Below are 55,056 nucleotides of genomic sequence, written 5' to 3'. Positions count from 1 at the left end.
GACCGTGGCGCCGGAGGCGGTGTAACGTTCCAGCACCCGGCGGATGGTCTGCGCCGACACGGGGTCCACGCCCTCGAACGGCTCGTCCAGGAAAAGCACTTCGGGGTTGTGCAGCAGGGCGGCCGCGAGGCCGATCTTCTTGCGCATGCCGGTGGAGTAGTCCACGACGAGCTTGTGCTGGGAGCCCGCGAGGTCCAGGACGTCGAGCAGCTGCGTCGCCCGCTTGTCCGTCTCCGGGCCCGGCAACCCGCGCAACCGGCCCATGTAGCCGAGCAGTTCCCGCCCGGACAACCGTTCGAAGAGCCGCAGCCCCTCCGGCAGCACGCCGATCCGGGATTTGACCTGAACCGGGTCCTGCCATACGTCATGTCCGGCGACCTCGACGCGGCCCTGGTCCGGGCGCAGCAGCCCGGTCACCATCGACAGCGTGGTGGTCTTGCCGGCGCCGTTCGGTCCGACGAGACCGATGAACTGCCCCGCGGGCAGCTCCAGATCGATCCCCCCGACCGCGATCTGCTCGCCGAACCGCTTCCACAGCCCTTCGATCCGTACGGCGGGGGCGGCCACCTGTGCCGTGTCCCCCGTCGACAATGCCTGGTCCGGCATCGCGCCCTGCCTCTCGTTCTGTCCCCGTGGGTCGAGTTCACCTTACGAGGGCAGGCAGCGGCAGTTGAAGGGCCGAATGTACTGGCCAGGACATTTCGACCCCCGGCCGGTCAGCGCCGGTTGGTCAGCCCTGGCGGGCCCGGGCCGCGGCCGCCTCGCGCCCGCACGCGTAGGCCAGTACGTCGATCAGCTCCTCGGTGTCGGGCAGCCACCGGTTCGCCGGGGTGGGGCGGCGGACCCACTGGACCTGGCCCTTGCCGCCGTAGCGGGTGGGCGGGGCGGCGACGTAGTCCCCCTCGCCGCGTGCGACGAGGTCGAGCGAGGCGTGCTGCCAGCCCAGCTTCCGCAGCAGGTCGGGGAGTTTGGCGCCGGCGCCGGGCAGGACGAAGAACTGCATCCGCCGGTCCGGGGTCGCGGTCACCGGCCCGATGGTGAGCCCGAGCCGCTCCAGCCGGGCCAGCGCGAGGAAGCCGGACACCTCCGGGACCTCGATCGCGTCGAAGGTGCGTCCCGTGGGCAGCAGGATCGAGGCGGCGGGCTGGCGCGACCACAGCTGGCGGACCCGGACCGCGCTGCCCGACGCGAGGGCCGCCCACTCCTTCACCCCCGGGTGCGCGCCGGGCCTTTCGCAGGTGGCGACCCCGCAGGAGCAGACCTCCCGGCCGTCCCCGGGTTCCAGCCAGGTGCCGGCGAACACGTCCCAGTGCCGCTCTTCCGTGTACCGCACGGCATGGTCCAGCAGCTGTTCACCGCGTTGCTGGGGGATGGGCGCGGTCTCCGTGACTCCGATGGTCTCTTCCACGATCAGCACAACTCCCGCCGTCACCGGGAGTTACGGCCGTAAACCAGCCGTTCGAGGGAGCATCGATCCTGCATGTGGGGCGCACCGGTGCACGGGCGGGGGCGCGCGGGGGACCGGGAGCCGGGGGGTGGGTAGCGACACCTGGCAGCGGACCGGAGGGCGGCCGCCGCCCGCTCACGTGACGCCCCGAGTGCACGACCGGGTACGACTCACCACGTTCCGGGTGGTGTTCCGCATTCTTCGCAGATCAGCCGGGAAGTGATCACACGCACGATCACCCGCGGCCAGCAGGGGGTTTTCTCATGGCAGCCAGGCCTCTCGTCGCCCGTCAGCCCAACGAACGGTTGCAGGCACTCATCCAGGAAGCCGGCTGCTCCAACGCCGGCCTCGCCCGTCGGGTCAACATGTGTGGTGCGGAGCACGGCCTCGACCTCCGCTACGACAAGACGTCCGTGGCCCGCTGGCTGCGCGGCCAGCAGCCGCGCGGCCGGGCCCCCGGGATCATCGCCGAGGCCCTCGGGCGCAAACTCGGCCGGACCGTCACCATCGACGAGATCGGCATGGCCAACGGCAAGAACCTCGCCTCGGGCGTGGGACTGCAGTTCTCCCCGACCGTCGTCGGCGCTATCGAGCAGGTGTGCGAGCTGTGGCGCAGCGACGTGGGCCGCCGCGACTTCCTGTCCGGATCGACCGTGGCCGCCTCCGCGCTCGTCGAGCCCAGCCGCGACTGGCTGATCACCGGGGCCGACGCCCAGGTGGCCCGTACGGGCGGCTCGCGCGTCGGCATGTCCGACGTCGAGGCGGTCCGGGCGACCACCGAGGCCCTCACCGACCTCGACCACCGCTTCGGCAGCGGGCACGTACGGCCCGTGGTCGTCCACTACCTCAACAGCGTGGTCTCCGGCCTGATCGGCGGCTCCTACCGGGAGCCGGTGGGCCGCGCGCTCTTCGCGGCCGTGGCCCGGCTCACCGAACTCGCGGGCTACATGGCGGTGGACACCGGCCAGCCGGGGCTCGCCCAGCGCTACTACATCCAGGCGCTGCGCCTGGCCCAGGCGGCGGGCGACCGGGCCTACGGCGGCTACGTGCTCGCCGCGTCCATGAGCCACCTCGCGGCCGAACTGGGCAATCCCCGGGAGATCGCGCAGCTGGCGCGGGCCGCGCAGGAGGGCACGCGCGGGATGGTCACCCCGCGGGCCGAGGCCATGTTCTACGCCGCCGAGGCGCGCGGGCACGCGCTGCTGGGCGACGCCCGGGCCACGGCGGTGCTGTCCTCGCGGGCCGTGACCGCGCTGGAGCGGGCCGAACCGGAGTCCGGCGACGACCCGGTCTGGATCCGCCACTTCGACCAGGCCTACCTGGCCGACGAACTCGCCCACTGCCACCGTGACCTGGGGCAGGCCGACGCGGCGGGACGGCGGGCGGAGGAGGCCCTGCGGGCACTGCCCCGGACCAAGGCCCGCAGACGAGCCATCGGGCTGCTGCTGCTGGCGACCTCGCAGGTGCAGCGCCGCGAGGTCGAACAGGGCTGCCACACGGCCGCGCAGGCGGTCGACCTGCTCTCCGGCCTGCGCTCGAACCGGGGCGCGGAGTACCTCGACGACTTCCGCTCGCGGCTGGATCCCTACCGGGAGGAAGCGGCGGTCAGGGAGTTCAGCGCGCGGCTGGAGACACAGGTGGCGTAACGGACGCGGGGGGTGACCGGGTAGCGTGACCGACGGTTCCGTAGGTTCGGACGGTCGGAGAAGGAGTCCCGGTGACGCAGAGCGGACAAGGCGGCGACTCGCGGCATCCCGCGGAGCCCCAGCCCCCCGTGTACGAAGCACCCGTGTACGACGCGCCCGCGTACGAACCGCCGGTGTACGGGGCCCCCGCGCCGGGGGCGCCCGCACCCGGCGCGCCCGCGTACGGGTACCCGCCCCAGGGGCCGCCGCCCGGCCACGTCCTGGGGCCGGGGTACGAGGGCCCGGGCCAGCCGCACGGCTACGGCTACCCGCCGATCCCTGAGGCCGAGACCCAGTACATACCGCCGGTCCCGGCCCACCCGGGGCCGATGGAGGCACCCACGCAGTACATCCCGCCGGTCCCGGGCGCGCCGGGGCCGATGGAGGCGCCGACGCAGTACATCCCGCCGGTGCAGGCCGGTCCCGGTCCGGGTGCTCCCGGTCCGGGCGGTCCGGGACCCGGGGCCGGGCCCGCGATGCACGAGGCCGCGACCCAGTACATCCCGCCGGTTCCGGCGGGTCCGGGCCCGGGTGCGGGTGCCGGCCGGGGGCAGGGGCAGGGGCCCGCCCAGGGGCCGCCGGACGTGTTCGACGGCTTGTTCCGTGGCGAGGGTCCCGGGCAGGCTTCCGGGCCGGGACCCGGGCCGGGGTACGGCGACGAGCAGGGGCACACCCAGGTGCTGCCGCCCGTCCAGGAGCCGGTGCGCAGCCAGGCGCCGCCGCCCGCGCCGCCGTTCCAGCAGCGCCGCCCGAGGCCGCAGCCGCAGTTCCAGCAGCAGCCGCCGCAGTTCCCGCAGGGGCCCGGCCACGGCCACCAGCAGCCTCCGCCGCCCCCGCAGTTCCACCAGCCCGCCCCCTTCCAGCAGCCGCCGCCGGAGCCCGCGCGGAAGGTGTCGCCGGTGGTCATCGGGGTCGCGGTGCTCGCGCTGGCCGTGGCCGGGCTGGGCGTGGGCGCCCTGCTGGGCAACGGCAAGGCCCAGAACAACGACCCGGCCGCGGTGGACGCCGTACCGAGCGCGCCGGCCGGTTCCGGTTCGGCCAAGCCGCCGGCGGACCAGGCGCCCGTCGATCCGGCGCGCGCGCAGGCCGTCCAGCTCGACAAGGTGCTCGCGGACAGCAACGACAGCCGCGCCGCGGTGATCCGCGCCGTGGACGACGTGAAGGACTGCAAGAACCTCGCGCAGGCCGCCACCGACCTGCGCGACGCGGCCCGCAAGCGCGAGGAACTGGTCACCAAGCTCCAGGAGGTGAAGACCGACAAGCTGACCGACCACGCGAAGCTGACGGCGGCCCTCACCAAGGCCTGGAAGTCCTCGGGCTCGGCGGACGAGCACTACGCGGCCTGGGCGGACGAGGCCGCGAACGACCGCAAGACCTGCAAGGACGGCAAGGCCAAGACCACCGGCCACGCCAGTGACGCCAACAAGGCGAGCGGCGAGGCCACCAAGGCCAAGGAGTCGGCCGCGGCCATGTGGAACAAGATCGCGGCCCAGTACGGCCTCACGCAGCGGGACAAGTCCCAGCTCTGAGCGGGTGCGGGTGCCGGGTGCGCGTGCGCGGCGCGGGGCGGCGCGGGGGCTGCGGGACCGGGTCCCCGCGCCCCCCGGCCCCTGTCGGCGGTTCAGCCGGAGCGCGGGGCCGCCTCCAGGGTCTGGGTCATGTCCATGGTGGTCTCGCCGGGCTGGGCGACGATCCGGCCGTCCTGGACGACCTGGAAGGTGACCCGGCAGTTCGCCATGCGGGGGAACCCGCCGACCGCGCGCATGTCCTGGTAGCGCCAGCTGAGGCCGGGGGTGAGGCCGCCGGTCTCGACGCCCGGCGAGTGGTTGAGTGCGCGGGAGACCGTGCGGCCGGTCACCTCCCCGTCCTTGCCGAGGCGCTTGACGATCTCGCTGAAGACGGAGTAGGCGATCCAGGTGGTCTGGGTGCCGGTGTCGTCCGGATTGACCCGGTTGTCGCCGAAGGCGTTCTCGGCGATGACCTTGCGCATCGGCTGCCACAGCGGGTCGCCCGAGACGGGGTACCAGCTGGTGACGTAGGCGCCCTCGAACTGGCTCTCCTTACCGCCGGTGCGGTCCACGAGGGACTGGCTGACGCTGCCGAGGACGGAGGAGAGCTGCGGCTTCTTCGCCTGGGTGTCGAGGCGCCGGAAGGAGTCGAAGAAGGTCTCGGTGCGCTCGCCGAGGACGGCCGCCACGCATCCCCCGCCCTTGTCCGATGCCGCCGCGGCGGTCTTCTCCCTGTCTTTGTCCTTCTCCTTGCCCTTGCTCTTGGCGGCCTCGGTGAGGGCCGCGCGCGCCTCGTCGACGTAGTTCGCGGAGTCCTCGGGCGCCCGGACGTCGGCGGCCTCGCGCTGCGGCTTGACCGCCTTGAACCCGGCGTTGAGGAGGATCGGCATGGAGTCGCCCGCGAGGGTGTCGGGCCGTACGAGCGCCACGTCGTCGCAGGCCTTGCCCAGCTGGTGCCCGGCCCCGGCGAGGAGGACCGGCTGGCCGCCGTTGACGGGGTAGGACAGGGTGCTCTGGAACTCCTCGGCGGAGACGCCGTAGCCGCCGATGAAGGGGATGCCCTCGGCTTCGAGCGGGGCCATGAAGGCACGGCCCCACTGGCTGTACGAGCCGACGACGGCCACGGCCCGGGCGGCGATCGCCTGCCGGGCGCAGTCGGCGGCGCCGCCGGCGGTGTTGTGTTCGTTGCAGGTCAGGACGTGGAGCTTGCGGCCGTTGATGCCGCCCTTGCCGTTGATCCAGCGCTCGTAGGCCTTGGCCATGGCGGGCATGCCGCCCATGTTGGTCGCCTTGGTGCCCTCGGGGGCCCAGGTCATGACGGTGATGGTGCCGCCGGAGCCCCCCGTGGCTCCGGGGACCAGTCCGCAGCCGGTCAGTAGACACGCACCCGCCACCGTGCTCGTCACCGTGGTCACCGCCCTGGTCAGGAGCGTGCGGGAGCGGGAACGTGAGGCGGTTCGCCAGTCGGTCATGACCCGTCACACTTCCGGGCCCCGGGGAACTGAAGTGTGAGGTGTACACAACATCCGGTGACACCCGCGTGAATTGCGGGGGTCGCCGGGGTGCGCGGCCGGGCGGGAGGGGGCGGCCTGCCGGGCGGGGAGCGGCGCCGGGGCGCGGCCGGGGGGAACGTACGATCGAACGCGTGACATTCGACCCAGGTCCGAAGAACTCTTCCCGCCGCGGCCGCCGCTCCTCCACCATGGGCGGCATGGCCCTCAACGACATGCCGTGGTGGCGCTGGCGCACCAACGTGCGCTCGGCTCTGCACATGCTCTCCGACCCGGCGTTCCAGGAGGACACCTGGCTGGCCGGTCTCGACGGCTACGGAGACGTCACCGACGCCGTCTACCGGCTGGTCGAGGACACCTGGCTCGACAACTGGTCCGCCGAGAAGTACGTCGGCACGATCTTCCGCGACTCCCAGGAGGCGGCCCTCGTGGACCTCGCCGTCCTGCGGGTGCTGCGGATCCTGCACCAGGTCGGGCCCGACGCCCCGGTCTCCGTCTACCTGGAGCACCACGCCTGGCCGGAGGCGGTCCGGGCCGCGCGCGAGGCGCACGTACGGCTGGCGGCGGCCGACGGGGACGACCCCGACGCGCGGCCGCGCTCCCTCGACGTGCTGAGGATCCTCACGCGGGCGGCGTGATGATCCGGGGAGCGCCGCGGATGTGAAAGTCTTGCGGGTCATGAGCGACGACCCGCAGCAGAACGACCGGAATGACCGGAACGAGCCCCAGCAGTACGTACTCACCCTGTCCTGTCCCGACAAGCAGGGCATTGTGCACGCCGTGTCCAGCTATCTGTTCATGACCGGGTGCAACATCGAGGACAGCCAGCAGTTCGGTGACCACGACACGGGCCTCTTCTTCATGCGGGTCCACTTCTCGGCGACGCCGCCGGTGACGCTGGAGAAGCTGCGGGCCAGTTTCGCGGCCATCGGCGACTCCTTCCGGATGGACTGGCAGATCCACCGCGCGGACGAGCGGATGCGGATCGTGCTGATGGTGTCGAAGTTCGGGCACTGCCTGAACGACCTGCTGTTCCGCTCGCGGATCGGGGCGCTGCCGGTCGAGATCGCGGCCGTGGTCTCCAACCACACGGACTTCGCCGAGCTGGTCGGTTCGTACGGGGTGCCCTTCGTGCACATCCCGGTCACCAAGGACACGAAGGCGGCGGCCGAGGCCGAGCTGCTGGAGCTGGTGCGGGCGGAGAACGTCGAGCTGGTGGTCCTGGCGCGGTACATGCAGGTGCTGTCCGACACCCTGTGCAAGGCGCTGAGCGGGCGGATCATCAACATCCACCACTCGTTCCTGCCGAGCTTCAAGGGCGCGAAGCCGTACCACCAGGCGCACGCCCGGGGCGTGAAGCTGATCGGCGCCACGGCGCACTACGTGACGGCCGACCTGGACGAGGGCCCGATCATCGAGCAGGAGGTCGAGCGCGTCGCCCACGACGTCACGCCGGACCAGCTGGTGGCGGTGGGCCGCGACGTCGAATGCCAGGCGCTCGCGCGGGCGGTCAAGTGGCACAGCGAACACCGCGTCCTGCTGAACGGCTCCCGCACGGTCGTCTTCACCTGAGCCCGGCCAACTCCGGCATCGCCGGGCACGCTCCAGCGCCACCGGCGGGGCTGGAGCGCCCCGGCTACAGGCGGCTCAGGGAGGCCGTGGCGAAGAGGACTTCGCGGATGGCTTCGCGGTCGCCGAGCTGGCCCGCCGCCGCGTCCTGCGGGGAGATGTGGCCCGCGGCCAGTTGGCAGAACTCGACGCCGTCCAGGGCGATCTCGGCCACCGTGTGTTCCGCGGAGGTCGCCGCCGCCGGGGAGTCCAGGGCGATGTCCCAGCCGCCACCGCCCGCCCCCTCGATCTCCAGGTGCAGGGTGCGGCCGGGGGCGCCGGCCGCGACCAGGCGGCGGGGCGGGGCGGCCAGCCCGGCGCGGCGGCGGCCCGCCAGCGCGCCCGGGAGCAGCCGCGCCGCCAGGTCGATCATGCGGTGCAGGTGCGGCCCGGACGGCGGGTCGTACGGGTAGTCCACCGCCTCCGCGATGTCCCCCGCGTGCACCCAGCACTCGAAGGCCCGCTCCAGGAAGGCGTCCCCCAGCGGCAGCGCGAAGTCCCCGTAGGCCACGGCCAGCTCGGCGATCCCGTGCCCGGCGAAGGACACGGTCCGCACCAGCGTGTGCCCCTGATCCCGCCACGGTTCGCGGACCTGGCGGGTGACGGGGTGCGGGGAAGAGCTCCAGAACCGCTCGGTGCGTCCGGCGGGGCCGGGCGGCGCGTCCGGGCCGAGCGGGTCGTCCAGCCCGAGGGCGGCCGCGATCAGGCCGTCGACGGTCAGCAGGTGGCCGATCACCCCGGCCACGGTCGTCCGCCGGGACCGCGGACCCTCGTCCTGGAACCACTTCAGCCGCACCGGCGTGTGCCATTCCGCGTCGCCGAAGTCCCGCAGCAGCGCGTCGAGCCGTGCCGTCTCGGTGTCGTACGGGGTCGCCCACACCGGAACGGGGATCCGGGCCGGCCGCCTGCCCAGGCAGTCCTCCAGCACCCGCGACCGCAGCAGCGGCTTGAGGTCGAGGCTCTCCTCGGGGCGCAGCAGGCCGACCGCGTCGCGCAGCCGCAGCGCCTCGTCGGCGCAGGGCGCGCAGGCGGTGAGGTGGTCCTCGACGGCCTCGGTCTCCTCCGCCGAACACGCGGCGAGCGCCCACGCGCCGAGCAGGGACTTCAGCACGGCGTGCGTGGGCGGCGCGCAGGGGCGCACGGGAGGCGGCGGTTCGGCGGCCGGGGGCGGCTCCGGCTCGGCCTGCGGCGGCTCGGCGCCGAGGGCCTGCGGCGGCTCCCGGTCGTCGGCCTCCGGCAGTTCAGGGTCCGCCTCCGCAACCTCGCGGTCGGCCTCCGCAGCCTCGCGGTCCCCCTCCGGGGACCCCGGGTCGGCGTCCGGCGGCTCGCGGTCGGCCGCCGGCGGCAGGGACGTGACCGGGGGCAGCCGGTCCCAGTCGTCGGCGGCTCCGCGGGGGCCGGGTATCCACGCGCCGGCGCCGGAACGGTCGCCGCGCCCGTCGTACGCGTCGTCGGGTGACTCGGCGGGGCCGTTCATCGGCTGCTTCCGTATCCGGGCGGGGAGAGGTCTTCCTGCGGCAGGTGGTGGGCGGTGGACAGGAGTTGCAGGCCGAGCCGCAGCCGGCGGCGCGCCTCGTCCTCGCTGATCCGCAGATCGGCGGCCGCCTGGCGGTAGTCGCGCCGCTTGAAGTAGGCGAGTTCGAGGGCGGCCCGCAGGGGAGCGGGCATCGAGGTGACGATGTAGTCGGCGCGGGCGGCGACGTTGGCGCTGCGGACCTTCTGTTCCAGTTCCTCGCGCGAGCCGCGGCCCAGTTCCGCCTGGCGCAGCCGGGCGACGGCCCGGCCCTGGGTGATCCGGGCGACCCAGGAACGCATGGAGCCCTGCTTGGGGTCGTAGGCGTCCGGGTTCTCCCAGATGTAGCCGAAGACTTCGCGGGTGATGCGGTCCGCGGCCTTCTCGTCGCGCAGTACGCGGTGGGCGAGGCCGTGGACGAGCGACGCGAAGCGGTCGTACAGCTCTCCGAGCGCGGCGGCCTCCCCGCGCGCGAGCCGCTGCTGCATCCGGCGGTCCCAGCGGGGTGGTGCGTCCTTCGCCATCGTGCCCCCAGCCGTGTGTCGACTCCTCGAATGTAGTGGGCACATGGCCCGCGCGCCTGTTTTGGGGCAAGCCCGCCCCGCAAGCGCACCCTCCGTGGTAAAGGACCCGACGCTGCGTCATGGGCACATCCGTACGCGCCCCGTCGCGCTTCCCGTGCGCGGGTTCGATGCGGCCACCTGCTTGCCGACTTCGCTTAACGCGCAGGCCACCGAGGCCGTACGCTTCCGCCTGTCTTGATCTGAACCCCACCGCACATGTGAAGGCGGAAGCCGAAGATGGACAGCGCAGAGTACGAGCGCAAGATCGCCGCCCGATTCGCCACTTTCGACCAGGACGGCAACGGCTATATCGACCGCGAGGACTTCAGCGCGGCCGCCAAGGCCGTACTGGCCGAATTCGGTACGGCGGCCCGATGCGACAAGGGACAGGCCGTCTTCAACGGCGCCGAGGCCTTCTGGCAGGGCATGGCCGGGATCGCCGACGTGGACGGTGACCAGCGGGTGACCCGCGAGGAGTTCATCACCGGGGCGGCCAAGCGGCTGCGGGACTCTCCAGAGCGGTTCGCCGAGATCGCCCGCCCCTTCCTGCACGCGGTCATCGCGGTGGCCGCGGACGCGGACGCCGGGGGCGGGCCGGGCACCAGCCCGGAGGCGGCGGCGCGCGTGCTGCGCGTCCTCGGCACCGAGCCGGAGCTGGCCACCCGCGTGGCGGCGGCCCTCGACACCGACGGCGACGGCCTGATCTCCGAGGACGAGATCCTCACCGCCTTCGCGGGCTACTGCGGCGTGGCGGCCCCGGACGCCTGAACCGGCGGGTGCGCGCACGGCGGGCCGCCGACCGGCTCCGGCTGCCCGCCCGGTCCGCGGTGCCCCGCCCCGCGCGGTACGCAAGGCCCCCGCGCCGTACGCCGTTCGGCGGCCCCCCGGTACGCCGGCGCCCGTACGTGCCCGCCCGCGCGAGAGCGTCTAGCCGGAGGCGGAGGCGGAGGCGGCCCGGAGCAGGGTGTCGGCGGCGGCCGTGCGCGCGTACAGGACCGAGCGCCCGGCCCGGTGCGCGCTGACCAGACCGGCCCGCCGCAGTGCGCCCAGGTACTGGGAGACCGCGGCCGGGGACAGACCGGTGCGGTGGGCCAGCTGCGTGGTGGACGCGGGCGTGTCCAGCTCGGTCAGCAGGCGCGTCCGCGACCGGCCGAGTACGGCGCTCAGCGCTTCCGGGTCGGCGGCGGGCCCGGGCGCCCACAGTGAGCCGGTGCCGCGCGCGGGGTAGGCGAGTTGCGGCGGATCGGGCGGGACCTGGGTCGTCAGCAGGCGCGGCCCGGTGAAGGCCGAGGGGACCAGCAGCATGCCCGGGCCGGTGGTGGTCCGCGGCATGGGCCTGCCGCGGCGGGTCAGGTGGAGCGCGCTGCCGTCCCACCGCACCGACGCGTGCAGTTCGTTCAGGACCTCGCCCGCGCCGTGCGCGGCGACCCGGCGGGCCCGGTGCAGGACGTCGGTGTCGAGCACCGCGCGGATCCGCGCCCAGTAGGGGGCGAGCGCCAGGTCCCAGTAGGCGCCGATCTCCTGGGTGACGCGGGCCAGCCGGGCCGGCGGGTCGTGGTGCAGGGAGCGCAGCCGGGGACCGGGGGGTCCCTGGTGGTGTGCGAGGTGGTCGAGGTCGCGGCGCACCCGCTCGGCGGGGGCGGCCCCGATCGCGGCCAGTTCCCCGGCCAGCGTGGGGGCGGGGCCGGTGGGGGCGGGGTTCAGGAAGTACGGGAAGAAGCCGGTCGGCGGGACGAGCTCCGCGAGCCAGCCCCGGTCCAGCCCGGCGGCCGCCACCCGGGGCCGGACCTGCTCGGTCCAGGGCCGGTGCAGCGGGGAGGCGTCGGTGCGGGCGGACAGCAGCCGGAAGCTGGTCACGACCTGCCACATCGGTGAGACGGCGAAGCGCACCTGTGCCAGGTCGCTCGCCGTGAAGGCCAGTTCCGCCAAGGCGCCCGCCCCTTGAGGATTCACACATGTCCGAATCAGTGGCGGTCACCCTATCGTGTGGAGATCATTCCGCCATGACCCCAGACCGGGCCCCGGACCGGCCCCCTCACCCCGCCCAGAGCCCCGCCCCGCACCCGACTCCGAAAGCGGCCCCGTACGTGACCTCGCACTTGACCCCGGCCCCCGCCCACGCCTCGGAGGACGTCACCGCCGCGGCCTCCGGCACCTGGAAGCTCGGTGACCTGGAGGTCAACCGGATCGGCTTCGGCACGATGCGCCTGCCGCAGACCGGCGAGGCGCTGATACCCGGCGCCGTGCCGCGCGACCGCGGCCAGGCGGTCGCGGTGCTGCGCCGGGCGGTGGAGCTGGGCGTGAACCACTTCGACACCGCCGCGTTCTACTTCTCGCCGCTGCTGTCGGCCAACGAGCTGATCAACCGGGCGCTGGCGCCCTACGCCGACGACCTCGTCGTCGTCACCAAGGTCGGGCCCGCCCGTGACGCCTCGGGGGAGTGGACCGCCCACGCCGGTCCGGGGCAGCTGCGCGGGCAGGTGGAGGAGAACCTGCGCCAGCTGGGCCGGGACCACCTGGACGTGGTGAACCTGCGCGTCGTGGGCGACGGTCCGGTCGCCGAGCGCTTCGGCGCGCTGGCCGACCTCCGCGAGGCGGGGCTCATCCGGCACCTGGGGCTGTCCAACGTGCGCCCCCACCAGCTTGCCGAGGCACGCGCCATCGCACCGGTGGTCTGCGTACAGAACGCGCACGGCATCGGCGGATCGCCCGCGCAGGCGGAGTTGCTGCGCGCCTGCGGCGAGCAGGGCATCGCCTTCGTGCCCTTCTACTCGATCGCCGGGAGCGGCCGTACGGCGGGCGCGGCCGGGGGCGGCGAGCGGGGGTACACGGGCGAGGAGGACGGCGCGGACGCGGTGCGGACCGTCGCCCGCGCGCACGGGGTGAGCGCGGCGCAGATCCGGCTGGCGTGGACCCTGCACCAGGGCCCGCACGTCCTGGCCATCCCCGGTACGGGCGACCTCGGCCACCTCGCCCAGAACGTGGCCGCCGGCGCCGTCCGCCTCTCGGCGGCGGACCTGGCCGCCCTGGACGCCTCCTACGCGTAGCGCTCGCGCAGCTTGTACTTGAGGACCTTGCGCAGGGCGTCGTTGCGCGGGAGGGCGTCCACCAGCTCCAGCTGTTCCGGGAGCTTGTGGGTCGCCAGGCCCTCGGCGCGCAGGTAGGCGGTCACCCGCTCCAGGGTCAACGGCTCGGCCCCGGCGCCCTGTTCGACGACGGCGCAGACGCGTTCGCCGCGCTCCGGGTCCGGCAGGCCGATGACGGCCACGTCGCCGACGCCTGGGAGCCGGTGCATCAGGTCCTCGATCTCCTTCGCGGAGATGTTCTCGCCCTTGCGGATGATGACGTCCTTGCTGCGGCCGGTCAGGACGAGGTAGCCGTCCTCGGTGAGGTGGCCGAGGTCGCCGGTGATCAGGTACCCGTCGGCGTCGAAGGCCGCGGCCGACTGGTCGCGGTCGAGGTAGCCCTGGCAGACGGCCTCGCCGCGCAGCCGGACCTCGCCGTCGGTCAGGGCGGGCAGGGGGGAGCCGTCGGGGCCGGTGATGCGGATGGACATGCCCGCGGGCGGGCGGCCCTCGGTGGTGGCGAGGTGCTCGGCGGTGTCCAGCGGCGAGCCCATGGTGATCATGGGTACCTCGGTCATGCCGTAGCCGTGGGTCAGCTGACATCCCAGCTCGCGGACCACCGCGTGGTAGATCTCGGGCGGCTTGGGCGCCCCCCCGCCCGCCAGCAGGCGCAGGGTCGGTATCAGCGGTACGCCGGGGGCCTTGCGCTGCTCGGCCAGGAACATCGAGTAGAAGGCGGTGGAGCCGCCCGCGATGGTGACCCCGTGCCGCCGGTAGCCGGCCAGCGCGTCCGGCATGGCGAACTTCTCGAAGAGCACCGCGGGGAACCCGTAGAGCAGCAGCATCACGGTGTAGTCGGGCCCGGCGATGTGCGCGAAGGGGAAGGCCATCGAGCCGACGTCGGTGGGGCCCAGGTGCAGGGCGTGGGCGAGGCAGGAGCCGCCCGCGATCAGGGAGCGGTCGGTGTGCAGGACGCCCTTGGGGTCGGAGGTGGTGCCGGAGGTCCAGTAGATCCACCGGACGCCGGTGCCGGAGGCGGGCGGCGGGGGCAGCACGGCCGGGTCCCCGTCGGGGAGGTCCTCGTACGCCTCGAACACGCCCCGCGCGCCCAGGCGTTCGGCCATGGCGGTGTGGTCGTACCCGCGCCGGACGCCGGGGACGGCGAAGAACTCGGCCTTGGACTCGCGCAGCGCGAAGCCGACCTCGCGGTCCCGGTAGAAGGGGATGACGGGGGACTGGACGGCGCCGATCCGGGCGAGGGCGACGGACAGCAGGACGGTCTCGATGCGGGTGGGCAGCTGCCAGGCGACGACGGTGCCGGGGCGCACGCCCATGCCGTACAGGCCCGCGGCGACGCGTTCGGCGCGCTCCCGCAGGGCGCCGAAGGTCAGGGTGCGGTCGTCGGCGGGGTGCTCGGCGGCCTCGATGAGCACGGTCGCGTCCGGGGTGAGGGCGGCGCGGCGCGCGATCAGCTCCCAGAGGGTGGGGGACCGCTCCAGGTCCCGCGCGGTCGCGGTCGCCGTGTCGTCCGTCATTACCGGCCTCCCGGTCCAAAGGCTGCTCGCGCCATGTATCTGACCCTCCGTCAGATACAGCGCAGAGCGTAGGGCTCCGGCGCTTGTCGGTCCAGGGGTGGCGGAGCTAGCTTGTTTCTGACGATCCATCAGATGCGCCAGCGAGGGGAACCGGACACATGGAACTGCCCCGGATCATCAGCGTCGACGACCACGTGATCGAACCGCCGCACCTCTTCGACACCTGGCTCCCCGCCAAGTACCGCGACCGCGGCCCGAAGGCGCTCACCGCGGGCATCGGTGAACTCGCCTACACCGGCGGCAAGTACGTGATCACCATGGACCCGGACGGACCGCCCACCGACTGGTGGATCTACGAGGACCTCAAGTTCCCGTACAAGCGCAACATCGCCGCCGTCGGCTTCGACCGCGACGACATGACCCTCGAAGGCATCACCCGCGCGGAGATGCGCCGCGGCTGCTGGGACCCGGCGGCGCGGCTGGCCGACATGGACCTCAACCACGTCGAGGCCTCGCTGTGCTTCCCGACCTTCCCCCGCTTCTGCGGACAGACCTTCGCCGAGGCCCACGACAAGGAAGTGGCCCTGGCCTGCGTGCGCGCGTACAACGACTGGATGGTCGAGGAGTGGTGCGGCGACAGCGGCGGCCGGCTGATCCCGCTCTGCATCATCCCGCTGTGGGACATCGGCCTCGCCGTCGCCGAGATCCACCGCAACGCCGCCCGCGGCGTGCGCGCCGTGACCTTCTCCGAGATCCCCACCCACCTCGGGCTGCCGTCCATCCACTCCGGGTACTGGGACCCCTTCTTCGCCGCCTGCCAGGAGACCGGCACGGTCGTCAACATGCACATCGGGTCCAGCTCCCAGATGCCCGCCGCCTCCCCCGACGCGCCGCCCGCCGTCCAGGCCTCGCTCAGCTTCAACAACGCGATGGCCTCGATGATGGACTTCCTCTTCAGCGGCGTGCTCGTGAAGTTCCCCACTCTCAAACTGGCTTACAGCGAGGGTCAGATGGGCTGGATCCCCTACGCCCTGGAACGCGCCGACGACGTCTGGCAGGAGCACCGCGCCTGGGGCGGCGTCCGCGACCTGATCCCCGAGCCGCCCTCCACCTACTACTACCGGCAGATGTTCTGCTGCTTCTTCCGCGACAAGCACGGCATCGCCTCGCTCGACGTCGTGGGCCGCGACAACGCCACCTTCGAGACCGACTACCCGCACGTCGACTCGACCTTCCCGCACACCAAGGAGGTCGCCCTCGACCACGTCAAGGGCCTCGACGAGGAGACCGTCTACAAGCTGATGCGCGGCAACGCCATCCGGATGCTCGGCCTCGACCTCGACCGCGACCGGCGCCCGGCGGGACGGTAGCCGCGGTGGACCTCACCTACACCGAGGAGGAGCGGGAGTTCCGGGCCCGGCTGCGCGCGTGGCTGGGCAAGGTGCTCCCCGAACTGCCCGCGCGGCCCTCCCCCGACGACTGGCCCGGCCGCCGCGCGTACGACCTCGGCTGGCAGCGGCGGTTGTACGACGCGGGGTACGCCGGGCTCCACTGGCCCGTCGACGCGGGCGGCCGCGGCGCCACCCCCACCCAGCACCTGATCTTCCTGGAGGAGACCGAGCGGGCTGGTGCGCCCTACGTCGGCGCCAACTTCGTCGGGCTGCTGCACGCCGGCCCCACCATCGCCGCCGAGGGCACCCCCGGGCAGCGGGCCCGCTGGCTGCCGCCCGTCCTGCGCGGCGACGAGGTGTGGTGCCAGGGGTTCAGCGAGCCGGACGCGGGCTCGGACCTGGCCGCCCTGCGCACGAAGGCGGTGCGCGACGGGGACGAGTACGTGATCACCGGGTCGAAGATCTGGACCTCGCACGCGGAGGTCGCCGACTGGTGCGAACTGCTGGTCAGAACCGATCCGCAGGCCCCCAAGCACCACGGGATCACCTGGCTGGCCATGCCGATGGACGCGCCCGGGGTGAGCGTGCGGCCGCTGCGCACCCTCGCGGGTTCCACCGAGTTCGCGGAAATGTTCCTGGACGGCGTACGGGTGCCCGTCGGCAACCGGGTCGGCGCCGAGAACGACGGCTGGCGCGTCACCATGGTCACCCTGTCCTTCGAGCGCGGCACCGCCTTCGTGGGCGAGGTCGTCGCCTGCCGCCGGACGCTGGGCGCCCTGGCGCGGACCGCCCGGGCCAACGGCCGCTGGGACGATCCGGTGCTGCGCCGCAGGCTGGGGCGGCTGTACGGGGAGTTCGGCGCCCTGTGGCGGCTCACCCAGTGGAACGTGAGCGAGTCGGCGCGCTCCGGCGGGGTCCCGGGCATCGGCGGCAGCGTCTTCAAGCTGCGCTACTCGCACGCCCGCCAGGAGCTGTACGACGCGGCCGCCGAGGTACTGGGAGCGGCGGGCGGGGCGCTCTCGCTGGACGAGGAGTGGACCCTGGACCGGCTCTCGTCCCTGTCGTACACGATCGCGGCCGGCACCTCGCAGATCCAGCAGAACATCGTCGCCGAGCGGATCCTCGGCCTCCCGAAGGGCCGGTGAGGGACACCGTGGACTTCCAGCTGACCGAGGACCAGCGGGACCTGCGCGCGGGCGTACGGGAGCTGCTGGCGGGGCGGTACGGGCGCGAGGCGCTGCGGGCGTCCCTCGACGCGGCGCAGGCGCCCGCCGGGGGCGCGTCGGCGGGCGTGGTCGACCGGGGGCTGTGGCGGGAGCTGGGCGACGCCGGGTTCTTCGCGCTGCGGCTCCCGGAGGGCGGCCCCGACGGGGGCGTCGGGCTCGGGCTCGCGGAGGCGGTGCTGGTCTTCGAGGAGGCCGGGCGGGCGCTGCTGCCGGGGCCGCTGGTGGCCACGCACCTGGCGGCCGGGGTGGTGCCGGGCGCGGCGCAGGGCACGGCGGTGGTGACGGCCTTCGACCTCGGGGGGCCCTTCGTCGCGTACCTGGGGGAGGCGGACGCGGTGCTGGGGGCGGACGGCCCGCAGGAGGTGCCTGCCGCGCTGCCGGCGCGCTCGGTGGATCCGCTGTCGCCCCTGTACCGGGCCGCGGAGCCGGGCACCGTGCCGCGGGAGCTGCGGGACGAGGGGGCGCTGCTGACGGCCGCGCTCCAGCTGGGCAGCGCGCTGCGGACCACGGAGCTGGCGGTCCGGTACGCGAAGGGGCGGGAGCAGTTCGGGCAGCCGATCGGGGCCTTCCAGGCGGTGAAGCACCTGTGCGCGCAGATGCTGGTGCGGGGCGAGGTGGCCCGTACGGCGGTCTACGCGGCGGCGGTGACCGGCGGTCCGGGGGAGATCGCGGGGGCCAAGCTGCTGGCCGACGAGGCGGCCGTGCGCAACGCGCGGGACTGCCTCCAGGTGCACGGCGGGATGGGGTTCACCTGGGAGGCGGACGTGCACCTGCACCTGAAGCGGGCGTGGGTGCGGGCGGAGCAGTGGCGGACGGCCGCGGAGGCCGAGGAAGTCCTGGCGCAGGAGATGCTCGCGCGGGAGCTGGGGGAGGCTCCGGCCCGGGCGTCGGGGCGCACACGTGCTGTTACGGCCGGGACGGCGCAGGACGCATGTCTGATTACGGAGAGTTGATATCGGTTTGTGTCCTTCGCGGGACTCCATACCGCCCGGAGTCGGGCATGTGCTCCGGTACGCTCCGACGAATGCGAGCGGTTGAGCGGCGCTGGCGCCGCACAGTATGCAGCACGCCTACTCCTTCGCGCGGGAATATGCCCGAAGCGCTTGTTGTGGTGACTGTATGTCAACCATGCTGCTCCGCAAGGGGATCACGGTCCGTGATTCCGTACTGTCGCGAGGCGATGTGTCCGCCGGTTCGGGTGGTGTGAGCGGTGCAGGTGCTTCAGGTTCAGCTTGAGGTCGGGCCGGATCCCGCAGAGGTCGGCCGAGCGCGCAGGTGGGCCCGGTCCCGCCTGGCGGGATGCGGGATGGGGGAGGACGAGCCGCTCGCGGACACGTTGCTCCTGCTGATTTCCGAGCTGGTGACCAATGCCGTGGTGCACACCGGCTGTCCGGCGGTGCTGCGGATGCTCTTCGGCGGCCCGGGCGTCCGGGTCGAGGTGGCCGACGCGAGCGATCGGCCGCCGGCCCCCCGGCACGCGGAGGGGGACGACACCAACGGGCGCGGCCTGGAGCTGGTGGACGGCCTCGCGGACCGCTGGGGCTGGCAGCGCGAGGGCGCCGGGAAGCGGATCTGGTGCGAGGTCGACCGGGCCGCGGGGCCCCCGGGATCGCCCGCCGCGGACTTTTCCGAAAAATGTGACCAGGCGCGGGAACCGCACGTGTACCTCTAACGAGGTGTTGACGGACCGTCATGCGTTGATCACTCTTGGGGGGAGCGATTCGTCGCGAGGGGACGCCAAGGGCAGACCTTGACGAGTGCGGGTCGTGGGGTGGCGGCTGCCGTGCGGCGCTCGGGGCGTGCACGAACGTATGCCGCCACCCACAAAGAACGTCGGGTCCCATGCGGTGGGCCCGGTCAGAGGACGGCCACCGGGGCGACCGGTGTGCCCGTCCCGCCGACGAAGGGCTCCGGCATGGCCGAGAGCAGGAACGAATACTTCCGTTCTTCTCCACAGGCTGTGGACAACTTTTCGAGATTCCAGTTCTGACCCTGGTGCATGCCCATCTCGACGAGGTCGAGCGCGTGCACCGGGAGCCACAGGTTCTCGATCTCCGGCGGGAAGATCTCGAAGGTCAGGGTGTCGTTGGCCACCGCCGCGACGTCCCGCGCGTGGAACCACTCGGGGGTGCGGACGGACAGGCCGGGTGACGGGTAGCCGTAGCCGTGCTTGTCGCCCGCCAGGTAGACCTGGACCTGCCCGGTGCGCACGAGGACGATGTCGCCGGCCCGGACGGTGACCCGGCCGAACTCCTCGGCCTCCGCCAGGTCCTCCGGGGTGACCGCGTGCCCGCCGGGCAGCCGGTCCAGGCCCTTGGCGCGGGCCACGTCCAGCAGGACCCCGCGCGAGAGGATCGGCGCGGCCTTGTCGATGCCGCTGAACAGGGCGCGGGAGTGCGCGGTGATGGTGTCGGCGGGACGCCCGTTGTAGATCTTCCCGGAGTGCGAGACGTGGGTGAGGGCGTCCCAGTGGGTCGCCGCCTGCAGGCCCATGGTCACGGCGTCGTCGCTGCACGCGACCGTGCCCGGGCCGAAGAGCTCCTGGTTGATCTGGACCATCGTGTGCAGCGGATTGATCCGGCCCGGGATCAGCCCGGCCTGGACGCCGTCCTCCCGGAGGGGCAGGGCGAGGGGGATCCGGTGCCCGGTGCGGATCTCGGCGGCGGCCGCGCGCACCACCTCGCCGGTGATCAGGTTCAGGGCGCCGATCTCGTCGTCGGCGCCCCAACGGCCCCAGTTGTTCACGCGCTTGGCGATGTCGTGGAACTCGGCGGGCAGGCCCATGGGTCGCTCACTCCTTGTGGACTGGGGCTTGTGCTGGCGCATCCGACTGCCCCTAGAATCTAACGGTCCGTCAGAAACAGCGGGAAGGGGCCGGGCATGGGGAACTTCTTGGCAGACAAGGTCGTCGCCGTCACGGGCGCGGGCCGGGGCATCGGGCGGGCGGTCGCGCTCGCGGCGGCCGCCGAGGGCGCCAAGGTCGTCGTCAACGACTACGGCGTCGGCATCGAGGGCGGCGAGCCCACCAGCGAGATAGCCGACGGCGTGGTGAAGGAGATCCTCGCCGCGGGCGGAGAGGCCGTCGCCGTCGCCGACGACATCTCGACCATGGCGGGCGGACAGCGCGTGGTGGACACCGCCCTCGCCCGCTACGGGCGGATCGACGGCGTCGTCTGCGTCGCCGGCATCCTGCGCGAACGGATGCTCTTCAACATGTCCGAGGAGGAGTGGGACCCCGTCGTCGCCACCCACCTCAAGGGCACCTTCACCCTCTTCCGCGCCGCCTCCGCCGTCATGCGCAAGCAGGGCACCGGCACCCTCATCGGCTTCACCAGCGGCAACCACCAGGGCTCGGTGGCCCAGGCCAACTACAGCGCCGCCAAGGGCGGGATCATCTCGCTCGTGCGCTCCGCCGCCCTCGGCCTCAGCCGCTACGGAGTCACCGCCAACGCCGTCGCCCCCGTCGCCCGGACCCGGATGTCGGCCAACGTGCCGATGGAACTCAAGGAGATCGGCGAGCCGGAAGACGTGGCCGCGCTCGTCACCTACCTGCTCAGCGACAAGGCCGTCGCGGTCGGCGGCGAGAAGATCACCGGGCAGGTCTACACGATCGCCGGACCCAAGATCGCCGTCTGGGCGCAGCCGCGGGAACTGCGCGCCGGCTACGCCGAGGGCTCCTGGACCCCCGAGAAGATCGCCGACTTCCTCCCGGGGACGGTCGGCACCGACCCCATGCCGATGCTGGCCCAGCTGGAGGCCATGGCCAAGGCGGCGGCCGCCAAGGACCGCCCCAACGCGTAGGAGCGACCGTGGACTTCGGCTTCGGGGCAGCGGACGGGGACCTGCGCGCCCGCGCGCGGCAGTGGCTCACCGAGCACCTCGTGGGAGCGTACGGGCGGGCGCGCGGCCTCGGCGGGCCCGGCAGCGAGCACGAAGGGGTCGCCGAACGCCGCGCCTGGGAGCGGGAACTGGGCCGCGGCGGCTGGATCGGCCAGGGGTGGGACGTACCCGACGGCGCCTACGGGCAGCAGCGGCTCCCGCTCACCGGGCAGGTGGTGTGGGCCGAGGAGTACGCGGCGCTGCGCGCACCGGGCCGGGTCGGCCACATCGGCGAGAACCTCCTCGCGCCGACACTGATCGCCTACGGATCCCCCGAGCAGCGGGACCGCTTCCTGCCCGGCATCGCCCGCGGCGAGGAGCTGTGGTGCCAGGGGTACAGCGAACCGGACGCGGGCTCGGACCTCGCCGGGATCCGCACCAGCGCGGTCCGGGACCCGGCGGACGGCCGCCACCGGGTCACCGGCCAGAAGATCTGGACCTCACTCGCCCGGGAGGCCGACTGGTGCTTCGTGCTGGCCCGCACCGAGCCGGGCTCGCGGCGCCACCGCGGGCTGTCCTTCCTCCTCGTCCCGATGGACCAGCCCGGCCGGATCGAGGTCCGGCCCATCCGCCAGATGTCGGGGACCGCCGAGTTCAACGAGGTCTTCTTCGACGGGGCCGAAGCCCACGAGGTGGTCGGCGGCGAGGGCAACGGCTGGAGCGTGGCCATGGGCCTGCTCGCCCTGGAACGCGGGGTCTCCACCCTGGTCCAGCAGATCGGCTTCGCGGCCGAACTGGAGCGGGTGGTCCACGCCTTCCTCGGCTCGGCCCAGGCCGCGGACCCGGTGCTGCGGGACCGGCTCGTGAACCAGTGGGCGGAGCTGCGCACCATGCGGTGGCACGCGCTGCGCACCCTGGGGGCCGCGGCCCCCGACCCGGGGGCGCCCAGCGTGGCCAAGCTGCTGTGGGGCGGCTGGCACCGGCGGCTCGGTGAGCTGGCGGTGGCGGTCCGGGGCGCGGCGGCCAGCGCCGGTCCCGCGCCCTGGGCGCCGGAGACTCCGTACGAGCTGGGCCTCGACGAGGCGCAGCGGCTGTTCCTGTTCACCCGCGCCGACACGATCTACGGCGGCTCGGACGAGATCCAGCGGAACATCATCGCCGAGCGCGTGCTCGGCCTGCCTAAGGAGTCCAGGTGAGAGGCGTCGTGTTCGACGGCAAGCAGGCCCGGGTGGTCGACGACCTGGAGGTCCGCGGCCCCGGGCCGGGGGAGGTGCTCGTCGCGATCAGGGCGGCGGGGCTGTGCCACAGCGACCTGTCGGTGATCGACGGGACCATCCCCTTCCCGCCGCCGGTGGTCCTGGGGCACGAGGGGGCGGGCGTCGTGGAGGCGGTCGGCTCCGGCGTCACGCACGTGGCGCCGGGCGACCACGTCGCGCTGTCCACGCTCGCGAACTGCGGCGCGTGCGCCGACTGCGACCGGGGCCGGCCGACGATGTGCCGCAAGGCGATCGGCATGCCGGGGCAGCCGTTCTCGCGCGGCGGTTCGCCGCTGTACCAGTTCGCGTCCAACTCGGCCTTCGCGGAGCGCACGGTCGTCAAGGCCGTGCAGGCGGTGAAGATCCCTGAAGACATCCCCTTCCCCTCGGCCGCGCTGATCGGCTGCGGGGTCCTGACAGGCGTCGGCGCCGTCCTGAACCGGGCCAGGGTGGACCGCGGCGAGTCGGTGGTCGTCATCGGCACCGGCGGGATCGGCCTGAACGTACTGCAAGGGGCCCGCATCGCGGGCGCGACGACGATCGTGGCGGTGGACGCCAACCCGGCGAAGGAGGCGGTGGCCCGGCAGTTCGGGGCCACGCACTTCATCGACGCCTCGGCCGTACCGGACTCCTCGGCGGCGGTCCGCGAGATCCTCCCGACGGGCGCGGACCACGCCTTCGAGTGCGTCGGCAACGTGAAACTGATCCGCCAGGCGATCGACCTCCTCGACCGGCACGGCCAGGCGGTCCTGCTCGGCGTCCCGGGCTTCAAGGAGGAGGCGTCGTTCCAGGTCTCCTCCATGTACCTCGACAAGACCGTCATGGGCTGCCGCTACGGCTCCTCGCGCCCCCAGCGCGACATCGCCCTCTACGCGGAGCTCTACCGCCAGGGCCGCCTGCTGCTGGACGAACTGGTCACCGAGACCTACCCGGTCGAGGACTTCGCCAAGGCGGCGGACGACGCCCACCACGGCAAGGTGGCACGGGGGGTGCTGACCTTCTGACCCGCGGCGGCGGCAGCGGCAGCGGTGGCGGCGTCCTTCGGACTACTCGGGCGGGGTGCCGGTGCGGGTGCCGGTGCCGGTGCTGAAGTCCGTGCCCGTGCCGGTGGGCGGGGTGGGCGCGGTGGGCGCGGTCCGGTCGTTCCACGGGCGGAGCTTGTCGGGGTTGCGGACCGCCCAGATGCCGGTGACGCGGCCGTCCGCGAGGCCGAAGGCGGCGACGGTGACGGTGGCGCCGCCGTGCCGGGCGACCAGGCCGGGGCGGCCGTTGACCGTCCGCTCCAGGAGGGTCAGGCCGGGGGCCCGGTCGGCCAGGTGGATCAGGTAGGCGGCGATGCGCTCGCCGCCCTCGACCGGGCGCAGCGCCGCGCCCACCAGACCGCCGCCGTCGGCGGTCATCGTGGCGGCCGGGTCCAGCAGATTGACCAGGGCCGCGATGTCCTTGGCCTCCCAGGCCTCCTTGAAATGCCTCACCAGGGCGGCCTGTTCGGCCTCGGGGGGCGGGAGGGTACGGACCGTACGGACGCGGCCGCGGGCCGAGGACGCCAGCCGGCGGCAGGCCGCGGGCGTCCGGCCGACGATCCCGGCGATCTCGCCGAAGGGGTAGCGGAAGACGTCGTGCAGGACGAACGCCACGCGCTCGGCCGGGGTCATCGACTCCAGTACGACGAGGAAGGCCATGGTCACCGACTCGTCGAGGGCGACCCGGTCCGCGGGGTCACCGGGCCCGGGCTCCCACTCCGTACGGCCGGGCAGCGGCTCCGGCAGCCACGCGCCGACGTACCGCTCGCGCCGGACCCGCGCCGAGCCGAGCACGTCCAGGCAGATGCGGGCGACCACGGTCGACAGCCAGGCGCCGGGCCTCTCGATGGCCTGCCTGCGCCCTGCGGACATCGCGTACCAGCGGGCGTACGCCTCCTGCACGGCGTCCTCGGCCTCGGTCACCGAACCGAGCAGCCGGTAGGCGAGACCGGTGAGCTGCCGCCGCTCCCCGTCGACCGCGCCGGCCGCGCGGACCGCGGCAGTGGTACCCGTCGTGGCGCCGGCCATGGTGTCGCCTCACATTTCGGTGGCCCGCGTCGTCGGACCACCGAGAGGCTACCGACCGGGCGCCGCGAGGCGGAACAGGAGACCACACGATGGGCACACGGACGACGCCGGAGACGACGGCAGCGGGGAAGGCAGGCGGGGTGAGGTTCGTACAGGTCGCAATATCCCTGCAGACCGTAGCCATCTTCTTCCAGGCGGCCACCGCCGGGCTGCTGCTGACCTCCGTACACGGCGAACTGCTGCACGGGGTCGGCGCGCGAGTCATGTACGGCGCGTCGATGCTGTACGTGCTCGCCGCGATCCTGGCGTGGCGGCCGGGCGGCGGCTCGCCGCGGCCCGTCCTGTACGCGACGGGCTTCCTCGTCCTCGCCTCGGCGCAGGTCCTGCTCGGCATCGCGCGCGTGGCCTCGCTCCACGTCCCGCTGGGCGTGCTGATGTTCGGGCTGAGCGTGCTGGCGCTGGCCCGGGAGTACTTCACCCGCCCGGCGGGCCGGGGCGGGCGGGTCAGCCGCTGAGGCGGCCGAACCGTCCCTTGTGGAAGAGCAGCGGGCCGTCCTCGCCCGCCGCGCCCATCGCCTCGACGCGGCCGACGACGATCAGGTGGTCGCCGCCGGTGTGCACGGCGTGGATGCGGCAGTCGATCCACGCCGGTACGGCGTCCAGCTGCGGCGAACCGGTGACGGGGGCCGGGCGGTGGCCGACCCCGGCGAACTTGTCGGCGCCGCTCACGGCGAACGCCCGGCAGAGCAGCCCCTGTTCGGCGCCGAGGATGTTGACGCAGAACACCCCGGCGCGGGCGATCCGCGGCCAGGTGGTCGACGTGCGGGCCACCATGAAGGTCACCAGCGGCGGGTCGAGGGAGAGCGAGGCGAAGGACTGGCAGGCGAACCCGGCCGGGGAGCCCTCCCCCTCGGCCGCGGGGGCCGTGATGACCGTGACCCCGCTCGCGAAGTTGCCCATGATGGACCGGAACTCCGCCGGATCGATGGGCGCCCGCTCGTCCTCGCCCACGGCCCGGAGCTCGGGACGCGGATGCGCGTCGACGACTGCGGGCGAGGCGGCGGATCCCGGCTGCCCGGCGGACCTGAGGTATCGGACGACGGCGGCCGCCATCCCTGCGTGTCCCATCACGCAACCGATTGAACCTGACGGTATGTCAGATGGGAAGGGGAGCGGCTCCGCCGCTCGTGGGTAGGTTTCGAGCGTCGGGGTCGGTGATGCTCCGGGGGCTGCCCGTCAGTTCCACTGTCTTCCCGTGCCGGGGCGTCCCGTCAAGAGCGCTCCCTGCGGTCGCGTCGCTTCGCGATGGCCTGCGGCCACCCTTGACATGCCACCCCGTCCCGGAAAGCCAAGAACTGTCGGGCCGCCCCCGGGGGGAGGCAGGGGGGAGGGTGGCCGTTGCCTGGGGCCCGGCGCCCGGCCGCAGGCCGAGTGGGGCCGATACGCCGCCCTTTGGGCGGAAAGAGCGCCCCTAATCGCTACGCGCTCCTCCGAGAGAAGCGTCTGCGAGCTGCGTGGGGCTGAGACTTCGGTCAGATGGGTGTTGGTCCGGGTCTGGTGGCCGTCCGCCCCAAAAGTCGAGATCAAAAGCCCACAAAAGGGGCATTTTGTGCGGTTGTTCGGAGTCGACGGCTGCTTGACCCGAGTGGACTCTCGTCTAGCCGAGCTTTGAGCCCCGCCGCGCCCCTCACCAGCCCAAAACATGCCGCAGACGCCTCCTCGGAGGAGCGCGTAGCGATTGAGTGCGTTCTTGCCGCCCGCAGGGCGGGGCATGGGCCCCATTCGACCTTCGGCCGGGCGCCGGGCCTCAGGCAACGGGGACCCTCCCCCCTGCCTCCCCCCGGGGGCGGCCCGACAGTTCTTGGCTTTTCGGGACGGGGTGGCATGTCAAGAGTGGCCGCAGGCCATCGCGAAGCGACGCGACCGCAGGGAGCGCTCTTGACGGGACGCCCCGGCACGGGAAGACAGTGGAACTGACGGGCAGCCCCCGGAGCATCACCGACCCCGGACGCACGAAGCGCGGCCCATGAGCGGCGAAGCCGCTCCCCCAGTACCCCCGCCCGGGTGAAAGCAGCCAGGTGGGGCGGGGGTGGGCGGCGTGGGCGGGGCTCGGGCGTGTAGTCGTACCTACGCGTGGCCCTCGTAACCCCGTAGCCCAGCCCGTAGCCCCGTAGCCCAGCCCGTAGCCCCAGTACCCCTCACCCCGGAACCCCACCACAGGAGGAACACATGCTCGGTACGGACTTCCGCACCGGATCGCCCAACTGGATCGACCTCGGCAGCCCGGACATTCCCCGGGCCGCGGCCTTCTACCGTGCGGTGTTCGGCTGGGAGTTCCAGCTGCTCGGGCCCGAGACCGGCGGGTACGGGTTCTTCCAGGTGGACGGGAAGACGGTCGCCGCCGTCGGCGAGCTGAATCCGGGCGCGACCTCCGCGTGGACCGTGTACTTCCAGACCGACGACATGGACGCGACCACCCGGGCGGTGCGGGACGGCGGCGGCGCCGTGCGCGTCGAGCCGATGGACGTCATGGGTGAGGGGTGGCTCGCGCAGTACACCGACCAGCAGGGCGCCGACTTCGCCGTCTGGAAGCCGAACAAGACGCCCGGGCTGGGCCTCGCCTCCGCCGACAACTCCGTCTGCTGGGTGGAGCTGCACGTCGCCGACCCGCTCGCGGCCGTCGAGTTCTACCGCGGCCTGTTCGGCTGGCGCTCCGCAGAGATGGACGCGCCCGGGATGACCTACCGGGTGGTGAGCATCGCCGACGGCGACCAGCAGGAAGGGTCCTTCGGCGGGGTGGCGCCGCTGATGGAGGGGGAGACGAACGCGCGCTGGGTGCCGTACTTCGCCGTCGCCGACGTCGACGCCGTGGTGGACACCGCGCGCACCAGCGGCGGCACGGTGCTGATGCCCGGCGCGGACGTGCCGGACGTGGGCCGCATCGCGTGGCTGGCGGACCCGAGCGGCGCCGTCTTCGCGCTGCTCAAGCCCAATCCCCGCCAGGCCTGATCCCCGCCCGCCTCGATATAACGGCGGACGGCTCACACCCCCCGGTACTTCGGGGTGCGGCGTTCCACGAAGCTCGCCACGCCCTCGGTCGCGTCCGCCGTCGTCATGTTGATCTCCTGGGCGCTGGCTTCGGCCGCCAGGGAGGCGGCGCGGTCGCCGTCCAGGGAGGCGTTGACCAGCTGCTTGGTCAGGGCCAGGGCCCGGGTCGGGCCCTGGGCCAGGCGCTGCGCCCATTCACGGGCGGTGGTTTCCAGGGCGTCGGCCGGGACGACCCGGTTGACCAGGCCGAGGCGCTCCGCCTCGGCCGCGGGCAGGGCGTCGCCGAAGAACATCAGCTCCTTCGCCTTCTGCGGGCCCACCAGGCGGGGGAGCAGGTACGCCCCGCCGCCGTCCGGGACCAGGCCGCGGCGTACGAAGACCTCGATGAAGCGGGCCGAGTCCGCGGCCAGCACCAGGTCGCAGGCGAAGGCGAGGTGGGCGCCGATCCCGGCGGCCGTGCCGTTGACCGCCGCGATGACCGGCTTCTCGCAGTCCATGACGGACGTGATGAACCGCTGCGCGCCGCGCCGGATCATGCGGGCGACGTCGCCCGCGACCCGTTCGCCGGCCGGGGCGGGGGAGCCGCGCAGGTCGGCGCCCGCGCAGAAGCCCTTGCCGGTGGCGGTGATGACGACGGCGCGGACGGCCGGGTCGGCCGAGGCGTCGGCGAGCAGGGCCATGATGTGCTCGCGCTGGTCCCAGGTGAGGGCGTTCATGGCCTCGGGGCGGTTCAGCGTGATCCACGAGACGGCGTTCTCGGTGCGGTGCAGGACCTCGTCCTTGACCTCGTCCACAGGGTTCCTCGCTCCAGGGCGTCAGCGGCAGATGGCCAGTGCGTCCAGGGCCACGGCGCCCTGGCCGCGGGGGAGGACCATGAGGGGGTTGATGTCGAGCTCGGAGAGTTCGCCGCCCAGCTCCAGGGCCATCCGCTGGACCCGCAGGACGACCTCGACCAGCGCTTCGACGTCGGCGGGCGGGGCGCCCCGTACGCCCTCCAGCAGGGCGTGCCCGCGGAGTTCGCCGAGCATGGCGCGGGCCTGGTCCTCGCCGAAGGGCGGGACGCGGACGGCGGTGTCGTTGAGGATCTCGACGAGGACGCCGCCCAGGCCGACGGTGACGGTGGGGCCGAAGAGGTCGTCCTGGGTGACGCCGACGACCATCTCGACGCCCTTCTCGACCATCTGGCAGACGAGGACGCCGTCGAGCGGGACGTTCTCGTAGCGGGCGATGTCGGTCAGCTCGCGGTAGGCGTCGCGTATCTGGCTGGCGGAGGTCAGGCCGACCTTGACCAGGCCCAGTTCGCTCTTGTGGGCGAGCTGCGGGCCGGAGGCCTTCATCACCACCGGGTACCCGACCAGCGCCGCCGCGCGGACGGCGGCCGCGGCGCTGGTGACCAGCTGTTCGCGCGGGACGCGGATGCCGTAGGCGCGCAGCAGCTGCTTCGCGGCGTGCTCGCTGAGCTGCTGGCCGGGGCGCATGAGGGCCTGGGCCTTGCGGTACGAAGGGGACGGCGTCCGGGGTGCCTCGTCGAAGGGGGAGCGATAGGCGGCGGTGAAGCGGTGGTGGCCGAGGTAGGCCCGTACGGCGGTGATGCAGTTGCCGAAGGTGCGGAAGGTGGCCACGCGGGAGGAGCCGAGGAGGGTGGTGCGGTAGGCCTCTTCGGTGCCGACGGGGGAGCCCCAGATGACGCAGATGAGCTTGTCGCTCTCTTCGGCGGCGTCGACGAGGTCCTGGGCGAGCTTGTCGCTCATCGGCGGGAAGGGGCCGGTGATGGGGCAGATGAGGACGCCGACGGCCGGGTCGGCCAGGATCGCGTCGATGATCTTGCGGCCGCGCCAGTCGCCCACGGGGTGGCCGCCGTTGTCGACGGGGTTGGCGACGTTCAGGTACTCCGGGATCCACTGGTGGAGTTCGTCCTGCTTGGCGCGGCTGAGGGTGGGCAGGCAGAGGCCGGCCTCGGTGGCGAGGTCGGAGAAGTGGGCGCCCGTGCCGCCGGAGATGGAGTAGACGACGACGCCGTCGGCGACCGGCTTGCGCGCCCGGGCCAACAGGGCGGCGGTGTCCTGGAGTTCGTCGAGTCCGTCGACGCGGATCACGCCGAACTGGCGCATCGCCGCGTCCACGACCCGGTCGGCGCCGGTGAGCTTGCCGGTGTGGGAGGCGGCCATGCGGGCGCCGGTCTCGGTGCGGCCGACTTTGACGGCGACGACGGGGACGCCGTTGCGCGCGGCCCGGTCGGCGGCGAGCAGGAAGGACCGGCCGTCCTTGAGCCCCTCGACGTAGCAGGCGATCGCCCCGACCTCGGGCCGTTCGGCGAAGTAGGAGATGAAGTCGGAGGTCTCCAGGTCGGCCTCGTTGCCCGTCGGCGCCCAGTGGGAGAGGCGGATGCCCAGCTCCTGGAGGGTGTAGACGGGGCGGCCCTGGTGGCCGGACTGGGTGATCAATGCGATCGCCGGGCCGTCGAGGTCGTCGCGGAACGCCTCGAAGGCGTTGAGGTTGGTGTTCGGCCCGAGCAGGCGCAGCCCGGAGCGCTGAACGGCGGCGGTGAGCCGGGCCTGGGCGGCGGCGCCCGCGTCGCCCGTCTCGGCGAAGCCGGAGGCGAAGGCGACGGCGAACTTCACCTTGCACTCGGCGAGTTCCTCGATGACGGGCAGCGGGTCGGCGACGAGCAGGACCGCCAGGTCGACCTGTTCGGGCAGGTCGGCGACGCAGGCGTGGCAGGTCAGGCCGAAGACGCCGGCGCGGGTGGGGTGCACGGGGTGCAGGCGGGCGCCGACGCGGTCCGCCCAGGCGATGAGCTGGCGGGTGATGCCGGTGTTGGGGCGGCCTTCGGCGTCGGAGGCGCCGATGACGGCGACGGACTCGGGGCGGAAGAACCGGTCCAGGTCCGGCACGTCGGCGTGCAGCGGCCGGCCGCTGACGTCGACGGGGGCGGCCGGGCCGGCGCCTTCCGCCGCGGGGGCCGCCGTGGAGTGGACGGCGTTCCTGGGGGTCTCCCCGCAGGCTTCGACCCGGGCGCGGAAGTGAGTGGTGAGGGTGCCGTGAGTAGATCCAAGCATCGTTCCGCCCGCTTCCCGCTCGATGACTGACTCGATGGCCGCGTCGGTGACGGGCCCGTCACCGCGCGGTGCGCGGTGACCGTCGAGTAACTGACACTTGGTCAGGTTACTGAACTGACGGGCCGTCAGGAACAGGGCTGCGCAGGAAAGCTGGTGGGTGGGTTTGGTGAAGGCGCCGGGCGCGGCGGGCGGGGCCGGACCGGCGGCCCGGGAGACGCCCTAGTGACCTGAGGCGAGGTGGCGCGGGAGGGCTTTGGCGATCTTTTCGGCGTCCAGGGCCAGCTCCCGCAGCATTCCACTGATGGGGTTGGTGAAACCGGTGAAATACAGCCCCGGGGCCGAAACGGGGCTACGGCCGCCGCGCGCCAGCGGGCGCCCGCGCCCGTCGAGCACGCCGAGGTGGCCGACCAGCCCCTCCAGGGCGCGGCGGTAGCCGGTGGCCGCGATCACCGCGTCCGGGGTGATCCGGGACCCGTCCGCGAGGACCACCGCCGCGCCGTCGAAGGACTCGACCGCCGGGACCGGTACGACCGTGCGCGCGCGCACCGCGTCGATCAGGCCGACGTCCTGGACCGGGATCGCGCCCTCGCGGACCCGGCTGTAGAGGCCGGTCGCGGGGCGGGGGAGCCCGTACGCCGACAGGTCCGGCACCGACGCCTTCGCGACCAGGGCGCCCAGCCGGTCGACCAGGCGGACGGGGAGGCGGCGCACCAGGATGCCGGTGCGCTGGGCGGGCCAGCCCGCGGTGGAGCGGCGCACGATGTGCGGGGCGGTGCGGACGGAGAGGCGGACGGCCTGCGCGGCCCGGCCGCCGGCCCCGCCCTCGGTGAGGTCCACGGCGATCTCCGCGCCCGTGTTGCCGGCGCCGACGACCAGGACGTCGAGGCCGGCGAAGGGGGCGGCGCGGCGGTAGTCGCTCGCGTGCAGCAGCCGGCCGGTGTACGTGTCCCGGCCCGGCCAGTCGGGGAGTTCGGGGGTGTGGTTGAAGCCGGTGGCGACGACCACGGCGGCGGCGGCCAGTTCGCGGCCGCCGGTGGCGTGCAGGGTCCAGCCGGGTGCGCCGCCCTCCTCGGCCGCCCGGTCGATGCGGGTGACCTCCACGCCGGTGATGATCTCCAGCTCGTGGTACTCGGCGTACTTCTCCAGGTAGCGCACCACGTCGTCGCGCGAGACCCAGCGCCCGAAGCGGCGCGGGATGCGCAGGCCGGGGAGGCCGGAGAGGCGGCGGGTGGTGTGCAGGTGGAGGCGGTCGTAGTGGCCGCGCCAGGAGGTGGCGACCCCGTCGGACTTCTCGATCACCACGGCCCGGACGCCGCGGGCGCGCAGGGCGGCGGCGACGGCGAGGCCGCCCGGCCCGGCGCCGATCACGTACACGGGGCGGGGCTGGGTCGTCATGTCGGGCTGTGCGGGCGCTCCAGGCATGAGGTGTGAGCGTATCGCCGGGTGCGGCCGGTGGGTCTCGGACGAGGAGGGAATCGGTTGCGGATCGGTCACGGACGGGCCGCGCGCGCCGTGCGCGTGGTGCGGGCTCTTGCGCGAAGGCGGCTCATCCGGTGAACTGACGTACCGTCAGATCAGTTCGTACCGGGTTGACCGAGGGTGAGGGGCTGCCGCATGCAGAGCGTCTGGCTCAGTGGGGCCGAATGGCTCGCCGTGCTCCGGATCGGGCTCGGCCTGTGGTGGCTGGAGAGCTGGCGGCACAAGGACAAGAAGGGCTGGTTCGAGCGGGGTACGGGCATCGCGTGGGTGGCGGACGTCGCGGGCAAACACCGCTGGGGGTTCGTGCGGGGCGGCTTCGACGCGGTGGTGAAACCGCGGCCGAAGGTGATGGCGTACGTCGTCGTCTACGCCGAACTCGCCCTGGGGCTCGGCCTGGTCGCCGGATTCCTCACCCCGGTCGCGCTGGTCGCCGGGCTGCTGCTGAACCTGCTGTACCTGGTGCTGATGATCCACGACTGGGCCGAGCAGGGGCAGAACGCCATGATGGCGCTCATCTCGTTCGTCGCGCTGGTGACGATGAGCTGGCAGGTCTGGTCCCTGGACGCGGCGACGGGACTGTTCCTGTGAGCGGGCCGGGTCCCGCGGGGACCGCACGCTTCGACCTGCCGGAGCCCGACGAGTTCACCCGCCCCTACCGGGACGCTGCGGCCGACGGACGGCTGCTGCTGCGCCACTGCGCCGACTGCGGGCGGACCCACCACTACCCGCGCGAGTTCTGTCCGCACTGCTGGGCGGGCGAGGACCGGGTGACCTGGGAGCCCGCGAGCGGTCGGGCGACCCTCTACACCTGGTCGGTGGTGTACCGCAACGACCTGCCGCCCTTCGGTGCGCGGGTGCCGTACGTCGCGGCCGTGGTCGACCTCGCGGAGGGGCCCCGGATGATGACCGAGGTCGTGGACTGCCCGGCGGAGCGGCTGCGCGTCGGGATGCCGCTGGAGGTGGCCTTCCGGGGGCGGGGGGAAGGGGCGGACGCGGTCGCGGTGGCGGTGTTCCGGCCCGCGGGCGGGGCGGCGGGCGGGCCCGCGGGCGGGCCGGATCAGGTGTCCTGAGGCCGGATCTCGCGCGGGGCGCCGTGGCGGTGCAGGACGATCAGGAGGCGCCACGCGTCGGTCGCCAGGGCCCGCGGGGCGCCGGGCAGCAGGCCGTGCACCCAGTCCGCCAGGACCCCGGTGAAGGTGGCGGCGACCGCGGAGGCGATCAGCTCCGGGGCCGCGCCGCCCACCGCCGTGCGTTCGGCCAGGCTGCGCGCCCGCAGCTCCCGATGCAGGGTGTCGCCCAGCGGGCCGCCGCCCCCCGGGTGCAGCAGGGCGCGGTACAGGTCGCGCCGTACGTCCGCGGCGACGCCTTCGAAGAACGCGGTCAGGGCGGCCGGCGGAGCCGCGGGGTCGGGGGTCCCGCGCCAGGAGTGCAGTGCCTCGACCGCCTCCCGTACCGTCTCGGCGCAGGCGTCGACGGCCAGGTCCTGTACGTCGGTGTAGTGCAGGTAGAACGTGGCCCGCGCGACCCCGGCCCGCCGGACCAGCACCGCCACCGTGATCTCCCGCAGCGGGCGCTCCGCGCACTCCGCGAGCAGCGCCTCGTGCAGCCGCTCCCGGGTGCGCGCGGTGCGGGGGTCCCCGGCGGGCCGCGGGCTCATCAGGCCGCCTGCCCGGTGACGAGGACGGCGGCCAGGGCGAGCCCGCCCGGCAGCGCCTGGGCGAGCAGGATCCGGCGGTTGGCGGTCAGGCCGCCGTACAGCCCGGCGACGACCACGCAGCCGAGGAAGAACACCTGGACGCGGTACCCGGTGGGGTCGGCGGCGATCAGCCCCCAGACCAGGCCGGCGGCGAGGAACCCGTTGTAGAGGCCCTGGTTGGCGGCCAGCGGGGCGGTGGCCTTGGCCATGGCGGCGTCGAAGCCGGAGAGGCTCCGGCCCGGGGCGCGCTCCCAGAGGAACATCTCCAGCACCAGGATGTAGGTGTGGAGCAGTGCGACGAGCCCGACGAGTACCTGTGCGGTGGTGTGCACGGGGTGGCCGTCCCTTCCTCGGTTCACATTCACTTCATGGACAGATGTCCAGATTAAATGGACACCTGTCCACTGTCCAGCGGTGGGTCAGGGCCAGAGCAGCTCGCGGGTCCAGGCGCCGTCGGGTGTGCGGCGGTAGCGCAGCCGGACGTGGCGGCGCTGGGCGTCGCCCTGGAAGAACTCGACCTCGTCGGCGTCCAGCACGTATCGGGTCCAGGTGGGCGCGGGGGCGTCGGGCTCGGCGGCGGCCCGCGCCCATGCGTCGGCGGAGGCGCGGGCCAGTTCGTCCAGGGAGCCGAGCACCTCGCTCTGGTGGCCGGTGAGGGCGGCGGCGAGCGCTCCGCGCGAGCGTACGGAGAGGTCCGCGCGGCTCTCGGCGGCGCCCGCCGCGCCGACCCGGCCGCGGACGCGGACCTGGCGGGCGACGGCGGGCCAGTAGAACCCGAGCGCGGCCTCGGGGTGGGCCGCGAGCTGGCGGCCCTTGGCGCTGGTGGAGTGCGAGGCGAAGTGCCAGCCGGCGGCGTCGGCGCCGTGCAGCATCACGGTGCGGGCGTCGGGGCGGCCGTCGGGGTCGACGGTGGCCAGGGTCATGGTGTGCGGTTCCGGCTGGCCGGCCCGGGCGGCGTGCGTGAACCAGGTGTGGAAGAGGGGGAGGGGGGTGGCGGGGGCCGTGTCCGGGTCGAAGGCGGGGAGGTCGTCCGTGTCCCACACGCGGAGGGAGCGGAGGGTCGTACGGAAGGTGTCTGCGGCGGTGTCATCGGTGGTCACGCGGCCCATGGAACCACCGGGGTGGGCCTCTGCGGGTGCCCCGCGGGCGTTGTGGCCTTGCCCGGGCAAACCCGGCCCGCCCGGCAAACCCAACCTCCCCGGCAAATCCAGCCCGCCCGGCGTTTGAGGGCCCGCCGGAGGCGACGGAGGGTGGCAGGTCGTCGGCCCTCCGGGGGCGCCTCAAACGCCGGCGGGGCTGGGTATGGCAGGGCCGGCCGGGGGTGAAGCCCGCTGGGGTAGGGCAGGGCCGGCCGGGGGCGGATCCGGCCCGCCCGGCGTTTGAGGGCGCGTCCCGGCGGGCCCGGGTGGCGCGGCGCCCCCCGTCAGCGGGACAGGATGACCGTGCCCGAGGAGCAGAACCAGCCGCCCGTGCCCGAGGCGAGGGCGATTTCCGGGAGGCGGTCACTCCGTTTGCGGACCTGGCCCGCCCCCGCCTCGCCGCGCAGCTGGCGGACCGCCTCCACCAGGAGGAAGAGGCCCCGCATCCCCGGATGGCAGGCGGACAGGCCGCCGCCGTCGGTGTTGACCGGGAGGTCGCCGTCCCGCAGCAGGCGGCCCTTCTCCACGAAGGCGCCCCCCTCGCCCTTCGCGCAGAAGCCGAGGTCCTCCAGGGTGACCAGGGTCATGTAGGTGAAGGCGTCGTAGATCTCGGCGACATCGACGTCCGCCGGGGTCACCCCCGCCCGCTCGAAGGCCAGGCGCCCCGAGACGGCCGCCGGGGAGACGGTGAAGTCGTCCCACTCGGACATCGTCGTGTGCGATACGGCCGTCCCGGTGCCGAGGACCCACACCGGCGCCTTCGCCGTGTCGGGTACGAGGTCCTCCGCGACCAGCAGCACCGCGCAGCCGCCGTCCGAGCGGATGCAGCAGTGCAGCTTCGTGAAGGGGTCCGCGATCATGTCGCCGGAGAGGACCTCCTCGACGGTGACGGGGTCGCGGAACATCGCGTCCGGGTTGGTCGCGGCGTTGGCGCGGGCCTGGACGGCCACCTGGGCCAGCTGTTCGAGGGTGGTCCCGTACTCGTGCATGTGGCGCCGCGCCGCCATCGCGTACTTGGCGACCAGCGTGTGCCCGTACGGCACCTCGAACTGCAGCGGCCCGCGCGCGCCGAAGGACAGGTTGGAGGTGCGCCGCCGCGCCTTGATGTCGGCGCGGGCGGTGGACCCGTAGACCAGGAGCACGGCGTTGGCGTGGCCCGCGGCGATGGCGTCGGCGGCGTGGGCCGCCATGACCTCCCAGGTGGCGCCGCCGACCGAGGTGGAGTCCACCCAGGCGGGGCGCAGGCCGAGGTACTCCGCGACCTCGACCGGCGCGAGGGTGCCGAGGCCGGCGGAGGCGAAGCCGTCGATCACCGCGCGGTCCAGGCCGGAGTCGGCCAGCGCGCGGCGGGCGGCCTGGGCGTGCAGGGCGTACGGGGTGGGGCCGTCCACCCGTCCGCAATCCGAGAGGGCGACGCCCGCGACCGCGACCCGGCGGCGGGGGCGGGGGTGCGTCGCGCGGGAGGCGGGTCCGGGCGTGGGGCCGGGCAGGGGTCCAGGCATGGGGCGACGGTACAACTGACGGGCCATCAGTTTCTAGTGGCTGAAGCGGCGGTCGCCCCTCTGTGCATCTGCCGCCCCCCGGCCTAACATGACGGCCCGTCAGATCTGGGGAGGAGCCCGACGATGGACGCCGCCTTCACCGCGGAGCAGGAAGAGATACGCCGCACCCTGCGCGAAATCCTGGGCAAACGCTGCGGTCCGGACGAGGTCAAGGCCGCCGTCCGCACCGACGCCGGATACGACCCGGACCTGTGGCGGCAGCTCGCCCAGGAGCTCGGGCTGCCGGGGATCGCCCTCCCCGAGGAGTACGGGGGCGTCGGCTGCGCCCCCGCCGACCTGGCCCTGGCCTGCGAGGAGACCGGGCGGGCGCTGCTTCCCTCGCCGCTGCTGGCCACCGTCGTGCTCGCCGCGCCGCTGGTCACCGCGCTGGGCAGCCCGGCCCAGCGCTCCGCCCTGCTGCCCGGCTTCGCCGCGGGCACGCTCACCGCGGCCCTCGCCGTCCCCGGCGCTGCGCTGTCCACCGCGCTCGGTCTGACCGGCGACAACGCCGCCGGTGAGTGGGCGGGCGGCGGCCGGGCCGGAGGGGTGCAGGCCCGCCGCCCCGAGGGGGAGGAGGGCTGGCGGCTGTACGGGGAGGCCGCCCAGGTCCTGGACGGGCACAGCGCGGACGTGCTGCTGGTCGCCGCCCATGCGGGGGGCTTCGCCCGCAGCCGGGCGCTGCTGTTCCTCGTACGGTCGGACGCGCCCGGGCTCGTACGCTCCCGGCAGCCGGCCCTCGACGAGACCCGGCCGCAGGCCCGCGTCCAACTGCGGGACACACCAGCTGAGTTGCTCGGCGAACGCGCGGACGCGGACCCCGCGCAGGCGCTGGCCGCCGCCGGACGCGGCGCGGCCGCCGTCCTCGCCGCCGAGGCGGTCGGCGCGGCCGGACAGGCGCTCGCCCGGACCGTGGACCACGTGTGCACGCGCGAGCAGTTCGGCCGGGCGCTCGGATCGTTCCAGGCGGTCAAGCACCGGCTGGCCGACCTGTACGTCCGGGTGCAGGCCGCGCGCTCGGCCGCCTACTACGCCGCCTGGGACCCGGAACAGGGCGCGCTCGCACTCGCCCAGGCCCTGGAGGCGCTGCGCGTCACCGCAGGGGAGGCCATCCAGCTGCACGGCGGGACCGGCTTCACCTGGGAGCACGACGCGCACCTGTACTTCAAGCGCGCGGCGGCCGACGAACTGCTCTTCGGCCCCGTCCACCGGCTGCGCGCACACGCCGCCGAGCGGGCGGGCCTCTTCACCCCGCGCGGCGGGACCGCCGCGCACGACGACAGCGAAAGGGTGGCCGTCTGATGGCCCCGGCTCCCGGCGTCCGGCTGATGCAGAAGGTCTCCTCGACGCTCCTGTTCGCCAAGATCGCGCCGCACGTCATCCCCGCCCTGGACAAGGCGGTGCACCGGCTGACGCGCGGCAAGGTGATCCTCAGCGCGCAGATGCTGCCCGGCGTGATCCTCACGGCGAAGGGCGCCAAGACGGGTGAGCCGCGCACCACGCCGCTCGCGTGCATGCCGGAGCAGGACGGGGTGAGCTGGATCCTGATCGGGTCGAACTTCGGCCGCCCCGGCCATCCGGCCTGGACGGGCAACCTGATCAGGCACCCCGACGCCGAGGTGAGCTGGAAGGGCCGGGACATCGCCGTACGGGCCCGGTTGCTCCAGGGCGAGGAGCGCGCGGCGGCGTGGCGGGCGGCGCTGGAGTTCTGGCCGCCGTACGCGGCGTACCAGGCGCGCATCGAGCGCGAGATCCGGCTGTTCCGGCTGGAGCGGCGCTGATCGGGCCGGAGCGGGCGGAGCAACGAACGGGAGGGTGAAGGGAGTTGCCGGGCGGGCGCGGGGCCTGCGGGACGGGCGGCGGTGCGATGACCGCCGGGGCGGCGGACCCCGGGGGGTCCGCCGTTACCGGGTGGGCTTCTTGCCGGTGATGCCGAGGTGGACGAGCAGCGCCAGGTTCGGCTTCAGCTCGGCCTGCTTCACGCCCCAGGTCTGGAACCCCTTCTGGTGCGAGGCCACCGCGGCGAGCATCGCGACCAGGGAACCGGCCATCGCGGCAGGGCTGACGTCCTTGTCGACCTTGCCCTTCGCCTGGAGTTCCTTCATCGATTCGGTGAGGGAGTTGGTGACCGAGTTGAGGATCTTCATGCGGATCTTGTAGAAGCGCTTGTCGCCCTCGGCCGCGCCGAGGTCGACGACCCGCAGGATCGCGTCGTTGCGCCGCCAGAAGTCCAGGAATCCCTCGACGAGTTCCTCCGCGGCGGCCCAGCCGGCCTTGCCGACCCAGGCACGGCCCTCGACGAGCGCGGTCAACTGCGCGCCCTCGGTGGCCATTTCCTCGGCGATCTCCAGGACGGCACCTTCCACGTCCGGGAAGTACTGGTAGAAGGTCGCGGGGGAGGTACCGGCCTTGCGGGCGACGTCGATGACCTTGACGTCGCGGTACGGCGAGGAGCTGAGCATCTCGCTGAGGCAGTCGAGCAGCTTCTGCCGCGTCGCCTGACCGCGCCGACCGGCCACGCGGCCGTCGACGGTGCGTACTTGTCCTGTCATGCCGTCAGCTTACCGAGGGGTGATCTGCGCGCGATTCGGCCGCCTGCAAATGGGGTTACGGGGTGCCTGGCCTGCGGGTACCGCGCCCGGGGGGCGAGATCCGGCCGCCCCCGCGCCGCAGGCCCGGCGGGGCGGTCCCGGGCCGGGGCGACCGGGCCCCGGCCGCCGGGCACCTGCCCGGAGGGCGTCCCCCGAATAGTCTTGTCAACAGGGTGTGGACAAGCCGAGGGGGAGATCATGGCGGCAAGGGCAGACTGGATGATGTGCCGCATGCGGCACATCTGCTGCGGTACGGCACCAGACCGTACGGCACCGTAGGAAAACGGAAGGAAGAGGGCCCATGGCCGCATTCTCGGAGGGCACGCCCTGCTGGGTGGACGCCTCCCTTCCGGACGTCGAGGCGGGCAAGCGCTTCTACGGGGAGCTCTTCGGCTGGACCTTCGGGAACAGCGCGGGCGCCACCTACGGCCACTACACGCAGGCCTACCACCGGGGCCGCAACGTCGCCGCCCTCGCCCCCAAGCCCGACGGCCGCATGCCCACCGTCTGGGGCGTCTACCTGCACACCGCCGACGTCTATGCCGCCGCCGCCCGGATCCGCGCGGCGGGCGGCCAGCTGGTGACCAACCCGGTGCCCGTGGGCCCGTACGGCACGGCCGCGATGGCCGCCGACCCCGGCGGCGCCGTCTTCGGGCTCTGGCAGCCCGGCACCCACGACGGCTTCGAGGTCCAGCAGGAGCCGTACTCGTACTGCTGGACCGAGCTGTACACGCGGGCCCGGGACGCCGTCGACGTCTTCTACGCGGACGTCTTCGGGTACGTCGCCCAGGACCAGGACGACGCGGGCACCGACTACCGCACGTGGTCCCCGTCCGGCACCGCCCCCGGCCCGGCCACCGCGGTCATCGGGCGCAGCCTGATCACCGACGCCTTCCCCGAGGCCATGCCCGCGCACTTCCTGGTGTACTTCGCGGTCCCGGACTGCGACGAGGCGGCCCTGACCGTACGCCGTCTGGGTGGCCGGATCACGGCGGATCCCTTCGATACGCCGTACGGCCGGGTCGCGGTCGTCGTCGACGACCAGGGCGCCGTCTTCGCCCTCCTTTCCGAGCCCCGGGACTGACGCGGGACCACAGCGCCGCCGGATCCGGGCCCGATCGGGGCGGACCGGGCGGCGCGCGTCGCCGCACGCGGGGCCCGGTGTGACGCAGCCGGTGCCGGAGCCTCGGCGGAGCCAGGGCCCGGACCCGGCGCGGGCCTGACAGAATCGGGACTGCGCGACCCCCGGGCGGTGTCCGGGAGTGAGACGCTGCACGGGGCCGGCGGGGACGCCGGCGGAAACGGGCCGTCGGAGGTCCGTACGGGGAGGTGTGAGGCGAGTGGTGGAGCAGCTGACGCAGCACGACCCGAGACGGATCGGCCCCTTCGAGGTGCTGGGACGGCTCGGCGCCGGCGGCATGGGGCTGGTCTATCTCGCACGGTCGGCGTCCGGACGCAGGGTCGCGATCAAGACGGTGCGCACCGAACTCGCCGAGGACCAGCTCTTCCGGGTGCGCTTCACCCGCGAGGTCGAGGCCGCGCGCGCCGTGTCCGGCTTCTACACCGCCGCCGTGGTCGACGCCGACCCGCGCGCCGCCGTGCCGTGGCTGGCGACCGCGTACGTCCCGGCGCCCTCGCTGGAGGAGATCGTCAACGAGTGCGGGCCGATGCCCGCCCAGGCCGTACGGTGGCTCGCCGCCGGGATCGCCGAGGCGCTCCAGTCCATCCACGGGGCGGGCCTGGTCCACCGCGACCTGAAGCCGTCGAACGTGCTGGTGGTCGAGGACGGGCCGCGCGTGATCGACTTCGGCATCGCCAGCGGGGTCTCCAACACCCGTCTGACCATGACGAACGTCGCCGTCGGCACCCCCGCCTACATGTCGCCCGAGCAGGCGAAGGACTCGCGGAGCGTCAAGGGGGCCAGCGACGTCTTCTCGCTCGGTTCCACCCTGGTCTTCGCCGCCACCGGACACCCGCCCTACCACGGGGCCAATCCGGTCGAGACGGTCTTCATGCTGCTGCGCGAGGGCCCGAACCTGGAGGGGCTGCCGGACGAGCTGCGGCCGCTGATCGACTCCTGCATGCAGATGGACGCCCTGAACCGGCCGACCCCGGCCGACCTCCAGGCGCAGCTGGCCCCCCACCTCTTCGCGGTGGGCGAGGTCGGCGACGACAGCGGTACCGCCTCGGCCTGGCTGCCCACGCGGGCCGTGGCGATGATCGAGACCCGGCGGGCCGTGGGGCACCGTACGCCCGGCTCCGGTGCCGCGGCGCGCGCCGGCGCGGCAGCCGGCGCGGGTGGCGGTCACGGGCCCGGTGCGGGCGGCCGCGACGGGGCGGGCCGCAGCGCCGGTACGCACCAGCGGCGGCCCACCCCGCCGCGCGGGTCGGACCCCTGGGCCGACCCGCGGACCGGGCAGGCCCCGCCGCCGCGGCCGCAGCATCCGCCGATGGCTCCGCTGCCGGGCGAGCCGGTGCGGCTCGGCGGCTCGTCCGTGCCGATCGGGCCCGGACCGCGGGTGTCCGTGGCGGCCCTGGCGGCTCCCTCGGGCCTGTCCTCCGTGGCCGGCGCGGACTCGGCGACGGGGTGGGTCCGGCCGCCCGGCGGGTCCTCGGCCGCCGCGTCCGTACCGCCGTCGCGGGGGGCCTCCGGCGGGCTGCCGGACACCGCCGGGGTGCCGCGTCCGGGCCCGGGTCCGGACGGCGGCCGCTGGCGGCCGTGGCGCTTCCGCATGTCCAACGAGGTCTGGGGCACGCCCACCGTCGCGGGCGACCTGCTGTACGTCACCTCCTTCGAGGTGCACGCCCTGGACGTGGCGAGCGGCCGCCGCCAGTTCAAGACCCGGGACGTCGCCTGGTCCATGGCCGTCTCGGACGGCCGCATCCACGCCTCCGACGGCCCCTCGCTCTACGCGCTGGACGCCGCCGAGGGCTCGGAGCGCTGGCGCCTGGCCACCGACTCCTGGGTGTACGCGCTGCGCGCCGACCGGGGCACCGTGATCACCGCCACGCGCGGGGGAGGCGTCCAGGCCTGGGAGGCCGCCAACGGCCAGAAGCTGTGGGAGCTGACCGGCGCCCAGACCGACTTCGAGACCCCGGAGGCCGCGCCCGCGCTGCACGACGGCACGGTGTACGTCTGGCAGGACGCGCGGCTGCGCGCGCTGGACGCCCGTACCGGCCGGGAGGCCTGGACGTACCCCGTGGGCGACGCGGCGTCCTGCGGGAACGTGCCCGTCCGCGTCACTCCGGCCGCCGACGGCAACGTCTACGTCGCGGCCGGCTCCCGGGTGCTGTCGGTGGACCGGGCCTCGGGCCGGGTCCACTGGCACTTCGAGGCCCCCGCGGTGTTCACGGCCCCGCCCGCCTTCGCGCCGGGACCGGCGGTGACCGGCGGCGGCGTGTACCTGGTGGACTACCTGGGCACGGTGTACGCGCTGGACGCCACCACCGGCAAGGACCGCTGGCGGATCGCCACCGAGCCCCGCCAGTCCCCGGACCCGGTGATCGTCGCCCACGGCAACGTCCACCTGGGCGCGGGCAGCGCGCTCTACACCCTGGACGCGGTCACCGGCACCCCCAAGTGGCGCTTCGCGGCGGGCGGCGAGATCACCGGTTCCCCGGCGGTCGCCGACGGCCGCGTGCACTTCGGGTCGGCGGACCACTGCCTCTACACGCTGGACGCGGCGGGCGGCCAGCTGCGCTGGAAACTGGCGACGGGCGGGGAGATCACCGGCTCGCCGGTGGCGGAGGCGGGCGTGGTCTACGCGTGCAGCAAGGACCGCTGCGTGTACGCCCTGGACGCGGCGAAGGGGACCGGTACGCGCACGGGCGCCTGACCTGCACGGGTGGCGCCCGCGCGGCGCGCGGGTGACGGACTGCGGCCCCGCCGGGTCGCGCGGCGCACCGGGAGTGACAGGATGGACCCCATGAGCAACGTTTACTTCGACATCAACATCAACGGCGAGGCCGCCGGCCGCATCGTCTTCAACCTCTTCGACGAGGTCGTCCCGAAGACCGCCACGAACTTCCGCGAGCTGGCCACGGGCGTCCACGGCTTCGGCTACGCGGGCTCCGGCTTCCACCGCGTCATCCCCCAGTTCATGCTCCAGGGCGGTGACTTCACCCGCGGTGACGGCACCGGCGGCAAGAGCATCTACGGCGAGAAGTTCGCCGACGAGAACTTCGACCTGAAGCACGACCGCCCGTTCCTGCTGTCGATGGCGAACGCCGGCCGCAACACCAACGGCTCGCAGTTCTTCATCACGACGGTCGTCACCCCGTGGCTGGACGGCAAGCACGTCGTCTTCGGCGAGGTCGTCGAGGGCTCGGACCTGGTCCAGAAGATCGAGTCCCTGGGCTCCCAGTCCGGCGCCACCAGGGCCAAGATCGAGATCGCCGCGTCGGGCGTCGTCGAAAAGTAGTCCCCCGGGGCCCCGAACCCCAGGCACGCCGGCCCCGCCCCCTCGGGGGGCGGGGCCGACGCCGTGGTGCCCGCCCGGCTCCCGTCAGGCGAAGTAGCCGTCCGCGTCCTCCAGCGCCCCGCCCAGCAGGCGGCCGATGGCCTCGTGGGCGTCGGCGCCGGCGAAGTAACTCCCCGTGTGGTGCAGCACGAAAAGGCGTCCTCTCTCGTCGATGAGGAGCAGGGAGCCGTCGAACGTCTCGTAGCCGACGGGGAACACCCCCACGCCGAGGTCGGCGGCCAGAGCGGCCACGTCCTCGCCGCTCTCCTCGTACACCCAGTGCGGGGCGAAGACCAGGGTGGCCGGCGGTTCCCCCGGGACGGCCAGTTCGAGCAGCCCGTACTCCGCGAGGAACGCCACCGCCGCCGGAATGGGCTCGACCGGAAACCCCTCGGCCGCGTACGCGTCGGTGACGACGCGCATCAGCGCGGGCACCCGGTCGCCGATGTCCCGCCCCCGGTACCACCCGGCTCCCGTCAGCGCGGCCTCCACCGGGCCGGGGAAGCGGTCAGGCACCGGGGTCGGCCAGGTCGTCCTGGTCGCCGCGCATCAGGCTGGAGAGGGCTTCGGCTTCGTCTTCGCCGAGGACGTACGGTCCGGTGTGGTGGAGGGGCCGCGCAGCCACGCCTCCACCACGTCCGGCGGTGCGGGGGGCCTCATGCCCCGTCCTCGGCGTCGGGCATGGGGGCGTTCCCGAGGCTGATGAAAGCCGCGTGCTTGTGGGCGCCCATGTACCGGTTGCCGGTCTCGTGCACGTAGAAGAACCGTCCTCGTTCGTCCATGAGGAGGCAGGACCCTTCGGACGTGTCATATCCGATGGGGAACAGCGCGACGCCGAGGGTTTCCGCCAGTTCCGACACCTCCACGGGCTCTCCGTGCCACGTCTTCGCGGGTTCGAAGACGACCGAGTCGCCTCTCCGCCGGCTGATGACCAGGCGGAGCGATCCGTGCTCCGCGAGGAACGCGGTGGCCGTCGGGAGAGGGCGCAGATCGACGCCCTCCTCGCGGTATGCGGCGATCGCCTGAGCGACGAGGTCCTGGACCCGGGGTCCGATGTCCCGGCCCGGGTACCAGCCGTGCCGGCGGAACCACGTGTCCACCTCGGCGGGGGTCGTCAGTTTCGGCACGGTCGGTATTCTCGCCGATCGGGCGGCGCCGGGGGCTACTGGTACGGGTCGCGGGGGTCTTCGTAGCGGTCCGGCTGGTGCGGTGGCAGGGGGGCCGGGCGGTGGCGGGGGCGGCCGCGCATGAGGGCCGCGGCCAGGACCATGAGGGCGCCGCCCGCGAAGGCGTTCGCCACGCCCTGGCCGAGGCCCGTGCCGTCGCCGCCGACCGAGAGGCTGCCCACCGCCTGGCCCTGGCGGACCATCCACAGGACCGTGAAGCCGATCACGACGACCCCCGCGACGGCCATCACCACGCGCGAGCGGAGCACGATCGCGACCAGGGTGAGCAGGGCGGCGACGAGGAACGGCAGCAGGATCGAGGTCATGACCCCGGACTTGCCGGTGGGGTCGATGCCCGCGCCGGAGAAGAGGTCGCCGAGGCGGTAGTCGCGGCCGTGCCGGCCGTCGTACCACGCGCGGAAGGGGCTCCAGAGGGCCGAGGCCGCTCCGATGAGACCCAACAGGGAACCGATTGCGTTGCGGATCAAGGCCCGGCCCTCCGGAAACGGGGGAGTGCGCTGTGGTCCCCGACGCTACGTCGGGTGCGGGCCCGCCGCATGCGGGGTCCGGCAGCCGGGGGAGGGGCCTGGTACCGTGGCGCGCCGTCGTCCAGGGGAGGGAGCGGGCCGTGCTGGCACGTCGTCTGAGGTTCGGGGCCGTCCTGGTCGCCGTGGTGTTCGCGCTGACCGGGTTTTCGACCGGGAAGCACAAGAGCAGCAGCGGCGGGCACGGCTGCTCCAGCTCCAAGTCCACCCACCGGACCAGCACCTCCGGTGGTACCAGCGGCAGCGGCGGCTCCGGGTCCAGCAGTACCCGGACGCCCAGCCCCTCGCCCACCCGGTCCGGACCGCCCGCCCACGCCGTGATCGTCAGCTGCGCGGGCCCCTCGTCGGCCGTCGCCACCGTCCGGGTGACCTCCGACGTCGACACGACCCGTACGGTCAACGTGCCGGTCGTCAGCCTGGCCGCGGGCGTCGCGGGCGAGGACTACGGCTCCGTCCGCGTCACGCTCGCGCCCCGCGAGACCAAGACCGTCAGCGTGCAGATGAACAGCCCGGGCGACGCGGCGAAGGTCCGCAGCTGCCGGGTCGGCCCCATCTCGTAGCGCGGGCCGGCACCTCGCTAGCGGACGCGGAAGTCCGCTCCCGGGCGGCGGGCCGCGAACAGGGCCGCCTGCCGCTCCGGCGGCAGGTTGCCGAGCGCGATCAGGTGCGGCGCCTGGGCCAGGGCCTGGGCCCGCGCCCCCTCCTTGGCCGCCCACAGCGCCCGTACGGTCCCCTGCACGGCCTCCGTCGGGAAGCCGGCCAGGGTCCGCGCGGCCCGCTCCGCCGCCGCCATCAGCTCCGCGGGCTCCGCCAGCTCCGAGACCAGGCCGATCTCGTAGGCCCGGCGCGCGGAGAGCCGTTCGGACGTGCCCATCAGCGACATCCGGGCGACCTCCCCGAAGGGCATCCGCTGCGCCATGTAGATCGCCTCGTACGCGCTGACCATGCCGTAGCTGGTGTGCGGGTCGAAGTACGTCGCGGTGGTCGAGGAGATGATGAACTCCGCCTCGCCCAGCAGGTAGAAGGCGCCCCCGCACGCCATGCCGTTGACGGCGGCGATCACCGGCTTCCACAGGTCGTTGGCCTTGGGCCCGATCGCGGTCATCGGGTCGTCGATCGAGTACGGCGACGCGGGCTGCGGGACCTGCGCCGAGCGGTCGATCCCCGTGCAGAAGGCGGCGGACCCGGCCCCGGTCACCACCACCGCCCGCACATCCTCGTCGAACCGGAACTCCCGCCATAGCGCGCCCAGTTCGGCCGCCGTCTCCAGGTCGACCGCGTTGTGCCGCTCCGGCCGGTCGAGGGTGACGACGGCGACCCCGGCCGCCCCGTCCCGCTCCACGCGCAGGCTCATGACTTCTCCAGCAGCCAGCGCGGCACGCTCACCCCGTCCTGCTCCGTGAACGCCACGTGCACGCGCGCCCCGATCCGCAGCCGCGCCGGATCGAGGGAGTCCAGCGGGGCGTCGGGCGCCGTGACCAGGTTCCCGGCGAGCCGGATGTGCGGGGCGTCGGCCAGTTCGACCAGGATCACGTTGTACGGGGCCTGCGCGGCGTAGGCGGGCAGCAGCGGCGGGTGCGGGCGGACGTACGACCACACGCGCCCCCGGCCGCTCATCAGCCGCCACTCGCTCTCGAAGGACTGGCAGTGCGGGCAGCAGGGGCGGGGCGGGAAGCGGAGCTTGCCGCAGCCGGGGGCGGCGCAGGCCTGGACGCGCAGCTCGCCCCGGGCGGCGTACTCCCAGAACGGCGCGCCGTCCTCGTCGGGGACGGGCAGCAGCAGCCCCTCTGCCGGAGCGGGGGAGGCGGTCGCGGTGGCGGAGGGCAGGGGCGCGGACGCGGCCGCGGAGGCGGTGGTGGTCATGGGGCGGTCAGCTCCTCAGCAGGATCGCGGACGTCGGGACTCCCTCGCCCGCCGTCACCAGGCAGGTCGCGGCGTCCGGCACCTGGGCGGTGGAGATCCCGCGCAGCTGCTTGACGCCTTCGTTGATCAGGTTGAAGCCGTGGACGTAGGCCTCGCTGAGCCCGCCGCCCCCGGTGTTGATGGGCAGGCGGCCGCCGATCTCCAGGGCCCCGCCCTCCGTGTAGGCGGCGCCCTCGCCGCGCCCGCAGAAGCCGTAGCCCTCCAGGGAGAGCGGGATGAGGGGGGTGAAGGCGTCGTAGATCTGGGCGACGTCCACGTCCTGGGGCCCGAAGTCGGCCTGCTTCCACAGGTGCCGGGCGGCGGTCCAGGCGGGGCCGGTCAGCGGGTCGTCGTTCCAGTAGTTGACCATCCCGTGGTGCTGCGCGGGCAGGCCCTGGGCCACGGAATGGACGTACACGGGCTTCTGCCGGCAGTCCCGGGCGCGCTCGGCCGAGACGATCACGCAGGCCAATGCCCCGTCGGTTTCGAGGCAGTTGTCGAAGAGGCACAGCGGTTCGCTGATCATCCGCGCCGTCATGTAGCTCTCGCGGGTCATCGGGCGCTCGTACATCATCGCGGCGGGGTTCTGGTTGGCGCGGTTGCGGCAGGCCAGGGCCACGTTGAAGAGGTGGTCGCGGGTGGCGCCGTACTCGTGCATGTAGCGGCGGGCCAGCATGCCGATCTCGTCGGCCGGGCGCAGCAGGCCGAAGGGGCGGGTCCACTGGCCGGGGGTGGGCAGCTGGACGGTGGTGTTCTTCCAGGGCCGCGGGCCGGAGCCGCGCTTGCGCGAGCGCCAGGCGACGCCGACGCTCGCCTGGCCGGTGGCGACGGCGGCGGCGAGGTGGCCGACGGTGGCGCAGGAACCGCCGCCGCCGAAGCCGACCTTGGAGAAGAAGGTCAGATCACCGGCGCCGATGGCCTTGGCGACCTCGACCTCGTCGGTCTCCTCCATCGTGTAGGAGGCGAAGGCGTCGACCTCGCAGGGGGCTATCCCCGCGTCCGCGAGTGCCGCGAGAATGGCGCGGCAGGCCAACTCCTTCTCGGTCTGCGGCAGTTGTTTGGCGAAGGCGGTCTGCCCGATACCGACTATCGCCGTCGCGTCCTTGAGCGTTGCCGCCATCGCCACCTCCGGGTGCGCCAGTACTGACAGCCGCGAAGGGTACAGCTAATCTGACGAACAGTCAGCTACGGGAGCTGCCGGTTCGCGGGTGAGGGGCGTGCGATGGGCGAGGAAGCGGCGGAAGAGCACCTGCGCGGGGACGGGCGGGCGCGCGGCGCAGGGCGGGAGGCGGGCGAGGAGCCTGCCGTGGCCGGGCGCGAGGAGGCCGCCGCGCTCGCGGCCGCCGAGGACGGCCGCGGGGACCTGCGCTGGGGGACCATCGCGGCGCTGGTCCGGGACGCCGCCGCCCGGTTCGGCGACCGCGAGGCCGTCGTCGACGGCCGCGTCCGGATCGGCTACGCGCAGCTCGGTGAGCGCGTCGAACGCGCCGCGGCCGCCTGCATCGCCGCCGGCCTGGAGCCGGGCGACCGGGTCGCGGTCTGGGCCCCCAACACCCTGGAGTGGATCGTCTCCGCGCTCGGCGCGGTCTCGGCCGGCGCGGTGCTCGTCCCGCTGAACACCCGTTTCAAGGGCGCGGAAGCGGCGTACGTCCTGGAGCGCAGCCGCGCCCGGATGCTCTTCGTCACCGGCACCTTCCTCGGCACCTCCTACGTCGCCTCCCTGCGCCGCGCCGCAGCCGACGGCCCCGGCCGCGGGCCGCTGCCCGGCCTGCCGCACCTGGAGCACGTCGTCGTCCTGGCGGAGGACGCCCCGGAGTCCTTCCGGACCTGGAAGGACTTCCTCGCGGGCGGCGACGGCGTCACCGCCGCCGCCGTCCGGGCGCGCGCCGACTCGATACGCCCCGACGCCCCCTCCGACATCATCTTCACCTCCGGCACCACCGGCAGCCCCAAGGGCGCGGTCATCACGCACGCCCAGACCCTGCGCTGCTACCTGGTGTGGAGCGAACTGGCCGGGCTGCGCGAGGGCGACCGCTACCTGATCGTGAACCCCTTCTTCCACACCTTCGGGTACAAGGCGGGCATCATCGCCTGCCTGATGCGCGGGGCCGTGATGGTGCCGCAGCCCGTCTTCAACGTGGACACGGTCCTCGCCAACGTCGCCGCCGAGCGGATCTCGGTCCTGCCCGGCCCGCCCACCCTGCACCAGTCGATCCTCGACCACCCGGCCCGCGACCACCACGACCTCTCGGCGCTGCGCCTGGTCGTGACCGGCGCCGCCGTCGTCCCGCTGCGGCTCGTGGAGCGGCTGCGCGGTGAGCTGCGGATCGGGACGGTCCTGACGGCGTACGGACTCTCCGAGGCCAGTGGCATCGTCACCATGTGCCGGCGCGGCGACCCGGCCGAGACCATCGCGGCCACCTCGGGGCGGCCCATCCCCGGGACCGAGGTGATGATCGCCGGCCCGGAGGGGCGTGCGCGGGCGGCCGGGGAGGCGGGCGAGGTGTGGGTGCGCGGCCACCACGTCATGGGCGGGTACTTCGAGGACCCGGCGGAAACCTCGCGGGCGATCACCCCCGAGGGCTGGCTGCGCACCGGTGACGTCGGCGTGCGGGACGCGGACGGCAACCTGCGGATCACCGACCGGATCAAGGACATGTTCATCGTGGGCGGCTTCAACGCCTATCCCGCCGAGATAGAGCAACTCCTCGGCCTGCACCCGGACATCGCGGACGTCGCGGTGATCGGCGTACCGGATCCGCGGCTCGGCGAGGTGGGCCGCGCGTACGCGGTGCGCCGCCCCGGTTCGACGCTGACCGCCGACGACCTGATCGCCTGGTCGCGCCGGGAGATGGCGAACTACAAGGTGCCGCGCTCGGTGGAGTTCGTGGCGGAGCTGCCGCGCAACGCGAGCGGCAAGGTGCTGAAGACGCAGCTGCGGGCGCGGGCCTGACCGGGCCGCAACGCCCTGCCGCCGTACGGTCCTTACGGGCCTTCGGTCGCCGCCGTACGGTCCTTGCGGGCCAGCACGAGCCGCCAGTTCGGGCTGCCGTCGCGCGGGCGGCGCCCGAAGTGCTCCAGCGGCGCCGTCTCCACCGTGAAGCCCGCCGCCGCGAGGTCGGTCCGGACCCCGCTCAGCGGGAAGGTCCGGTAGTACATGACGAACGGCGGCCGCCACACCGCGTTGCGCACCCGCATCACCGCGTCGAAACCGGCGGCGGCCCACCAGACCGCCGAGGCGAGGGGGAACGGCGCCCCGATCGGGAAGGCGAAGAGCCCGCCGGGGCGCAGCGCGCCGTGCACGGAAGCGAAGAGGGCGGGCCGCTCGGCGGGCAGGAAGTGGCCGAAGGCGCCGAAGCTGACCGCCAGGTCGTAGGAGTCCGCGAAGCCCGCGGGCAGCGCCCGGACGTCGGCCCGTACGAACTCGGGCGCGAGCGGGCCCCCGTCCCCCGGATGGGCCGCGCGGGCCCGGGCCAGCATGCCGGCGCTCAGATCGACCCCGGTCACCCGCTCCCGGCACAGCCGCCGCAGCATCCCGGTCCCGGCCCCGGTGCCGCAGCACAGGTCCATTCCGGCGCCGAAGGAACCCCTGCCCCCGTACCGGGCGAGCGTCTCCTCGACGGCGTCGAGCATCCGGTCCGGGGTGCGGAAGGGCGTGTGGTCGAAGGTGGGCGCCAGCAGGTCGTAGCCCCGCTCGACGGAGGACAGGGCCTGCACGGCCAGCTCGCGCACGCTGGGACCCTCGGTGGTGAACACGTGCTCAGCCTAAGCGCGCGGCATCGCCGGGTGACAGCACCACACGTCGGAGTCGAGGCCGTACCCGTCCTGCTGGACGAGGACCGCGCCGCGGTACACGCGATCGGCCCTCAGCGGCGCCCCACAGACCACGCACTCCCGGCCCTGGAGCTGCGCGGCGGAGAGGTCGCCCACGGGACGGAGAGGCGCACCCTTGCAAGGGACGGGTGCCTCGACGGCCAGTCCCCGCTGCTCGCGGCACGGCGCGCACGCGTACAAGGGCTTGGAGGGCCCGGAGTTCGATTCCCCCCACGGGATCACCAGTGCGGTGTCCGACGGCCCGTCGTGCCAGTTGCACCAGCCGCCGGTGAGGACGGTGTACTCCACCGGGGCGGCCTGCTGTTCCATAGCCATGACCGCACGTTAGGAACGGGCGCGAGGTCGCGTCCGGCCGGTTGCGCCCGATTGCGGGACGGTCGAGCGGGTTGGTGCCGGTTGCTCACGTGGGGGCGATCAGGTGCCGGGCACGGGCGATCAGCCGGTGGGCCTGTGACCCGTACAAGGCCGCACTGTTCAGACCGTCCCACACCCGGCCGTAGAGGGCGAGGTCGTCGGTGGTGGCGGTCTGCTTGCCGTTCTCCAGCCGGGACACCTTCGACCGCTGCCAGCCGAGGCGGGCGGCGAAGTCCTTCCCGCTGTGGCCCGCCTCGACGCGCAGCTCTCGCAGCCGCGCGCCGAGGGCCACGCGGGCGCGCTGAAAGTCAGTGCTCACGCAGACGAACGTACCTGTGCCCACACCTCGGCAGCAGGGGCGGCGAGGGGCCAGGCGCGGTCACGGGCCTGGCACGCGGAAAGCACGATGGCGGGGTCCTCGGTGACCTCGACGCCCAGTGTGACGTCCTGGTCGTCGATGTGGAAGCGGACCACGGTCCGGGAGTCGAACAGCCAGAAGTCGTACTCGGGCAGCTTCAGGCGTACGGCTTCCGAGCGGGCGAGCACGCGGATGTCCTCGCCCATGGCGGCGTTCGAGGTGGCGGACGCCATCAAGAATCGCTGTCCATCGGTGGGTGGCTCGTCGATGATGCGCACCCGGGAGAAGCGTGCCCCCTGTGCGGCCTTCTCGCGCACGTTGCGGTGCCACGGGTTGCCGGGCTCCCGCACCGGGTCGATGCCGCGCATGAACGCCTGGTACCGGGCCCCCTGCCGATCGGAGGCGTAGCCACGGCGGGTTTCCAGCCGGAACGCCGTGTGCTCGAACTCCGAGAACAAGTGGACGATGCTCTCGAACGGAACCAGCACGGTCACTCCTTCGGCGCGAAACGCGTGAGCAGCTCGCGCGGGATGACGACGAACGTCTCGCGTTCGCCGACGTCCCGCAGCTGGGCCAGGTGCTCGGAGTCGGTCAGCGCGTCGCCCTGGACGACGATGTCGCCGGTCTCGACGACTTCGTACAGGGTGGGGCAGTTGCCGTACTCAGACGTGGTGCCGATGAAGCGCAGGGTCACGGTGTGCTCCGTTCAGGCCGGCTGGGGAAACCAGCATCCTGCGCCGTGCACCGCCGTGGGGTGCGGTTGCGCCAGATTGCGCGCGGCCGGCCACGGGGCGGTATTGCTCGCAACCCGGGTGAGTCCGGCCGCCCGGACCCGGGCATGGATACGCGGTGGTCGCGATGGCTCCCCCTCCGGGCCACCGCGACCACCGTCCCCCGTACCTTCGTCAGTCCCTGCCCATTACCCCCTGTGACGGGTGGGGACCGGACGTGTGAGTGCCCCTTACGGGCGCGGTCCCGACGCGTGGTTGTCCATCGTCTGGAGTTCCTCGCCCGAGGCGTGGTTGTCCGCGGGCTTGGCTTCGGCGCCCGAGGCGTGGTTGTCGAGCGGCTTCAGCTCACCGTCGTCGGTCAGCGGCAGCAGGCCGGCGGTGGCGGGTGCCGTGGGTACGGCGGTCACGTTCGGCACGTTCGGCAGGGCGTTCTCGTTCGTCGTCATCGCGCACTCCTGATGATGGGTCGGGCCCGTTCGGCGATTCCCCCGCGACCGCCGAACGGGTGGTCCAGCGACCCGTCCGCTCCCCCGATGCGACGAGTCGATGTACTCATGGTGGCGGGTGGCGATAAACGAACGATGAACGCCCCGTTCATCGCCGCCCGGCGCCTGCGGTCACGCGGCGATCGCCGAGGCCAGCAGGGCCCGTACTTCCGTCAGTTCGGGCGAGCCCAGCTGCTCGAAGACGGTCTCCGCGTCCCGCCAGCACACCCGCGCCCGGTCGGTCTGCCCCAGGCTCCGCAGCGCCTTGCCCAGCACGGTCAGGACGGTCGCCCGGCGCCACTCGCCGCCGATCCCGCGCAGCGCGATCGCCTGCTCGGCGTGCGAGGCGGCGAGCGTGGGGCGGCGCGCGGCCAGGTGGGCCTCGGCGAGCCGGAAGTGGGTCACGCCCTCCCACAGCGGCTGGCGGTTCTCGTGGAACAGCGAGAGCGCCTCGGTGAGCTGCTCCTGGGCGTCCTGGAGCCGTCCGGCCTGGGTGAGGGCGATGCCCAGGGCGTAGCGGCCGTTGGCGAGCCGCAGGCTCAGGCCCATCCGGTCGTAGATGGCGATGCCCTGCCGGGCCAGCTCTATGGCGCTGGGCAGCCGCCCGATCTCCACGTGGATGCGGGAGAGGTTGCACAGGGCGCTGGCCTCGCCGACGCGGTTGCCGTCGGCGCGGAAGTTGTCGATGGCCTCCAGCAGGAAGCGCTCGCCGTCCGCGTAGCGGCCCTGGTGCAGGGCGATGATCCCGCGGTCGTTGGGCGCCCAGCAGCTGGGCAGCGGGTCCCCGGCGGCCTTGGCCAGGGCGTGGGCCCGGCGGGCCTCGTCGTCCGCCGCGGTGAAGCGGCCGGCGATCAGGTGGACGGTGGTGAGGGTGGTGCGGGCCCGGCCTTCGGCGCGCGGGTCCCCGGCGGCGCGCGCCGCGTCGCGGACGGCTCCGGCCGTGGACTCGTACTGCTTGGAGTTGGCGCCCGATTCGGCGAGGTCCTTGGCCGCCCACAGCAGGTCCACGGCCCGCCGCAGCGTGCCGCCGGGCCCGCCGTCGAGCCCGGAGCCGGGCCCGCCGGACGCGCCGTCGTGCCCGCCGCCGGGGGCGACCGCGCGGATCGCCGCCTGGCGCACGCACGCGAGGACGGTGTCCGCCTCGGCGTACAGCCAGTCCAGTGCGGCGCGCGGCTCGGTGAAGTCCCGTCCCGGGTAGCGGGTCGGGGACAGGTGGGCCACGAGGCGGTCGCCGGGGCGCTCCAGCGCGTACACGCGGGAGGCGGTGGCGAGGTAGAAGTCGAGGAGCCGGTCCAGGGCGGCGGTCCGCTCGCTCGCGGGGTGCTCGTCGCGTTCCGCGCACGCACGCGCGTAGAGCCGGACGAGGTCGTGGAAGCGGTAGCGGCCGGGGGCGGCGGATTCCAGCAGGGAGCAGTCGACGAGGGCTTCCAGCAGGTCCTCGGTCGTGTGCTCGGGCCGGTCCAGCACGGCGGCCGCGGCGCGCAGCGAGATGTCGGGGCCGTCGGCGAGGCCCAGCAGCCGGAAGGCGCGCTGCTGGGCGGGCTCCAGCTGGCCGTAGCCGAGCTCGAAGGTGGCCTTGACCGCGAGGTCACCGGCCTGGAGCTCGTCCAGGCGGCGGCGCTCGTCGGCGAGCTTCGCGGCGAGGACGGACACGGTCCAGGTGCGGCGGGCGGCGAGCCGGGAGGCGGCGATGCGGATCGCCAGGGGCAGGAAGCCGCAGGCCCCGACGACGTCGAGGGCGGCCTGGCGCTCGGCGCCGACCCGCTCAGCGCCGACGATCCGGGTGAACAGGAGCAGCGCCTCGTCGGGGCTCATCACGTCGAGGTCGACGAGGTGGGCGCCGGCGAGCCCGGCCATCCGGACCCGGCTGGTCACCAGCGCGGCGCAGCCCGCGGTGCCGGGGAGCAGGGGGCGCACCTGGGCGGCGTCGCGCGCGTTGTCGAGGAGGACCAGGACGCGGCGGCCGTCGAGGGTGGAGCGGTAGAGCGCGGCTCGTTCGGCGGGGGAGTCGGGGATCCGGGTGTCGGGGGTGCCGAGCGCGCGCAGGAAGGCGCCGAGGACGGCTTCGGGCTCGACGGGGCGGGCCTCGGTGCCCTGGAGGTCGACGTAGAGCTGTCCGTCGGGGAAGTGCGGGCGGGCGGCGTGCGCGACGTGCACGGCGAGGGTGGTCTTGCCGACCCCGCCGATGCCCGCGAGTGCGGAGACGGCCATGACCTGGCCGTCGGCGCCCGCCAGGACCCGGCCCAGTTCGGTGACGAAGGCGGCGCGGCCGGTGAAGTCGGGCACGGTGGCGGGCAGTTGCGCGGGGCGGACCTGGGCGGGGACGGCGGCCGGCGCCGGATCGGCGGCGCGGGCGAGTTCGGCGTCGGCGCGCAGGATCCGCTGCTGGAGGGCGGCGAGTTCGGGGCGCGGGTCGACGCCCAGCTCGTCGGCGAGGAGGCGGCGGGTGTCGGCGTAGACGGCGAGGGCCTCGGCCTGGCGGCCGCTGCGGTA

54 protein-coding genes and 1 pseudogene (2 of these 55 running past the window's edge) are annotated in these 55,056 nt (G+C 73.8%); 24 read left to right on the top strand and 31 right to left on the bottom strand.

What is annotated here, in order from left to right:
• Together AC0693_RS04265 and AC0693_RS04260 are read right to left on the bottom strand one after the other, a co-directional pair.
• On the bottom strand, window positions 1–606 hold the 5' portion of the coding sequence (locus tag AC0693_RS04265) for an ABC transporter ATP-binding protein (protein ID WP_356411307.1). 213 nt of this gene lie to the left of the window's left edge; 606 of the gene's 819 nt are visible here — the first part of the coding sequence; its start codon is at window positions 604–606; its stop codon lies beyond the left edge, outside the window.
• A gap of 124 nt (window positions 607–730) precedes the next feature.
• The gene (locus AC0693_RS04260; RefSeq protein WP_356411493.1) at window positions 731–1,417 is read right to left on the bottom strand and encodes a bifunctional DNA primase/polymerase; all 687 of its coding nucleotides are present in this window, start codon (window positions 1,415–1,417) and stop codon (window positions 731–733) included.
• 293 nt (window positions 1,418–1,710) lie between these two features.
• On the opposite strand from AC0693_RS04260, the gene AC0693_RS04255 reads away from it, so the two are divergent.
• Together AC0693_RS04255 and AC0693_RS04250 are read left to right on the top strand one after the other, a co-directional pair.
• On the top strand, window positions 1,711–3,093 hold the full coding sequence (locus AC0693_RS04255) for an NsdA family TPR-like regulatory protein (RefSeq protein WP_356411310.1): 1,383 nt from the start codon (window positions 1,711–1,713) through the stop codon (window positions 3,091–3,093).
• Between the two features lie 71 nt (window positions 3,094–3,164).
• The gene (locus AC0693_RS04250; protein ID WP_478800914.1) at window positions 3,165–4,661 is read left to right on the top strand and encodes a hypothetical protein; all 1,497 of its coding nucleotides are present in this window, start codon (window positions 3,165–3,167) and stop codon (window positions 4,659–4,661) included.
• A 92-nt stretch (window positions 4,662–4,753) separates the two neighbouring features.
• Here the strand turns inward: AC0693_RS04250 and AC0693_RS04245 are convergent, their stop codons facing one another.
• Window positions 4,754–6,112 carry an ABC transporter substrate-binding protein gene (locus AC0693_RS04245; protein WP_468469144.1) on the bottom strand — a complete coding sequence of 453 codons (1,359 nt, stop codon included), beginning with the start codon at window positions 6,110–6,112 and terminating at the stop codon, window positions 4,754–4,756.
• A 230-nt stretch (window positions 6,113–6,342) separates the two neighbouring features.
• On the opposite strand from AC0693_RS04245, the gene AC0693_RS04240 reads away from it, so the two are divergent.
• Window positions 6,343–6,789, top strand: a complete 447-nt coding sequence (locus AC0693_RS04240; protein WP_468469253.1) for an SCO4402 family protein — start codon at window positions 6,343–6,345, stop codon at window positions 6,787–6,789.
• Between the two features lie 40 nt (window positions 6,790–6,829).
• The gene (purU, locus tag AC0693_RS04235; protein ID WP_356411318.1) at window positions 6,830–7,723 is read left to right on the top strand and encodes a formyltetrahydrofolate deformylase; all 894 of its coding nucleotides are present in this window, start codon (window positions 6,830–6,832) and stop codon (window positions 7,721–7,723) included.
• Between the two features lie 64 nt (window positions 7,724–7,787).
• On the opposite strand, the gene AC0693_RS04230 is transcribed toward purU, so the two are convergent.
• Complete coding sequence (locus AC0693_RS04230; protein ID WP_478800913.1) at window positions 7,788–9,236, bottom strand: zf-HC2 domain-containing protein; 1,449 nt, start codon at window positions 9,234–9,236, stop codon at window positions 7,788–7,790.
• Window positions 9,233–9,796 (bottom strand): sigma factor, encoded by a 564-nt coding sequence (locus AC0693_RS04225; protein ID WP_478740440.1) that lies wholly within the window; start codon window positions 9,794–9,796, stop codon window positions 9,233–9,235. Before AC0693_RS04225 ends, AC0693_RS04230 begins: the two co-directional genes overlap by 4 nt.
• Window positions 9,797–10,072: 276 nt before the next feature.
• Here AC0693_RS04225 and AC0693_RS04220 point away from each other — a divergent pair, with 276 nt between their 5' ends.
• Window positions 10,073–10,603: an EF-hand domain-containing protein gene (locus AC0693_RS04220; protein ID WP_356411325.1), complete on the top strand. Its 531-nt coding sequence runs from the start codon at window positions 10,073–10,075 to the stop codon at window positions 10,601–10,603.
• A 159-nt stretch (window positions 10,604–10,762) separates the two neighbouring features.
• On the opposite strand, the gene AC0693_RS04215 is transcribed toward AC0693_RS04220, so the two are convergent.
• The gene (locus AC0693_RS04215; RefSeq protein ID WP_478800999.1) at window positions 10,763–11,755 is read right to left on the bottom strand and encodes an ArsR/SmtB family transcription factor; all 993 of its coding nucleotides are present in this window, start codon (window positions 11,753–11,755) and stop codon (window positions 10,763–10,765) included.
• An 83-nt stretch (window positions 11,756–11,838) separates the two neighbouring features.
• On the opposite strand from AC0693_RS04215, the gene AC0693_RS04210 reads away from it, so the two are divergent.
• Window positions 11,839–12,882 carry an aldo/keto reductase gene (locus tag AC0693_RS04210; RefSeq protein ID WP_478800912.1) on the top strand — a complete coding sequence of 348 codons (1,044 nt, stop codon included), beginning with the start codon at window positions 11,839–11,841 and terminating at the stop codon, window positions 12,880–12,882.
• Here AC0693_RS04210 and AC0693_RS04205 read toward each other — a convergent pair.
• Window positions 12,873–14,435: a class I adenylate-forming enzyme family protein gene (locus AC0693_RS04205; protein WP_478800911.1), complete on the bottom strand. Its 1,563-nt coding sequence runs from the start codon at window positions 14,433–14,435 to the stop codon at window positions 12,873–12,875. The genes AC0693_RS04210 and AC0693_RS04205 overlap by 10 nt on opposite strands.
• Before the next feature lie 158 nt (window positions 14,436–14,593).
• Between AC0693_RS04205 and AC0693_RS04200 the strand changes: the two genes are divergently transcribed.
• From AC0693_RS04200 to AC0693_RS04185, 4 genes are all read left to right on the top strand, one after another.
• On the top strand, window positions 14,594–15,805 hold the full coding sequence (locus AC0693_RS04200; protein ID WP_469332924.1) for an amidohydrolase family protein: 1,212 nt from the start codon (window positions 14,594–14,596) through the stop codon (window positions 15,803–15,805).
• Window positions 15,806–15,810: 5 nt separating this feature from the next.
• Complete coding sequence (locus AC0693_RS04195; protein ID WP_478800910.1) at window positions 15,811–16,971, top strand: acyl-CoA dehydrogenase; 1,161 nt, start codon at window positions 15,811–15,813, stop codon at window positions 16,969–16,971.
• Window positions 16,972–16,979: 8 nt separating this feature from the next.
• Window positions 16,980–18,005 carry an acyl-CoA dehydrogenase family protein gene (locus tag AC0693_RS04190; RefSeq protein ID WP_478800998.1) on the top strand — a complete coding sequence of 342 codons (1,026 nt, stop codon included), beginning with the start codon at window positions 16,980–16,982 and terminating at the stop codon, window positions 18,003–18,005.
• 257 nt (window positions 18,006–18,262) lie between these two features.
• Window positions 18,263–18,724 carry an ATP-binding protein gene (locus AC0693_RS04185; protein ID WP_478800909.1) on the top strand — a complete coding sequence of 154 codons (462 nt, stop codon included), beginning with the start codon at window positions 18,263–18,265 and terminating at the stop codon, window positions 18,722–18,724.
• Window positions 18,725–18,909: 185 nt separating this feature from the next.
• Here AC0693_RS04185 and AC0693_RS04180 read toward each other — a convergent pair whose 3' ends face one another.
• Entirely contained in the window at window positions 18,910–19,836 is a 927-nt protein-coding gene (locus AC0693_RS04180) for a cyclase family protein (protein ID WP_478800908.1), read from the bottom strand.
• Between the two features lie 96 nt (window positions 19,837–19,932).
• Between AC0693_RS04180 and AC0693_RS04175 the strand changes: the two genes are divergently transcribed.
• The 3 genes from AC0693_RS04175 to AC0693_RS04165 are packed head-to-tail and all read left to right on the top strand — an operon-like array spanning window position 19,933 to window position 23,131.
• Window positions 19,933–20,853 (top strand): SDR family oxidoreductase, encoded by a 921-nt coding sequence (locus tag AC0693_RS04175; RefSeq protein ID WP_478740435.1) that lies wholly within the window; start codon window positions 19,933–19,935, stop codon window positions 20,851–20,853.
• An 8-nt stretch (window positions 20,854–20,861) separates the two neighbouring features.
• Window positions 20,862–22,067 (top strand): acyl-CoA dehydrogenase family protein, encoded by a 1,206-nt coding sequence (locus AC0693_RS04170; protein ID WP_478800907.1) that lies wholly within the window; start codon window positions 20,862–20,864, stop codon window positions 22,065–22,067.
• On the top strand, window positions 22,064–23,131 hold the full coding sequence (locus AC0693_RS04165) for a Zn-dependent alcohol dehydrogenase (RefSeq protein ID WP_469332932.1): 1,068 nt from the start codon (window positions 22,064–22,066) through the stop codon (window positions 23,129–23,131). The genes AC0693_RS04170 and AC0693_RS04165 overlap by 4 nt, the downstream gene beginning before the upstream one ends.
• Before the next feature lie 42 nt (window positions 23,132–23,173).
• On the opposite strand, the gene sigJ is transcribed toward AC0693_RS04165, so the two are convergent.
• A complete protein-coding gene (gene sigJ / locus AC0693_RS04160) occupies window positions 23,174–24,178 on the bottom strand; it encodes an RNA polymerase sigma factor SigJ (RefSeq protein ID WP_478800906.1) in 1,005 nt (334 codons plus the stop codon).
• Between the two features lie 89 nt (window positions 24,179–24,267).
• On the opposite strand from sigJ, the gene AC0693_RS04155 reads away from it, so the two are divergent.
• Window positions 24,268–24,693 (top strand): hypothetical protein, encoded by a 426-nt coding sequence (locus AC0693_RS04155; RefSeq protein ID WP_478800905.1) that lies wholly within the window; start codon window positions 24,268–24,270, stop codon window positions 24,691–24,693.
• Here the strand turns inward: AC0693_RS04155 and AC0693_RS04150 are convergent.
• Complete coding sequence (locus tag AC0693_RS04150; protein ID WP_478800997.1) at window positions 24,683–25,306, bottom strand: flavin reductase family protein; 624 nt, start codon at window positions 25,304–25,306, stop codon at window positions 24,683–24,685. The two genes, AC0693_RS04155 and AC0693_RS04150, sit on opposite strands and share 11 nt — an antisense overlap.
• 1,101 nt (window positions 25,307–26,407) lie before the next feature.
• Between AC0693_RS04150 and AC0693_RS04145 the strand changes: the two genes are divergently transcribed.
• On the top strand, window positions 26,408–27,187 hold the full coding sequence (locus AC0693_RS04145; protein WP_468469170.1) for a VOC family protein: 780 nt from the start codon (window positions 26,408–26,410) through the stop codon (window positions 27,185–27,187).
• 32 nt (window positions 27,188–27,219) lie between these two features.
• On the opposite strand, the gene AC0693_RS04140 is transcribed toward AC0693_RS04145, so the two are convergent.
• From AC0693_RS04140 to AC0693_RS04130, 3 genes are all read right to left on the bottom strand, one after another.
• On the bottom strand, window positions 27,220–27,942 hold the full coding sequence (locus AC0693_RS04140; RefSeq protein ID WP_478800996.1) for an enoyl-CoA hydratase/isomerase family protein: 723 nt from the start codon (window positions 27,940–27,942) through the stop codon (window positions 27,220–27,222).
• 99 nt (window positions 27,943–28,041) lie between these two features.
• On the bottom strand, window positions 28,042–30,285 hold the full coding sequence (locus tag AC0693_RS04135; RefSeq protein WP_478800904.1) for an acetate--CoA ligase family protein: 2,244 nt from the start codon (window positions 30,283–30,285) through the stop codon (window positions 28,042–28,044).
• 219 nt (window positions 30,286–30,504) lie between these two features.
• Complete coding sequence (locus AC0693_RS04130; protein ID WP_478800903.1) at window positions 30,505–31,707, bottom strand: flavin-containing monooxygenase; 1,203 nt, start codon at window positions 31,705–31,707, stop codon at window positions 30,505–30,507.
• A 192-nt stretch (window positions 31,708–31,899) separates the two neighbouring features.
• Here AC0693_RS04130 and AC0693_RS04125 point away from each other — a divergent pair, with 192 nt between their 5' ends.
• On the top strand, window positions 31,900–32,352 hold the full coding sequence (locus AC0693_RS04125; RefSeq protein WP_478800902.1) for a DoxX family protein: 453 nt from the start codon (window positions 31,900–31,902) through the stop codon (window positions 32,350–32,352).
• Entirely contained in the window at window positions 32,349–32,834 is a 486-nt protein-coding gene (locus AC0693_RS04120) for a Zn-ribbon domain-containing OB-fold protein (RefSeq protein ID WP_478800901.1), read from the top strand. Before AC0693_RS04125 ends, AC0693_RS04120 begins: the two co-directional genes overlap by 4 nt.
• Here the strand turns inward: AC0693_RS04120 and AC0693_RS04115 are convergent.
• The 4 genes from AC0693_RS04115 to AC0693_RS04100 all read right to left on the bottom strand — a co-directional run bounded on the left by AC0693_RS04115 (window position 32,822) and on the right by AC0693_RS04100 (window position 36,101).
• Window positions 32,822–33,421, bottom strand: a complete 600-nt coding sequence (locus AC0693_RS04115; protein ID WP_478800900.1) for a TetR/AcrR family transcriptional regulator — start codon at window positions 33,419–33,421, stop codon at window positions 32,822–32,824. The genes AC0693_RS04120 and AC0693_RS04115 overlap by 13 nt on opposite strands.
• Window positions 33,421–33,792 (bottom strand): DUF1304 domain-containing protein, encoded by a 372-nt coding sequence (locus AC0693_RS04110; protein WP_478800899.1) that lies wholly within the window; start codon window positions 33,790–33,792, stop codon window positions 33,421–33,423. The genes AC0693_RS04115 and AC0693_RS04110 overlap by 1 nt, the downstream gene beginning before the upstream one ends.
• Window positions 33,793–33,879: 87 nt before the next feature.
• Window positions 33,880–34,569 (bottom strand): pyridoxine/pyridoxamine 5'-phosphate oxidase, encoded by a 690-nt coding sequence (locus AC0693_RS04105; protein ID WP_478800898.1) that lies wholly within the window; start codon window positions 34,567–34,569, stop codon window positions 33,880–33,882.
• Window positions 34,570–34,883: 314 nt separating this feature from the next.
• Window positions 34,884–36,101 carry a thiolase C-terminal domain-containing protein gene (locus AC0693_RS04100; RefSeq protein ID WP_478800897.1) on the bottom strand — a complete coding sequence of 406 codons (1,218 nt, stop codon included), beginning with the start codon at window positions 36,099–36,101 and terminating at the stop codon, window positions 34,884–34,886.
• Between the two features lie 123 nt (window positions 36,102–36,224).
• On the opposite strand from AC0693_RS04100, the gene AC0693_RS04095 reads away from it, so the two are divergent.
• Window positions 36,225–37,439, top strand: coding sequence for an acyl-CoA dehydrogenase family protein (locus AC0693_RS04095; protein WP_469332952.1), 1,215 nt, complete (start codon window positions 36,225–36,227; stop codon window positions 37,437–37,439).
• Window positions 37,439–37,918: a nitroreductase family deazaflavin-dependent oxidoreductase gene (locus tag AC0693_RS04090; RefSeq protein ID WP_469320435.1), complete on the top strand. Its 480-nt coding sequence runs from the start codon at window positions 37,439–37,441 to the stop codon at window positions 37,916–37,918. The genes AC0693_RS04095 and AC0693_RS04090 overlap by 1 nt, the downstream gene beginning before the upstream one ends.
• A gap of 123 nt (window positions 37,919–38,041) precedes the next feature.
• Here the strand turns inward: AC0693_RS04090 and AC0693_RS04085 are convergent, their stop codons facing one another.
• Complete coding sequence (locus AC0693_RS04085) at window positions 38,042–38,689, bottom strand: TetR family transcriptional regulator (protein WP_356411391.1); 648 nt, start codon at window positions 38,687–38,689, stop codon at window positions 38,042–38,044.
• A 340-nt stretch (window positions 38,690–39,029) separates the two neighbouring features.
• On the opposite strand from AC0693_RS04085, the gene kbpA reads away from it, so the two are divergent.
• From kbpA to AC0693_RS04070, 3 genes are all read left to right on the top strand, one after another.
• Window positions 39,030–39,812 (top strand): AfsK-binding protein KbpA, encoded by a 783-nt coding sequence (gene kbpA, locus AC0693_RS04080; RefSeq protein WP_478740423.1) that lies wholly within the window; start codon window positions 39,030–39,032, stop codon window positions 39,810–39,812.
• Window positions 39,813–40,071: 259 nt separating this feature from the next.
• Window positions 40,072–42,564, top strand: coding sequence for a protein serine/threonine kinase AfsK (gene afsK / locus AC0693_RS04075; RefSeq protein WP_478800896.1), 2,493 nt, complete (start codon window positions 40,072–40,074; stop codon window positions 42,562–42,564).
• Window positions 42,565–42,654: 90 nt separating this feature from the next.
• Entirely contained in the window at window positions 42,655–43,149 is a 495-nt protein-coding gene (locus AC0693_RS04070) for a peptidylprolyl isomerase (protein ID WP_469320433.1), read from the top strand.
• A gap of 84 nt (window positions 43,150–43,233) precedes the next feature.
• On the opposite strand, the gene AC0693_RS04065 is transcribed toward AC0693_RS04070, so the two are convergent.
• The 3 genes from AC0693_RS04065 to AC0693_RS04055 form a co-directional block, all read right to left on the bottom strand.
• Complete coding sequence (locus AC0693_RS04065; protein WP_469320432.1) at window positions 43,234–43,704, bottom strand: SUKH-3 domain-containing protein; 471 nt, start codon at window positions 43,702–43,704, stop codon at window positions 43,234–43,236.
• A gap of 140 nt (window positions 43,705–43,844) precedes the next feature.
• Window positions 43,845–44,315 (bottom strand): SUKH-3 domain-containing protein, encoded by a 471-nt coding sequence (locus AC0693_RS04060; protein ID WP_478800895.1) that lies wholly within the window; start codon window positions 44,313–44,315, stop codon window positions 43,845–43,847.
• Window positions 44,316–44,350: 35 nt separating this feature from the next.
• Complete coding sequence (locus tag AC0693_RS04055; RefSeq protein ID WP_469320430.1) at window positions 44,351–44,842, bottom strand: hypothetical protein; 492 nt, start codon at window positions 44,840–44,842, stop codon at window positions 44,351–44,353.
• 140 nt (window positions 44,843–44,982) lie between these two features.
• Between AC0693_RS04055 and AC0693_RS04050 the strand changes: the two genes are divergently transcribed.
• Window positions 44,983–45,459: a hypothetical protein gene (locus tag AC0693_RS04050; RefSeq protein WP_356411405.1), complete on the top strand. Its 477-nt coding sequence runs from the start codon at window positions 44,983–44,985 to the stop codon at window positions 45,457–45,459.
• 17 nt (window positions 45,460–45,476) lie between these two features.
• Here the strand turns inward: AC0693_RS04050 and AC0693_RS04045 are convergent, their stop codons facing one another.
• The 3 genes from AC0693_RS04045 to AC0693_RS04035 form a co-directional block, all read right to left on the bottom strand.
• Window positions 45,477–46,253: an enoyl-CoA hydratase/isomerase family protein gene (locus tag AC0693_RS04045; protein WP_478800894.1), complete on the bottom strand. Its 777-nt coding sequence runs from the start codon at window positions 46,251–46,253 to the stop codon at window positions 45,477–45,479.
• Window positions 46,250–46,681 carry a Zn-ribbon domain-containing OB-fold protein gene (locus tag AC0693_RS04040; protein WP_356411514.1) on the bottom strand — a complete coding sequence of 144 codons (432 nt, stop codon included), beginning with the start codon at window positions 46,679–46,681 and terminating at the stop codon, window positions 46,250–46,252. The genes AC0693_RS04045 and AC0693_RS04040 overlap by 4 nt, the downstream gene beginning before the upstream one ends.
• An 88-nt stretch (window positions 46,682–46,769) precedes the next feature.
• Window positions 46,770–47,921, bottom strand: a complete 1,152-nt coding sequence (locus AC0693_RS04035) for a lipid-transfer protein (protein WP_469320428.1) — start codon at window positions 47,919–47,921, stop codon at window positions 46,770–46,772.
• A gap of 102 nt (window positions 47,922–48,023) precedes the next feature.
• Here AC0693_RS04035 and AC0693_RS04030 point away from each other — a divergent pair, with 102 nt between their 5' ends.
• Complete coding sequence (locus AC0693_RS04030) at window positions 48,024–49,754, top strand: FadD3 family acyl-CoA ligase (protein ID WP_478800893.1); 1,731 nt, start codon at window positions 48,024–48,026, stop codon at window positions 49,752–49,754.
• 32 nt (window positions 49,755–49,786) lie between these two features.
• Here the strand turns inward: AC0693_RS04030 and AC0693_RS04025 are convergent, their stop codons facing one another.
• The 7 genes and pseudogenes from AC0693_RS04025 to AC0693_RS03995 form a co-directional block, all read right to left on the bottom strand.
• A complete protein-coding gene (locus AC0693_RS04025) occupies window positions 49,787–50,557 on the bottom strand; it encodes a class I SAM-dependent methyltransferase (RefSeq protein WP_478800892.1) in 771 nt (256 codons plus the stop codon).
• A 9-nt stretch (window positions 50,558–50,566) separates the two neighbouring features.
• Complete coding sequence (locus AC0693_RS04020) at window positions 50,567–50,950, bottom strand: hypothetical protein (protein WP_478800891.1); 384 nt, start codon at window positions 50,948–50,950, stop codon at window positions 50,567–50,569.
• A 175-nt stretch (window positions 50,951–51,125) separates the two neighbouring features.
• Window positions 51,126–51,308, bottom strand: a pseudogene (locus tag AC0693_RS04015) (helix-turn-helix domain-containing protein); the annotation flags it as partial.
• Window positions 51,305–51,835, bottom strand: coding sequence for a DUF6879 family protein (locus AC0693_RS04010; protein WP_478800890.1), 531 nt, complete (start codon window positions 51,833–51,835; stop codon window positions 51,305–51,307). The pseudogene AC0693_RS04015 and the gene AC0693_RS04010, both read right to left, overlap by 4 nt.
• Window positions 51,836–51,837: 2 nt before the next feature.
• Window positions 51,838–52,041: a hypothetical protein gene (locus AC0693_RS04005; RefSeq protein ID WP_478800889.1), complete on the bottom strand. Its 204-nt coding sequence runs from the start codon at window positions 52,039–52,041 to the stop codon at window positions 51,838–51,840.
• Between the two features lie 267 nt (window positions 52,042–52,308).
• Window positions 52,309–52,524 carry a hypothetical protein gene (locus tag AC0693_RS04000; protein ID WP_356411420.1) on the bottom strand — a complete coding sequence of 72 codons (216 nt, stop codon included), beginning with the start codon at window positions 52,522–52,524 and terminating at the stop codon, window positions 52,309–52,311.
• Between the two features lie 171 nt (window positions 52,525–52,695).
• Window positions 52,696–55,056: the 3' portion of an AfsR/SARP family transcriptional regulator gene (locus AC0693_RS03995; protein ID WP_478800888.1), read on the bottom strand. The gene runs 768 nt beyond the window's last position; only the last 2,361 of its 3,129 coding nucleotides appear in the window; its start codon lies off the right edge, out of view — the gene reads right to left on this strand; its stop codon occupies window positions 52,696–52,698.

The sequence above is a fragment of the Streptomyces sp. NPDC043876 genome (assembly GCF_056435825.1).
Note: the sequence above shows the minus strand (reverse complement) of the source record. Positions and strands in the feature narration are given on the sequence as shown.

What these genes read in the sequence shown, in the direction of transcription:
- AC0693_RS04255 (WP_356411310.1), top strand. Translation starts at nt 1,711, where the DNA reads ATGGCAGCCAGGCCTCTCGTCGCCCGTCAGCCCAACGAACGGTTGCAG.
- AC0693_RS04245 (WP_468469144.1), bottom strand. Translation starts at nt 6,112, where the DNA reads ATGACCGACTGGCGAACCGCCTCACGTTCCCGCTCCCGCACGCTCCTG.
- AC0693_RS04240 (WP_468469253.1), top strand. Translation starts at nt 6,343, where the DNA reads ATGGGCGGCATGGCCCTCAACGACATGCCGTGGTGGCGCTGGCGCACC.
- purU (WP_356411318.1), top strand. Translation starts at nt 6,830, where the DNA reads ATGAGCGACGACCCGCAGCAGAACGACCGGAATGACCGGAACGAGCCC.
- AC0693_RS04230 (WP_478800913.1), bottom strand. Translation starts at nt 9,236, where the DNA reads ATGAACGGCCCCGCCGAGTCACCCGACGACGCGTACGACGGGCGCGGC.
- AC0693_RS04225 (WP_478740440.1), bottom strand. Translation starts at nt 9,796, where the DNA reads ATGGCGAAGGACGCACCACCCCGCTGGGACCGCCGGATGCAGCAGCGG.
- AC0693_RS04220 (WP_356411325.1), top strand. Translation starts at nt 10,073, where the DNA reads ATGGACAGCGCAGAGTACGAGCGCAAGATCGCCGCCCGATTCGCCACT.
- AC0693_RS04210 (WP_478800912.1), top strand. Translation starts at nt 11,839, where the DNA reads ATGACCCCAGACCGGGCCCCGGACCGGCCCCCTCACCCCGCCCAGAGC.
- AC0693_RS04205 (WP_478800911.1), bottom strand. Translation starts at nt 14,435, where the DNA reads ATGACGGACGACACGGCGACCGCGACCGCGCGGGACCTGGAGCGGTCC.
- AC0693_RS04200 (WP_469332924.1), top strand. Translation starts at nt 14,594, where the DNA reads ATGGAACTGCCCCGGATCATCAGCGTCGACGACCACGTGATCGAACCG.
- AC0693_RS04180 (WP_478800908.1), bottom strand. Translation starts at nt 19,836, where the DNA reads ATGGGCCTGCCCGCCGAGTTCCACGACATCGCCAAGCGCGTGAACAAC.
- AC0693_RS04175 (WP_478740435.1), top strand. Translation starts at nt 19,933, where the DNA reads ATGGGGAACTTCTTGGCAGACAAGGTCGTCGCCGTCACGGGCGCGGGC.
- sigJ (WP_478800906.1), bottom strand. Translation starts at nt 24,178, where the DNA reads ATGGCCGGCGCCACGACGGGTACCACTGCCGCGGTCCGCGCGGCCGGC.
- AC0693_RS04155 (WP_478800905.1), top strand. Translation starts at nt 24,268, where the DNA reads ATGGGCACACGGACGACGCCGGAGACGACGGCAGCGGGGAAGGCAGGC.
- AC0693_RS04150 (WP_478800997.1), bottom strand. Translation starts at nt 25,306, where the DNA reads ATGGGACACGCAGGGATGGCGGCCGCCGTCGTCCGATACCTCAGGTCC.
- AC0693_RS04145 (WP_468469170.1), top strand. Translation starts at nt 26,408, where the DNA reads ATGCTCGGTACGGACTTCCGCACCGGATCGCCCAACTGGATCGACCTC.
- AC0693_RS04140 (WP_478800996.1), bottom strand. Translation starts at nt 27,942, where the DNA reads ATGAACGCCCTCACCTGGGACCAGCGCGAGCACATCATGGCCCTGCTC.
- AC0693_RS04135 (WP_478800904.1), bottom strand. Translation starts at nt 30,285, where the DNA reads ATGCTTGGATCTACTCACGGCACCCTCACCACTCACTTCCGCGCCCGG.
- AC0693_RS04130 (WP_478800903.1), bottom strand. Translation starts at nt 31,707, where the DNA reads ATGCCTGGAGCGCCCGCACAGCCCGACATGACGACCCAGCCCCGCCCC.
- AC0693_RS04125 (WP_478800902.1), top strand. Translation starts at nt 31,900, where the DNA reads ATGCAGAGCGTCTGGCTCAGTGGGGCCGAATGGCTCGCCGTGCTCCGG.
- AC0693_RS04115 (WP_478800900.1), bottom strand. Translation starts at nt 33,421, where the DNA reads ATGAGCCCGCGGCCCGCCGGGGACCCCCGCACCGCGCGCACCCGGGAG.
- AC0693_RS04105 (WP_478800898.1), bottom strand. Translation starts at nt 34,569, where the DNA reads ATGGGCCGCGTGACCACCGATGACACCGCCGCAGACACCTTCCGTACG.
- AC0693_RS04100 (WP_478800897.1), bottom strand. Translation starts at nt 36,101, where the DNA reads ATGCCTGGACCCCTGCCCGGCCCCACGCCCGGACCCGCCTCCCGCGCG.
- AC0693_RS04095 (WP_469332952.1), top strand. Translation starts at nt 36,225, where the DNA reads ATGGACGCCGCCTTCACCGCGGAGCAGGAAGAGATACGCCGCACCCTG.
- AC0693_RS04090 (WP_469320435.1), top strand. Translation starts at nt 37,439, where the DNA reads ATGGCCCCGGCTCCCGGCGTCCGGCTGATGCAGAAGGTCTCCTCGACG.
- AC0693_RS04085 (WP_356411391.1), bottom strand. Translation starts at nt 38,689, where the DNA reads ATGACAGGACAAGTACGCACCGTCGACGGCCGCGTGGCCGGTCGGCGC.
- kbpA (WP_478740423.1), top strand. Translation starts at nt 39,030, where the DNA reads ATGGCCGCATTCTCGGAGGGCACGCCCTGCTGGGTGGACGCCTCCCTT.
- AC0693_RS04070 (WP_469320433.1), top strand. Translation starts at nt 42,655, where the DNA reads ATGAGCAACGTTTACTTCGACATCAACATCAACGGCGAGGCCGCCGGC.
- AC0693_RS04045 (WP_478800894.1), bottom strand. Translation starts at nt 46,253, where the DNA reads ATGAGCCTGCGCGTGGAGCGGGACGGGGCGGCCGGGGTCGCCGTCGTC.
- AC0693_RS04035 (WP_469320428.1), bottom strand. Translation starts at nt 47,921, where the DNA reads ATGGCGGCAACGCTCAAGGACGCGACGGCGATAGTCGGTATCGGGCAG.
- AC0693_RS04030 (WP_478800893.1), top strand. Translation starts at nt 48,024, where the DNA reads ATGGGCGAGGAAGCGGCGGAAGAGCACCTGCGCGGGGACGGGCGGGCG.
- AC0693_RS04020 (WP_478800891.1), bottom strand. Translation starts at nt 50,950, where the DNA reads ATGGCTATGGAACAGCAGGCCGCCCCGGTGGAGTACACCGTCCTCACC.
- AC0693_RS04000 (WP_356411420.1), bottom strand. Translation starts at nt 52,524, where the DNA reads ATGACGACGAACGAGAACGCCCTGCCGAACGTGCCGAACGTGACCGCC.